The sequence below is a fragment of the Bacillus sp. DHT2 genome (genome assembly GCF_026241455.1).
Classification (GTDB): domain Bacteria; phylum Bacillota; class Bacilli; order Bacillales; family Bacillaceae_G; genus Bacillus_A; species Bacillus_A pseudomycoides.
This window is the reverse complement of sequence record NZ_JAPHWH010000008.1, coordinates 1-57,671: the sequence shown is the minus strand read 5'-3', so window position 1 is coordinate 57,671 and position 57,671 is coordinate 1. Positions and strand designations below refer to the sequence as shown.

Sequence of the window (57,671 nt, the reverse complement as noted above, 5' to 3'; positions counted from 1 at the left end):
CTTTAATGGAATTCAAAGAGACTTTGTCTTTTTCTTAAATGTATTATTAATTATTGTCTTTTTCTCAGCACTACTTTCTATTTTCAGTTATTTAGGTGTTTTACCATTCATCGTTCGAATTGTCGGCGGTGCAATTTCCAAAATTACTGGTTTACCACGCGTTGAATCATTCCATGCGGTAAACTCTGTATTCTTTGGTTCAAGCGAAGCATTAATCGTTATTAAAAATGACCTACAGCATTTTAATAAAAACCGTATGTTCATCATTTGCTGTTCAGCAATGAGCTCCGTTTCAGCTTCTGTTACAGCATCATACGTAATGATGTTAGATGCGAAATACGTACTAGCAGCTCTGCCACTGAACTTATTCTCTAGCTTAATTGTTTGTTCTTTATTAACACCAGTTGATACAAAGAAAGAAGAAGAAACAGTTCAGAAATTCGATAGAAGTCTATTTGGAGACAGCTTTATCGGTGCAATGATTAACGGTGCATTAGATGGTTTAAAAGTAGCCGGTATCGTTGCTGCTTTAATGATCGCCTTTATCGGTGTGATGGAAGTTGTAAACTATGTAATTAGCGCAGCTTCAGGCGCAATGGGCCATGCGATTACACTGCAACAAATCTTCGGTTACATTCTTGCACCATTTGCATTCCTAATGGGTATTCCAGCTCACGATATTATCCCAGCTGGCGGAATCATGGGAACAAAAATTGTTTTAAATGAATTTGTGGCTATTCTTGATTTAAAAGAAGTTGCAAAAACATTATCTCCACGTACAGTTGGAATCGTTACCGTATTCTTAATTAGCTTCGCAAGTATTAGCCAAATCGGTGCGATCGTTGGTACAATTCGTGCCCTTTCCGAAAAACAAGGAAGTGTCGTATCTAAGTTTGGTTGGAAAATGCTATTTGCATCAACACTTGCTTCTATTTTATCCGCTACGATTGCTGGATTATTTATTTAACAATGAATTACCCTATCCTTCCTTCCATTTTGGAATGTTGGGGTGATTTTTTTATGAGCGAAGGTCACCAATCTGCAAATGAAATGTAATCATATGCAATATTGCATACATTTTTCAATACGATTTTTCTTTTTTATATTAAGAAATATATATATACTAGTATTGGCCAGAAGATGTATTCTGTCTGTTTACAGTGAAAGAAATATCCAACAACAAAAACCCAAAAGTAAAAAAAGCGTTTTTAAAGATACCTCCGAAATTAGCTATTTTTCGGAGGTATCTTTTTTCATAAGGCAATCTATAACTACAATTGTTTTTATTTACAAAATTTTATATAAGACAAATTCCATGCAATTGAACTGCATTTTTGTCGAATTCTCCCAAAAGAGATATTCCCCTCTATATTTCATAGTGATATGATAGACAAGGGTATGATTCAAATAGAAATATTTGAATCAATAATCTCTTATAACAAGACAAATAGAGAAATTATTACATATAAGAGACAAAACTAAAAACACAATAGAAGGATGATATTATGAAGAAATATGCATGTATCGCTTTGCTTTCTTCTGCTATTCTCGTAGGTTGTGACACTAGCACTACTAGTGAAAAACAGACAAAAGAAGCAACTTACAAGAGCCAAAAGGAGACGAAAGAAGTACAAGCCAAAGCAGTAGAAATACCTGTAACTCAAGGACTCATTTCATGGGATCCATTTGAATACAATGCAAAGAATACGACACTTTATACAAAGAACTTAAGAGATTCATTTAAGGAAGTGCGTTACAATATTTGGCGTACAGCTGATGGACCTACAAGTAAACAAACCTTTGTATCACAAGAAAAAGCGCGTGATTTTGCTCTCCCATTTTATTTACAATCATTTCATTTAAAACGTGGAGAATTTCAAATTGAAACAGTGGGATTAAAAAATGACAACACTGAAGTTCCTCTAGTGAAATCTACGATTACATTCCAGCAGTATGCACCTTTCCTTATGTACCATGCTATTGAAAAATATCCTGGACCAGGTGATGGCGATTTAGGTTTATATGTACCACCAGAACAATTTGAAAAACATATGCAATATTTAAAAGATAACGGTTATACAATGTTAACGTTTGAACGTTGGGGCGAGGTAAATCGTGTCAATAAACCTGTCTTTGTGACAATGGATGATGGCCGAAAAAATAATATGAACGCTCTTCATATTTTGCAAAAATTAAAAGATGATAAATTCCAACCAGCAGCAACCGAATTCCTCGTTTCAAGTACTATTGATACACCAAATCGTCTTACGACAGATGATATAAAACAAATGCTTGATTCGGGTATTTTTTCCATTCAATCTCATACTGCTAATCATGCAATGATGGCTTATACAAGTAATTATGATGAAGAATTACGTGTATCTAAAGAAAAAATTGAAAATCTTACAGGCAAAAAAGTGATCGCCCTTGCCTATCCAGTAGGTTCTTATAATGACCCAGCTGTGGAAGAAACAAAGAAACATTATGAATTTGCGGTAACTACCGATCATGGAACTCATATTACAAAAGGCACACCAAATGAACAATACTTAATTAAGCGACATTTTGTTGGCCCTAATACAACAATGGCGCAGTTTACATCACTTGTGAAAGAAAAATATTAATCGTTTTTTAGGCTGCTTTCATGAAAAAGTAGCCTTTTCTTTTATTTATTTTTCCAACTTTAAAATTAGCTTAAATTTTAGCCTTGAACATTTAGCTCCACTTTTATAAATGTTATAATTTGTAAAAAGATTAATGGAGGTACAAATGAAATTACATGCTCTTTTTGATTTCCTACATTTATTATTTTTCAGCATAAAAAGTCATTATGTTCTCGGCATCCCTAGTTATGTATTTTTAATTCCTTTCATTTTTGTTGTTGGCTACATGATCATAACGCTGAACAAGCCTGCAAAAAGTAAAAGACTTCGAAGTAGAGAAACATCTTAACTATTTGTTTCTTTGAACTACCATCACTTTACTATAACGATATAAAGTGAAACTTTAATCAGCCCGACCTCTTCATTTCTCTCTGAATCTTAAGGTGAGGGTCTTACTGCCCGTTCATGCGGGGAAAAAGTGAATACACAATAGAAGGTGATCGTTATGAAAAAATATGCAGCTATTGCTTTATGTACATCTGCCATTCTAGCAGGGTGTAATTCTAACAATACAAATAATGAACCTAAAAAAGAGAAAATGGTTCAAGAACAGCCAAAAAAGCAAGTAGAAAAAGTGCAACCACAGGGTACAATATCTTGGAGTTCTATTACACATGAATCCACAAATACAGCTATCCATATAACGGATTTAAAAGATTCTTTAACCGAGGTACAATATAAAATTTGGCGAACTGCTGATGGAAAAGAAAGCGCAAAATTATTTTCATCCAAAGATAAAAACAAACAGTTTGCAATTCCTTTTGATATTAAAGAATTTGACGGAAAACGTGGTGAATATCAAATTGAAGCATCTGGTTTAAAAGAAGGTGGAAAAAGTATTCTGCTCACAACATCCACCATCACGTTTCAGCAGCATGTTCCTGTCTTAATGTATCACGCGATTGAGGATTATTATGGTCAAGGAATAAAAGGCTTATTTGTCTCACCTGCGAACTTCGAAGCGCAAATGAAATATTTAAAAGAAAACGGCTATACATTATTAACGTTCGAACGTTGGAATGATATTAATAAAGTAAATAAACCAATTCTTGTTACGTTTGATGATGGTATGAAAAATAATATGAATGCATTTCATATTCTACAAAAGTTAAAAGACGATACATTTAAGCCGACAGCAACCGAATATATGATTGTTGATAACATCGATGCAGAAGGCTCCTTATCCACCGCGGATATAAAAGAAATGGTTGATTCGGGTATTTTCTCTGTCCAATCTCATACAGCAACACATGCTGATTTACCGAAAATCACAAACTATGAGGGAGAGTTAAAGGGTTCAAAAGAAAAGCTTGAAAAGATCACTGGTAAACCTGTCATTGCAATTGCATACCCGTTTGGTCATGTAAATGATAAAGTTGTAGAAGAAACAAAGAAATATTATCAATTTGCGACAACGACAAAACCAGGACAGTTCATTACAAAAGGTGAGCCAGATGAACTGTTAAAAATGAAACGCGTTCGTATGCACAACACTACTACAGTTGAACAGTTTGCTACTTCTATTAAATAAACTTGGGTTTACTACCCATAAATAATCGAGTAAGAATAAAGATTATTATAACTAGAAAAATGAGTACGATACTTTTCATATCGCACTCATTTTTTTAATAACTCTTAACGATATGGGATAATTTCAATAAGGAAATCGTTTACTACTATTAAATTTTTATAAACTTACCATTGAATTTAGTAAAAGAAAAGCCATTAAATTTTTCGTTATAGGTTGCTTTATGATCTTTCAGAATTCCAATCGCTACTGCTTCCCCGAGCTTTAAGCCTTCTATCGTGTCAGAACGCCAATGAACACCAGCTGTACCACGGCCAATCCCAATATTGGTAGCAAGCTTATTCAATTCCCCTCCGACTTTCAAAGGTTGTCCTGAATAAGAGAGCAAAGAAAGACCATCAGAACTCGCTACAACTGGTTTTGGAATGACAAACAATTCATTAAAAAAGGCTTTCAATACAGTGACACCAGCTCCCATAAGAGTTGCATGTCCCGCAGGGTATGCAGGATGAGTCGGACAGCCTTCAGGATACGCTAACGGGAGTAAATACGTTCCAAACTTGCTAAATACTTCGGAAATAACTTGCGAATTTAATAACTCTGGATGAATCGGATAATGAGTATCACCTGTTAGCTGATTATGAACACGCCCTCCAAACTCTTCAGGGCGGATTCTGCAATGAACTAAAAACTTTTGACACCATGCCGCTTCAAGTGCTGCCTTTGCCGTCTTACCCACTAAATCCAAAATATGAGGGGCACCGAAGGTAACAAAACCATTCTGAGTTTTTGAATGTAAGTAGGGGTTATTGGATGATAATGCTCCTTTTCCAAAGCTAAGTAATATCAAACACGCAGAAAGACAAGCTTGGTAGGAAAAATCTTGATGAACAAATTCAGCTAGGTCACGACCATTACGAATATAACGAGTGACTGTATCAAATATAATTTCCTTCGGAGATAAACCATTTTGGATATCCAGCCATTCTTGGTAAGCAATCATATAATCTTTATCAGATACAGTAGTACGATATTTTTGAATCATTGTTGTAGCTCCATAGGGAACATCTTGCCATAAAAATTGAGAAATATAAGGTCCTATCAGACCACCAGGTATTCCACCACGAAACAAAGTCTCTGTAGTAACGCTACCATTAACTTTAGGTCCATGGAAATCCGACAAACTTGATAATTCAGAAGCCGCTGCTAAAGTAAGAGAATTACTATTATATTCAGCAAAAGGCACATCACGTGTCAATGCCTGCCAGTACAGTTCAGTCATTTCACTTGCTTCCCAGGCACTACTAAAAGCTGGAGGTACCGCGATACTTAAATGGTGAGAATCCGGTCCTTCTAGCCCATAAGCATAAGCTGCTTGTGGATTGGCAAGCTTCACTACACCACCAAGCGTTAAACATTCAAAAGCATCTGGCTTTCCCTTCTTAAGTGCCTCAATCCATTTTTTATAAGCATAAATATCAACTTCCCCTAAAGAATTATGTGGTAAAGCCTTGGAGAAGCTAGCAATTTTATTATCAAACAATTCTTCATCTCCGTTACAGAATTGAACTGGAAGAGGAATACCTTTTTGATAATCTGCAGCTTGAAAACGAACTCGGAATGCCTTATCACAACGCTCATATGGGGACATAGGTCCTATCTCACAATTCTTTTCTATATATGGATAACAATCTTTTCTATTTCGATTCGGATTTCGTCCCATTTTATCAACCTTTCACACTACATACTCATAACCATTTTCTTTCAAATCTTATTTAATATATATTTATGCTTGTTTACCTGATTATTCTACTCAATCAATTGCCCATTTTCTCACAACACATCGTCAAAATACGAAATTAAGATTAATATAATTGAGGCACCGTTTATATTTTTTAAATTTTCTTGTATTATGTATATAAGAAATCTTTTGAATAAAGGAGATTATACCTATGTCATTTGAACAATCATTAGAAAAGTATGCTGCTCTTGCAGTAAATGTCGGTGTTAATATTCAGCCTGGACAAACATTATCTATTAATGCGCCACTTGAGGCAGCTCCATTTGTCCGTCTTGTTACAGAAAAAGCATATAAATCAGGCGCAAAGCATGTATATGTAGATTGGAACGATGAGGTATTAACACGTTTAAAATTTGATTTAGCTCCTGAAGAAGCATTCTCAGAATTCCCTGCTTGGAAGGCACATGCACGTGAAGAATTGGCAAAAGAAGGCGCTGCATTTATGTCTATCTATGCAGAAAATCCAGATTTATTAAAAGGTGTAGATTCAAAACGAATTGCAAGTGCTCATAAGGTTGCTGGAGAAGCAATGAAGGTATACCGTGATTATATACAAGCAGATAAAGTAAGCTGGTGCGTAATCTCTGTTCCTACGAGAGAATGGGCTGCAAAAGTATTCCCTGATGTAGCACCAGAAGAGCAACAAGAAAAGCTATGGGATGCAATTTTCCAAGCAACTCGTGCAGATTTAGAAAATCCTGTTGAAGCATGGAAAGAACATGATGAAACATTACATACAAAAGTAGACTACTTAAACGAAAAACATTATAAAGCTCTTCACTATACAGGTCCTGGAACAGATTTAACAATTGAACTTCCAGAAAAACATGTATGGGCTGGCGCTGGTAGCTTAAATGAAAAGAATATACCATTTATGGCTAACATTCCGACAGAAGAAGTCTTTACTATGCCATTAAAAACAGGTGTAAACGGTCAAGTATCGAGCACAAAACCATTAGTATTTACAGGTAACATCATCGATAACTTTACACTAACATTCGAAAATGGTCGCATTGTTGACTACAAAGCTGATGTTGGCGAAGAAGCACTAAAACATTTAGTAGAAACAGATGAAGGCTCTCACTTCTTAGGAGAAGTCGCATTAGTACCTCATGATTCACCGATTTCTAATACAAACATTTTATTCTATAATACGCTATTTGATGAAAATGCATCTTGCCATTTAGCAATTGGGAATGCTTATGCATTTAACTTAGATGGTGGTAAAACGATGACAAAAGAAGAGCTTGCAGAAAATGGAGCAAACTCTAGTATTACACACGAAGACTTTATGATTGGTTCAGCAGAGCTTGATATTGATGGTATTACAGCTGACGGAACACATGAACCAATTTTCCGTAAAGGTAACTGGGCATTCTAAGAATACAAATTATTTAATGAAAAGAGCCATTTTCCTAGAAAAAGGCTCTTTTCACTTTTTAGTATACTGCCTTAATATAATCAATGTATAAAGTTTTGTTATTATAATATTCAAAATAAAAGGAGGAGTTTTCATGCCAACAGCAATTGCGATTTTAACATTCGTTGGTAAAGTGATTCCATTAGTAACAGATCTATTGAAAGCACTCATGTAAACTTATTCTTTTATATTAATTTATCCTCACATAATAAAAAGGTTGTTTTCATTTTAGAAAACAACCTTTTTTTACTTTATTATAGTCCTAAAGAAATGTATTTAATTTCTAAATATTCGTCAATTCCAAAATGACCCCCTTCACGGCCAATACCACTTTCTTTATATCCGCCAAACGGAGCTTGTGCAACTGATGGAAGGCCATCATTTAAACCGATAATGCCATATTCTAATGCTTCACTAATTTGAAATGCTTGACTAATATCTTTTGTAAATACATATGCAGCTAAACCATACGGAGTATTATTAGCTCGTTCAATTACTTCTTCAACCGTTTCAAATTTTGCAACAGGCGCAACTGGTCCAAATGTTTCCTCATTCATACATAACATTGTATCGTTTGCTCCTCCAATTACAGTTGGTTCAATAAAGTGACCATTTAATTCTGCAATTGTTTGTCCTCCATAAAGGATTTCGCCGCCTTTTTGGATAGCATCTTCTATATGTTCCTTTACTTTTTCTACTGCATTCGCATCAATAAGCGGCCCTACAGTCGTACCTTCTCCAAATCCATCTCCTACCTTAAGCTGACCTACTGCTTTTTGAAACTTCTCTGCAAATTCTCCATATACCGCTTCTTGTACAAATACGCGATTTGTACATATGCATGTTTGACCAGCATTACGGAATTTCGAACCAATTACCGCTTCTACAGCTTTATCTAAATCCGCATCATTCATCACAATAAACGGAGCATGCCCCCCTAATTCAAGTGACACTTTTTTCATTGTTTTCGCTGCACCACACATTAATTCTTTTCCGATTTCAGTTGATCCCGTAAACGAAACCTTTCTCACACGTCCATCATTCATCCACGTATCAGCGATAGCCTTTGCACTACCTGTTACAATGTTTAAAACGCCTTTTGGAATATCAGCCTCATGTGCAAGTTCAGCTAATTTTAATGCTGTTAACGGCGTTTGACTTGCAGGCTTTACAACTGCTGTGCAACCTGCTGCAAGCGCTGGAGCTACTTTTCTTGTAATCATAGCAGCTGGAAAATTCCACGGTGTAATTGCTGCAATAACACCAACAGGCTGTTTTATTACTAAGATGCGTTTATCTGGATGAGAAGCTGGAATCATCTCACCATATACTCGCTTTCCTTCTTCTGCATACCATTCTACAAAACTATTCGCATAATTCACTTCACCAAGTGCTTCTGCAAATGGCTTCCCTTGCTCTTTCGTCATAATTGCTGCGATTTCTTCTTTATTTTCATCAATTAGTGCAAACCACTTTTTTAATTTTTGCGCACGGTCAGCTGCAGTTAATTTTGACCAAGATTTAAAAGCTTCATGTGCAGCATCTACCGCTTGCTTCGCCTCAATGACCCCGCCTTTTGGAACAGTTGCAAATACTTCCTGCGTCGCAGGATTATTAATTTCAATTTGTTCCTGTAGCCCGATCCATTCCCCATTTATATACATTGCTTTCTGTTCTAAATTTATATAAGTCGCTTTCTTATCCAACGTTTTCTTCCTCCTTTATATTCACTTCATTTTTTTCTATATTTCTATCATACTTTCAAAAAAGCATTCGAACAAAGAAATAGCCTTCACTCGTTTTCTCTCTTTATTTTCACTTGGAATGGGACAGTTTCTATGCATGGACGGATGCTCTCTCCCCCCTAAAAAGAAAGGTTCTATATCATTTTTTCAATTTGTATTTATATAAATTCCTCTCCTATAAACCTCTTAATTTTCCTCGTCGCTGCAGACTGGCTTATTTTCAAAAACTCTGCTACTTTATAGCTTGATCCATATGTTTTATACGCTTTAAGGATAATATTCCGTTCTACTTCTTCCAACATTTTATAGAGGCTTTGACCGGACTGTTCAACTGTTGATCCATGCATAGATAATGGTAAGTCTTCAATCGTTACAATGTTATCTACAGTAATGACAATTCTTTCAATCACATTTTCTATTTCTCTATTATTCCCTTCCCAAGGGTACCCTACAAACATTTGTAAAGTACTAGGGGCCAATTTTACATCACGTCCATACTTCTCGTTAAAGTGATGTAAGTAATGATAGACTAAAGGTAAAATATCTTCCGTTCTTTCACGAAGTGGAGGGATATGAATCGGTATTACATTTAAACGATAGTATAAATCTTTTCGGAAAGTACCTTGTTTCACCATTTCAGCCAAATCTCTATTCGTAGCTGCTACAATACGAACATCTACTTTTTTTAGTTCCCTACCTCCTACTGAGCGGAATGTTTTTTCTTGTAATACTTGTAACAGTTTCGCCTGAATTTCAAGTGGCATTTCACCAATCTCGTCTAAGAAAAGAGTTCCTTTATGAGCTAGCTCTAAAATCCCTTTTTTTCCTTCGCGGTTTGCACCTGTAAATGAACCACCTGAATAGCCAAACAGTTCCGATTCGATTAAATTTGTCGGCAATGCCGCACAATTAATTTCATAAAACATTTCATTTTTACGATGACTCACTTCATGCAAATGACGCACTAATCTACTTTTCCCTACACCAGTCTCGCCTAAAATAAGAACCGTACTATCTACCACAGAAACTTTTTTGATTGTTGTAACTATTTTTTGCATAGCTACACTTTTAAAAATAAGCCCCTCATATTCATACGTTTCTCTTAACTCTTTTTTATATGTCTTTAACTGATTATCCATCTCTTCGACCTTTTTTCGTAATTGGTAGAGTTCAGTGAGATCACGAGAATAACTAATTACCCTTCGCAAATTCCCTTGTTCATCAAACACAGGCCTTGTACGAACGTGTAAATACTCTCCTGATTTTGTTGTCTGAACAAGTTCAATTGGCTTTTTCTTCTCAATTACTTCTAATGTTGCAGATGGATAAAAGATCCCTTCTTTTTGTAGTTCTTTTACATGCTTACCTACTAACTCCTCAGCAGATAATTGATAGTGTCTTTCGCATGTACTATTTACACGGACAACAGTTCCTTCCTCATCCGTAACAAAAATCTCATCAAATGCATATTCAAATACATCTTTTAAATCCATAAATGCTCGTTCCTTTTCTGCAACCATTCCAGCCACTCCTCAAATTCAAGTACATTGCTTCACTTTATTATCTCTTACATTTCATTATAAAATGAAACCTACATTTAAGGGAATTTTCTGTATATTCAACAAAGCAAACTAGAATGGTCACAAATATGTTATATATATCCATTTTGATTTTCCGACATATAAGGCGCTACTATAAAGAACAAACGGTAATCTATGGTCGTTTCCTCTCTTTGTTCTAACTTTGCATGAGGCTAGAAGAGAGTCTGACCACTTCTATGCATGGACGGATGCTCTCTCCACCTAAAAAAAGAAAGGTTTTATGCCGTTTTTTCAATTTGCATTCTATTATTTACACACGAGCTATATCCGCTTGCTCATAACAAGCTTGCAGGGAATCTTCAATAATTGTAAGCCCCTCTTCTAGCTGCTCATCTGTAATGACAAGTGGCATTAATACACGAACTACATTCCCATACGTTCCAGCAGATAATAAGAGCAATCCACGTTTATTTGCTTCAGCGCATAAATTTGCTGTTAATGCTTTATCTGCTTCTTTCGTTGTACGATCTTTAACAAGTTCGAACGCACACATTGCTCCTAAGCCACGCACATCACCAATACAATTATATTTTTTCTTCATTGCTTCAAATCGATCCATCACAACTTTTCCTACATGTACAGCTCGATCATTTAATTTTTCTTTCTCTATAATATCCAAAACAGCTAATGCCGCAGTGCAGCCTAATGGACTTCCAGCGTATGTTCCACCAAGTTCCCCTGGTGCTGATTCATTCATAACTTCTTTTCGGCCAATAACGCCACTAATCGGTACTCCTGCCCCTAATGATTTTGAAACAGTAATTAAATCTGGAACTACATCATAATGATCAATTGCAAAGTATTTTCCTGTACGGCTAAATCCTGTTTGAATTTCATCAGCTACAAATAAAATACCATGTTCAGAGCAAAGACGACGTACTTCTTGTACAAACTTTTTACTTGGAATGATAAAACCACCTTCACCTTGGACTGGTTCCATCACAACAGCTGCTATACTTTCTGGTGCAACTTCTGATATTAAAAAATTCTTAAATTCCTCAATAATAAAGTTATCGTATTGTTCGTCTGTTAAACCTTCTGGACGACGGTATTCATATGGAAATGGTGCTTTATATACTTCCGGTGCAAATGGACCAAATCCGAATTTATATGGCTTTACTTTACTTGTCATCGTCATTGTCATCAATGTACGACCATGAAACCCTTTTGAAAACGCAATAATGCCAGGTCTTTTCGTATATTTACGAGCAATTTTCACAGCATTTTCAACTGCTTCAGCACCGCTATTTAAAAATAATACTTGTTTTTCAAATTTTCCAGGAGCTAATGCAGCAAGCTTCTCTGCTAATTCAATATATGGCTCATACATCATTACATTAAATCCAGTATGAATATATTGATCTACTTGTTTATGAAGCGCCTCTTTCACAGCAGGGTGACAATGTCCTACGTTAATCGTTCCAATTGCTCCTGCAAAATCGATAAATTGATTTCCATCTACATCTGTTACAAGCGCACCATCGGCTGACTGTACGAATGTTGAAATCCCATTACTCACGCCCCTTGGTACGATATTTTGACGGCGTTCTAATAAAGAAGCTGCCTTTGGTCCTGGAATTTGTTCATTTACTTTAGCGAATTTTGTATTCATCGTTTCTCCCATCCTTTTCTATGCTATGATTTTCTTTTTCTATATTGCAAGATGTATGCCAATTTACAAATGTAGTGTTGTTCTAACATTCCTAGTATTTCGACATAAAAAATAAGTCTATAAAGACTTGTTATGAGTCTCCATAGACTTATTTTATTTATACATTAGACTTCCTTTGTTCCCAAATAAATTCACCAGAGCTAGAAATAAGATCCCCTACAGAATCTAGTACAACATCGGCAAGTGGTGCTAATGTTTGTCGATCCCCCGTCCCAGAAAGAACACCAATTGCATAACAACCGCCACTATTTTTCGCTAAATGTAAATCGGTCGGTGTATCGCCAACTACCGCTACTTCCGATGAATCCAAGCTAAACTTCTCGCAAAATGCTTCTACAATTTGTTTATCTGGTTTTTGTGCCAGAAATGTATCTGCAGTTACAATACAATCAAAGAAAGATTCCAATCGATACTGCTTTAAAAATAATTCTGTCGGTGCAAAATCATCAGCTGTCACCACTCCTAAAATGAAACCTTTATCTTTCAATGTTTGTAAAACCCTTGGTAAATCTGCTGTCATTCTCATATGTGAACGATGTTCGTACATAAGAGTAAATAGTTTTCCACTTATCCAGTGATGCATATCACTCTCTTTAACAGACGGTATATACTTACAACAAATTTTCGCTATATCGAGGCTTGTTCCTGCTGCTAATACACTACTTGGATGAACAAACGCCCCTTTAACACCAATTTCTTCCAAAATGGTTGGCTGTAATGATTGAGGTAATTGATGTAGTTCTATAAGTTCAGCTACAAGTTCTTCTGCAACTTTAATCCAAATCGAATGAAAATCCATTAATGTTCCATCTTTATCAAAGAGTATTGCCTTTATCTTCTCCATAACACACCCTACCTTTCTTCCCTTCTCACATTCAGTGTAGCAAGTAAATGTGGATATAAGATGAACGCATTGTAAAAATACATTGAAAATCAAACCAACTCCCAATTTACAAAAGGAATTAATGACACGATTCCATCGACACGTTCCTATATATATAAATAAAAAAGGATACCTTTATAAGGTATCCTCTTTATGTTCTGGAACAAATAGTTCAAGACAATGATATATATTTTCAAATTCCATTGGCGCATCTCCGCCATATTCACCATCTAAATTAATCATTAATTTATCCGGCGAATGAACCTTAATACGATTTGCCTGCGTATATAAAACTTTTGGATTATTAATATGCTCACCGCGCTGTGCTTGTGTTGCTGCTTTAATCAAATCAGCAATAGAACCCTTCTTCAGCACTAATAGGTCAAATAAACCATCGTTAATAGATGCATATGGTGCAACCTTTTCAAAACCACCAACTGAACGGGTATTCGTAATTAAAAACATCGTAATCTCTTCTTGCAATAGCTTTCCATCATACTCGATTTCAACGTATGTTGGATGTAATGACGGCAGCATTTCGATACCTTTTAAATAATAGGCAAGCTGTCCTAGTACTGTTTTCAGCTTACTTGGTACTTCGTATGTTAATTCTGTAATACGTCCGCCGCCAGCAATGTTAATAAAATATGTATCGTTCGCTCTACCAAGGTCTAATGGAACAGTCTTACCTTCACAAATAATATCTGCCGCCTCTTCAATAGAACGCGGTACACCGATTGCACGTGCAAAATCATTTGTTGTCCCAACTGGAATGATTCCGAATTTCGGACGATATTCATTCCCTACTAAACCATTCACCACTTCATTTAACGTCCCGTCACCACCAGCTGCAATGACAACATCAAATTTACGATTTGCCGCTTGCCTCGCTGCCACAGTCGCATCTCCAGGACCCGTTGTCGCATGACAAGATGTTTCATATCCAGCTTGTTCTAATTTTTGTAATACTTCTGGTAAGTTCTTTTTAAATAACTCACGGCCAGAAGTAGGGTTATAAATTATTCTTGCTCGCTTCATCATTCATTAGCACAGGAAATTTCTCATTCACCATTCACAGAAAAAGAATATACCGAATCTTTATTCAGCGTTCCTATGCCTACCTCCTCTCATCTCCATATCCTTCCTTTAGCCCATTTAAAAGGACAAATAAGGACCCAGGTTCATACCGCTTTACATCAGCAAAATATAAAGAACAACCTACTAATGAAAGCTTTGCTTTATTGAACTAAGTAATATATATCATTTCACCATTCATAGTACTTTCTGTTTCTTACATACAAAACAGGGGATAACAATTATCTATTATTTCACGAGATGAAAAAACTCTCTATGTCTAGATTTATCATTATTCCCACCTTTTTGCAACTATCATACCATAGTTGCTATACAAACATTTTCTCACTTTTGTCAGTTAATCAAACGTTTGTTTAAATAATTTCTTAATTTAAACAAACGTTTGATTAACTCAGAAAAAACACCCAAATATGGGTGCTTTCTCTGATTAATCTTTACTATTTGATAACCGCTTAACTTCATAAGCTAGGCTATCCAGTTCCACTTTTCTTTATTATCGCTTGTTGATTTCTTCTAACAAGATTTTATTAACAAGTGGTGGGTTTGCTTGTCCTTTTGTCGCCTTCATAATTTGACCCACTAAGAAGCCAATTGCACGGTCTTTACCGTTTTTAAAGTCTTCAATAGATTGTTCGTTATTATCAAGAATTTCTGTTACGACCTTACGAAGTGTACCTTCGTCAGAAATTTGAACAAGACCTTTTGCTTTAACGATTTCTTCTGGGTCTCCACCTTTTTCAATTAATTCGTTAAATACTTTTTTCGCAATTTTAGACGAAATTGTACCTTTTTCAATTAATTGAACCATTTTAGATAGACCAGCTGGCGTTAATGCTACGTCTTTTAATTCTTTTTGTTGTTTATTTAAGTATGCAAGTACTTCACCCATTAACCAGTTTGATGTTAATTTCGCGTCTGCACCGTCTACAATTGTTGCTTCAAAGAAATCAGACATCTCTTTTGTTAATGTTAATACGTGTGCATCATAAGCTGGTAAACCAAGTTCTTCAACATAGCGTACTTTACGAGCATCTGGAAGTTCTGGAATAGAAGCGCGAACGCGTTCTTTCCACTCATCATCGATGTAAAGTTCAACTAAGTCTGGCTCTGGGAAGTAACGGTAATCGTCAGATCCTTCTTTTACACGCATTAAGATTGTTTTCTTTGTTGCTTCATCATAACGACGTGTTTCTTGTTGAATGATGCCACCAGATAATAATTCTTTTTCTTGGCGTACTTGTTCATGCTCAAGACCTTTTTGTACATAAGTGAAAGAGTTTAAGTTTTTCAGCTCTGCTTTTGTACCGAACTTCTCTTGTCCTACTGGACGAAGGGAAATGTTCGCATCACAGCGAAGAGACCCCTCTTCCATCTTACAGTCAGATACACCTGTATATTGAATGATAGATTTTAATTTTTCTAAGTATGCATATGCTTCTTCTGGCGTACGCATATCTGGCTCAGATACGATTTCGATTAATGGCATACCTTGACGATTATAATCCACTAATGAACCTTCACTTGTATGCGTTGATTTACCTGCATCTTCTTCTAGGTGAAGACGTGTAATACCGATGCGTTTCTTTTTGCCATCTACTTCAATTTCAATCCAACCATTTTCCCCAATTGGTTTATCATATTGAGAAATTTGGTATGCTTTCGGATTATCTGGATAGAAATAGTTTTTACGATCAAACTTTGTTTCTGTTGCGATTTCACAGTTTAATGCCATTGCAGCTTTCATTGCAAAGTTAACTGCTTCTTTATTTAGAGTTGGAAGCACCCCAGGATATCCTAAGTCAATTACACTTGTTTGTGTATTTGGATCCGCTCCGAATTCTGTTGGACTCGCAGAGAAAATTTTCGAATTCGTTTTTAACTCAACGTGAACCTCTAAACCGATAATTGTTTCTAAATTCATCTATGCTCGCCTCCTACAGACTTGCTTTTTTTGTATGATAATCTGTTGCTTGCTCAAACGCATGTGCAACGCGATAAATTGTTGCTTCATCGAAGTGTTTACCGATAATTTGTAAACCAAGTGGCATGTTGTTCGCACCGAATCCACATGGAACAGAAATCGCCGGAACACCTGCTAAGTTCACTGGAATTGTTAAAATGTCGTTTGCGTACATTGTCATTGGATCATCTACTTTTTCGCCTACTTTGAATGCTGGAGTTGGCGTTGTTGGTCCAATAATAACGTCATAGTTAGCAAATACATTTTCAAAGTCATTTTTAATTAATGTACGTACTTGTTGTGCTTTTTTGTAATATGCATCATAGTAACCAGAGCTAAGCGCAAATGTACCGAGCATGATACGACGTTTCACTTCATCACCGAAGCCTTCGCTACGCGTGTTTTTGTAAAGGTCCATTAAGTTACTCACATTGTCAGAACGAACGCCATAGCGTACGCCATCAAAGCGTGAAAGGTTAGCAGACGCCTCTGAAGAAGAAATTAAGTAATACGTTGCTAAAGCATATTTAGAGTGCGGAAGAGATACTTCTTCCCAAGTTGCCCCCATACCTTCTAATACTTTTAACGCAGCTAATACTGACTCACGAGCTTCTTCGCCAACACCTTCTCCTAAGTATTCTTTTGGTACAGCGATACGTAAACCTTTTACATCACCTGTTAAACCAGCTAAGTAGTTGCCAACTTCAACATTTGCAGAAGTTGTATCCATGCGGTCAACACCCGAAATCGCTTGTAATAGGTATGCATTGTCTTCTACTGTACGTGTAATTGGTCCGATTTGGTCAAGAGAAGATGCAAATGCAACTAAACCAAAGCGAGATACACGTCCGTAAGTTGGTTTTAAACCAACAACACCGCAATATGCAGCTGGTTGACGGATTGAACCACCCGTATCAGAACCTAAAGAGAATAATACTTCTCCTGCCGCTACTGCCGCTGCAGAACCACCACTAGATCCGCCCGGAACATAATCTAAATTCCATGGGTTTTTCGTAGCATAGAAACCAGAGTTTTCATTTGAAGACCCCATTGCAAACTCGTCCATGTTTAATTTACCGATTGTAATTGTGTCAGCAGCTTTCAGCTTTTGCACAACTGTCGCATCATAAATTGGATCAAAGTTTGCTAATATTTTGCTCGCACAAGTTGTACGAAGGCCGTTTGTTACAATGTTGTCTTTCACACCGATTGGCATACCGAATAGTAAACCGTTATCTTCAGCACCAATTTTCGCATCTAATTCCTTCGCTTTCGCGCGTGCATTTTCTTCATCTAATGTAAGAAAAGCTTTTACGTTATCTTCTACATCCGCAATACGTTTGTATGATTCTTCTACTAAATCCGTAACGGAAATTTCTTTGTTGTTTAACTTCTTATGTAACTCTGATACAGAATGATCAAATAATGACATCGAAATTCCCCTCCTCTATTCTAATACTGCTGGAACACGGATTTGATTATCTTTGTGATCCGGTGCATTTTTTAATACTTCTTCAACTGGTAAACCTTTTTCTGGTACATCTTCACGCATAATATTTTTCATATCTAATACATGAGTTGTTGGTTTAACACCTGTTGTATCTAATTCATTTAACTGCTCTGCAAATGTAACAATTGCATCGAGTTGCTTTTGAAATTTTTCTGCTTCTTGATCTGTAATTGCAAGACGTGCTAAATGCGCTACATGCTTTACATTCTCAACGGAAATTCTTGACACGGCTAGGCCACCTCCATAATATATCGTTCAATCTACAATACTATTGATGATACCAAATTTTCAGTACTTCAAGCAAGTCAACACACGGTACTTACAGCATTTTTACATAAAAAAAGAAAGGCTTCTGCCTTTCCTCTCAATTTATTCTTTATCTAGTGGTTCTTTTTTCGGTAAACGCTCGTTATCTTCTTCATTATCACGAATTGTTTTTTGCAGTACAAAACAGGACATTGTTAAAAATAATGTACCTATTAAATAGTATCCTTTTACGCTAAGTGTTTCATCTAATGTATAAATACCAATTAACATACCAGAAAGCGCACAAACAAATGAAGTCCATGCTAAAAATGTGAACGCTTGGGTATTTCTTCTCCTCATGGTTCTCCCCCTTGTAGCTGTACCTCCATAATAGATAAGTATATTACTATTATGGATTTTTATGTAAAATATGTTTATCTACTTATTACTCTATTACATAAATTTTCTAATATAAAATTTATTTTTTATCTAATCTAAAAAAACAAATCATAATTGTTTGACATTTATTTCAAACATACATACAATAGAAATAAATATTACGAACCTCGAAATATACGGGAGTGGAAATAATTGTTGCAATATGAACATTTTTTAGATTTACTGCTAGATAATGCCAAGAAGCTTTTCTACCCAGAAGAATGGGTGAGCCTTGATTTATCACTTTCTAAAACAGAAGTATTCTGTCTGTTATGGATGGAGCGAAATACAGATATTACAATGACGAAAATTACGGAGCTTCTCGATATTCCAATGAGCACAACGACAGGTGTCGTTAACCGGCTTGTGAAAAAAGGATATATTGAGCGCTATCGGAACGAAAATGATCGACGCATTGTACTAATTCGCTTAACCGAAACTGGCGTACAACTCGTTCAAGAAGTAAAACAAAATGCGGCTCATTACTTTAACCTTGTGACGGAAGCATTATCAGAAGAAGAAAAAACATTTTTACTACAAATCTTCCAAAAGATTATGAATCACATCGCTACGTCACAACAAAAGCAAGTCGAAAAGCTTCCTACACCTAAGATGAAGAACATCCCGATTGAATAATGCCCTTTATGGGTTTTTATTCAAACATATATTTCGACACTCGTAATATTCGATAACCGAAACAAAGGGGATATAAATATGAGAATTATTTTGTATACAGGTAAAGGCGGCGTAGGAAAAACTAGCATTTCAGCAGCAACAGCACTTCAAAGTGCAAAACAAGGATTAAAAACATTAGTAATGAGCACTGATCCAGCTCATAGCTTAGGAGATTCCTTTGGCATAAAATTATCTTCTGAGCCACTAGAAATTCGTGAAAATTTATGGGCACAAGAAATCAATACAATTTATGAAATGGAAAAAGGCTGGGGGAAATTACAAAAGTATATTACATTGCTATTCACATCAAAAGCTGCTGATGATATTACAACAGAGGAATTAACGATGTTTCCTGGCATGGAGGACTTAATTAGTTTACTTCGTGTACTCGATTACTATAAACAGAAAACATATGATGTCATCATTATTGATTGCGCACCAACCGGAGAAACTCTCGCCATGCTAAGCTTTCCTGATATGCTCGGCTGGTGGATGGAAAAACTCTTTCCGATTAAAAGAAAAGTTTTAAAAGTTGTCCGACCTGTTGCACAACCACTTCTAGGAGTCCCACTTCCTACTGATGATATTATGGATGAATTAACAAATACACTTGAACACCTTGGAGAAATGCGGGATATTTTATCTAACCGTGAAGTGACAAGTATTCGCGTTGTTGTAAATCCAGAAAAAATGGTTATTAAAGAAGCGCAGCGTAGCTTCACCTATTTGAATTTATATGATTATAACGTGGATGCGATCATGATTAACCGCGTCATCCCTGATACCGTTACCGACTCCTACTTCCAAGCATGGAAAGACGCGCAGAAAAAATATAAAGCATTAATTCAAGATAGCTTCCAACCACTTCCTATTTATGAAGCTCCAATGTTTGAACAAGAAGTAGTTGGATTACCTATGCTAGAGCGTGTAGGAGCTGCTCTATTCAAAGATGATGTAGAACCAACCGCTGTAAAATTCAACGGGCGTACACAATATGTAAAAAAAGATGGTGATGAATATATTTTTGTTCTCTCTATTCCATTCTCAGATAAAAGTGAACTCTCTTTAAATCAAAAAGGTGATGAACTCATCATTCGCGCCGGTTCTGTCAAACGAAATATTACATTACCAAAAACATTAACGCATTTATCCGTTCAAGGTGCAAAATTTGAAGGGGATGTGCTAATCATTCGATTTGGAGGCGTTGTTCATGCATGAGGATTTGCTAAGAACAGTCATTCAAACAAAATTAAAGGTTGGGATGTGTATCATCAATGAATTACCTACTCCTATCGGACAGCAAGCTAAAAAGATGATTCATATTTTGCAAGAAGAGCTTTCCGCTTGTATACAGGAAGAAAAACAGCCTGCAGAAGTAAACTTAAAAAGCATTACGATTGAATAACTATAAGAGCATAGGGGGCCCTTTCCTTACGGGCTTTCTATTTCTTTACCTGGAGATGATTTATTTGATTAAAACACCTAAAATTAAACATATATCTACCAATATTATTGTTTGGTTTATTCCCTTATTATTTTTCATTCATAACCTTGAAGAATCTATTAAAATACCTCAGTATCTTGCCAATCAATTCTCAATTCATTTCATAAGCAATAAGCAGTTTGTAATAGCGATTTGTATATTAACGACCATTGTTCTACTCTTCATTACCCTATACCAAATTCATATTATATCGTCTGTTTACTGGATTATTTTCATACAAGGAGCTATTTTCTTTAACGCTGTTCAACATATTGTTTTATTTTTCGTTTATCGTTCTTACAATCCTGGGGCAATATCAGCATTTATAATTGTACTGTTTTCCCTCTATGCATTCTCACTAGTAAAATTATTAATCAATAAAAAGAAACTGGCTCTCACACTATTTTTTAGTTTACTCTCCTATCCTATTATGATCTGGATCACCTTATTTTCAGCTAGCTTCCTTACTTAATCAAATTAAAAAACCAGGAAAACTCCTGGCCTTTTCACTCTACCTAACAGACATTGAATCTTTTATTACACAGAATTGGAAGGTACAAAATTAGGGTATCGTCTGTTAGGTATGATATATGTTGAACGAGCTAACAGCGAAGGGGTTCCTACTGGTTAGTTCGTTAAACCCGATATTATTTTACGATTTTTTTAAGTTTTTACACGCTGTAACAATTTGAAACAGAGCCTTGAAATCAAATAAAAAGTGCTCTTTTTCATATCTGTAATAAAAATAAGAAGAAGAGCACTTATATACTCATTCACATCTCCTCATCTTCCAAGCCTTTAAGAGCTTGCTTGGAATTAGCACGGTATTAAAAAACCCGTTGCTGAGGTATCACAGGGCCAGTCCCTCCACCTCTCTGGATAAGAGTGTATCGATTTAATTGTCACTTAATTACGTCTTACTATAAAACTCTGAAAAGCGAGGGTCAATATAAAAACCCTAAAATATACCAATTATCTTTTTATTAAAATTTTTAAATGCAATAAGAAAGTCTTTCTAAAAGGAAAATCTCCTCTGTTAATTGAATAACATTACATGAATACGAAATAAAAACGGAGGACGATCGATTATATGAAAACAGCCCTTTTACTCGTTGATATTCAAAATGATTATTTTCCAAATGGTAAAATGGAACTACGTGGCACCATGGAAGCTAGCGAGTATGCAAGTCAACTACTTCGGCATTTTCGAGAAATGAATCAACCTATTTTTCATATCCAACATGTATCTATTCAAGAAAATGCTACTTTTTTTCTCCCTGACACAGAAGGAGTCCACATTCATGAAAATGTTCGCCCCTTAAAAAATGAAACTGTTATTCTCAAACACTATCCAAACGGTTTTCGGGAAACGGACCTATTAGAGCAATTGCAAAACTTAGAAATTGAACATGTTATTATATGCGGGATGATGACTCATATGTGTATTGATGCTACAGTAAGAGCTGCTTTTGATTTCGGTTTTCGTTGTACTGTTGTACATGATGCATGCGCAACAAAAGATCTCATCTTTAAAAACGCTACGATTCCTGCTGTTTATATCCATAATACAATTTTAGCAAGTTTGAATGACGTATATGCAGATGTCATGAGTACAGAAGAATTCTTCAGTTTTAGAAACTCCATCTGAAACAAAAATCATGTCTCTCACAGACAGAGACATGATTTTTTATGCTGTTATTCAAAGGTTACCGTAACTTGAAATCTCCCGAACTTGTTTTTACTTTCACCTTATTTTCCCCTGTACCTTTTACTCCAACCAACTGATTCTTTGATTTCTCTTCATATAGCAGACCAGCAACATTTATATCCGCTTTACCTGAACTTCCATCAAACTCAACTCTTAAAGATTCAGGAAATGTATCAAATTGCATCTTAACATCACCGCTTGATGTATTACACTCTACTTCTCCCCGCAAACTACGATCATTATATTCAATATCACCCGATGATGTATTAGCCGCTAATTCTTTAGAATGTAAACCTTCTACTCTAATTTTTCCGCTACGTGTGTTCAATTTTGCTACTTCGATTTCACTTTTATCTGTCTTAATCTTTCCACTAGATGTTTTAGCTGTTAATTTTTCATTTACCTTAGAATGTGATAATGATACATCCCCAGAAGAAGTATTTATCTCCGCTACCTTTGTTTCAATTTCTTTTACAACAAAATCTCCTGATGATGTGGTTACTTTGACAGTGTCATATATTTTCTTTGGAACTTTAACTTGTAAGTTTACATCTGCGGCAGTTCCAATTCCCCATCCAACATAATTCTGATTTTTACTAAATTTAATATTTAATCTATTGTTTTCTTTTTTTACATCAAATTTATATTCATCTACTAGCTCTTTACTTATTTCTCCATCCAGTAACACTTCGATATCTTTTGAATCAACTGTAATAATTTCAACATCTGCGGCAGAAGTCTTTATTTCAATTTCATCAATTTTTTCAACAGCCACCGTTTCTTTTTTATGAATTTCAGTTTTATTAAAAGCTACACCGAAAACAGTCATTGCTCCAACACCAATGCCCCCAATAACTAACAACGATAATGCGATAAGAACAATCTTTTTCATAAAATAACACTTCCTTCGTCGTATTTCTTTCTATAAAATCGTTAAAAATTAAATTCCATACAGCCCTGTTCATATAGCTTTTATTATTCAGTACCATATATTATATAGTACTGTTCAATAGCTACTTATTTTTCTCCCAATCTTTCATGTTTCATTTTATCATTTACCATAATTTGTTACAATGTTTTTTCTGAAAAATACAAAAACACTACTTTCAGTGAGCAAAACTGAAAGTAGTGTCCTCTTGTCTAACCATAGATTTTCTTTCAAATTGTATTATACAGGAAATTCAAAAAATTAATACAGAAAAATATGACGAATGAATCAATTTTTCTGGTGCTTTTGTTTCTTTTCACTCTTTTATATTGTATTTAAGCAAGGTAGCAGTTTTCCAATCAGAATCTTTCTTACATGAAAAAGGCCTTCCCTATTACAGGAAGGCCTTTTCATCTATTTCTTATAAAGTTTCAGAAGTAGTTTTTCCTTGCATGTGAAGTGCGATATAGTCAGGTCCACCAGCTTTAGAGTCTGTACCAGACATGTTAAAACCACCAAATGGTTGGTAACCTACGATTGCACCAGTACATCCACGGTTGAAGTATAAGTTACCAACGTGGAAGTCTTCACGTGCTTTTTCGATATGTTCACGGTTATTAGAAACAACAGCTCCTGTTAAACCGTATTCTGTGTTATTTGCAATTGCAAGCGCATGATCAAAGTCTTTCGCTTTACAGAATGCTACTACTGGTCCGAAGATTTCTTCTTTCATTAAACGAGCGTCTTCTGCAACGTCAGCAACGATTGTTGGTTGGATGAACCAGCCTTTAGAGTCGTCTCCTTCGCCACCTGCTACTACTTTACCTTCTTCTTTACCAATTGCAACATAGCTCATTACTTTATCAAATGCAGCTTGGTCATTAACTGGTCCCATGTTCATGTCTTTTTCAGCTGGGTTACCTACAGTTAATTCTTTCGTTAATTCAACAGCACGGTTTAATACATGATCGTATACATCTTCATGGATTACTGCACGAGAACAAGCAGAACATTTTTGTCCTGAGAATCCAAATGCAGATGCAACGATAGACTTAGCAGCTAATTCAAGATCTGCTTCTTTATCAACAACGATTGTATCTTTACCGCCCATTTCAGCGATAACACGTTTTAACCAAATTTGGCCTGGATTTACTTTTGCTGCGCGTTCGTAAATACGAATACCTACATCGCGTGATCCAGTGAAGCTAATGAAACGTGTACGAGGGTGGTCTACTAAGTAGTCACCAACTTCAGATCCGCTACCAGGGATGAAGTTTACAACGCCTGCTGGTAAGCCTGCTTCTTCTAATACTTCCATAAATTTCGCTGCCACTACAGGTGTTGTACTAGCTGGTTTTAGTAATACTGTGTTACCAGAAACTACTGCAGCTGTTGTCATACCTGCCATAATTGCGAATGGGAAGTTCCAAGGAGAAATGATAACACCTACTCCTAATGGAATGTAAGAGAAACGATTATATTCAATTGGACGGCTTTCTACTGGAATACCGTCTTTTAATTTTAACATTTGACGACCATAATATTCCATAAAGTCGATTGCTTCTGCTGTATCAGCATCTGCCTCATTCCATGGTTTACCTGCTTCTTTTACAAGAATAGCAGAAAACTCATGCTTTCTACGACGAACAATTGCTGCAGCACGGAATAAAATGTCTGCACGCATTTCTGGTTTTGACTTTCTCCAAGTTTGGAATGTTTCATCCGCCACTTGCATTGCTTTTTCAGCTAATTCACGGCTTGCTTTTGAAACACTGCCCACAACTTCTTCTTTATTTGCAGGGTTTACAGAAACGATTTTCTCGTCTGTAGTGATCTTTTCTCCCCCGATAATTAATGGATAGTCTTGTCCAAGATAAGATTCTACTTTCTTTAAACCTTCTTCAAACGCTAACTTGTTAGCCTCTACTGAAAAATCTGTAAATGGCTCATGCTTGTATGCTACTACCATTCTTTTTAGCCTCCCCTTAGAAAAACGTTTACATTTTACAACATTATTCTACACGATAATTTAGATTTATTCAAATATTCCTAGACTTATATTTTAAAAATTAATAAATTTTTAAAATATAATAAAAAAGAAAAGCTTCATACGTTATGTATGAAGCTAAATAATATGAACATATTCCAAAACATTTTTCCCAATTAATAAAATTGTCACCAATAAAAATAAAGTGCGCACATATCCAACACCTTTTTGTACTGCAAACTTTGATCCTAGATAAGCCCCTAAAATCATTGATAACCCCATAATAATACCGTATTCAAAATGAATGACATCTAAAAATAGAAATGTGATTAAAGATACAATGTTACTAACGAAATTCAAAAATTTTCCAGATGCAGCAGCTTGAATAAAGTCCAAACCAATTAATAAAAATGCAAAAATTAAAAATGAACCTGTCCCGGGACCAAAAAATCCATCATAAAATCCTAAACTTAAAATAACAAAGAAAAACATTAATGCTTTTCCTTTCGTCATCTTTTTATAAGTGGACACACTTCCCCAATCTTTTTTTACAATAATATAAATTGCAATAAATACCAACATAACAAGTACAAGTGGCCGTAAAATATCAGGTGGAATAAATTTCACAACTAAAGCTCCAGCTATCGCACCCACAATAGTTAATGGGATTAATTTTCCTACTATACGAAAATTAACCTTTCCTGAACGAATAAAATAAATAGCACTTGTAAAAGTCCCCATCGTTGCAGCCAGCTTATTTGTTGCAATTGCCGATGCAGGCGATAAGCCCACAAACATAAGTGCCGGAAGTGAAATGAGCCCTCCTCCTCCAACAACTGCATCAATAAATGCAGCCAAAAAACCAAAAGCAACGAGTAATACAATAATCTGTAAGCTTAACTCATCCATGTCTTTTCTCCTTACCCCTTTTTGTTCACAACATTAGAAATTATAACAAAATTACAGAAGAAAAAAAGCCGTTCCAGAAAGGAACAGCTTTTTTCTTAATCTAAAATTTTCACAAATGGTTCATCCTGCTTCGCCTCACGAATAATAATCGCTTCTGGTCGTTCAACAGATTTAATTGTCACCTGTACTTTCACATAATTCGGGAAGTATTGCATAACTTGTCCAGCAACAAATTGTGTAAATCCAATCACTTCTGCTTTTCCATTAAACTGAACAGGGATTTCAAGTTTCATTTCTTTTAATTGATCATCTTTATAAAATCCTGTACCAACAATAGCTGTGTAGTCACCTTTGAAAAACTCACTCAGTTTTGCTTTAAAGTTTTCTACAATTGCGTAATCTTCACGCACATCCGTTTTAGCTGATTCAGAAGGGAACAAGTAATATTTTTCATTAATTGCTTTCCAATCTCCTACTTTGTCACTGCCTTTATCTATTTGAGCATAAGATACAAATTTCCCTGGTACAAGTGTCGATTTTGATCCTTGGCGATAAATCGCAAATGTAATGGGAACATTTTTTAATTTTGGATCTTTCTTTTGCAATAATGTTAAAATTTCTTGTGCCATAGACTTACCTTGATCTAACATTTCTTTTTCTGAAATTTCCACCTCACGTGGATACCCATGTTCCTCAGTATAATAATGAACCGAATTCATTGCTAAACCAATAACAACTCCACCAAGTTCAACTTCTTTTTCACCTTTTCGTACATAATAATCGTGCTCTAAAATATTAGAAAGATACATTGGTGTTTTTTTGTTTCGAACCTCTAATGATTCTGAACCTTCTTGTAACGCCGGATTTAATCCAATATTAGGGAATTTCACTGCGTCTTTTTTCAGTTTCTCTTCTAACTCTTTTTGCTCCGCATCTGTACGCTTTCTCTTTACAAGCATTTGAACCGTTTCTTTATCTAAAGAGCTACCACCTTTGAATAGATAATCCTTCGTACTAAACGATTCTTTCGCAATACGCATTAGTCCTGTTTCAAATTCATCTATATCCAGACGGCTATTTAATCCTTGTACAACTAAGCCACGTGCAGAACCTGGATCAAATGGCACCGTTGTTTTGTAATAATCCTCAGAAATAGAATATTTCGGAACAATCGCTTGTTCTTTTGATTTACCCGATTTTTCAACAACTTTTTCTTCTTTTTTTATACCTGTACTACATCCACTTAGAAGTAGACCTAGGCTTAATACCGCTAATGCTATTTTTTTCATGGTAAGTTTGCACCTCTTACTTATTCAGCTCTTGTAAGAACCTCTCTTCATTCCAAACCTCAATATTATGTTTCTCTGCTTGTGCTAATTTTGACCCTGCCGCTTCACCAGCAACGACTAAATCAGTACTTTTACTTACACTACCTGTTACTTTTCCACCTAGCTCTTCAATCTTTTTCTTCGCTTCGCTACGCCCCATAACTTCTAGTTTCCCTGTTAGAACGATTGTTTTTCCAGCGAAGTAAGATGCAATATTTTGTAAATCAGCACGTTTTATGCCTTTGTAGGTCATGTTAACACCGTACTCTTTAAATTGTTGTAATAATTCTAACACGTCTTCATTATCAAAGTACGTTACAATTGATTGGGCCATTTTCTCGCCAATTTCATTAATCTCTTTTAACTCTTCTTCTGTTGCTTTCACAAGATGATCCATCGTTTCAAAATGCTCAGCTAACGTGCGAGCCGCTTTTGCACCGACATGACGAATACCAAGTCCAAATAATAGACGCTCCAACGAATTTTCCTTAGAAGTTTCAATTGCTTGTACTAATTTAGATGCTGATTTCTCACCAAAACGCTCTAATTGTAACAATTGCTCTTGCGTTAATGGATACAAATCTGCGAATGTCCGAATATAATCTGCTTCAAAGAGCTGTGTAATAACACGCTCTCCAAGCCCATCAATATTCATTGCATTTCTTGAAACAAAATGAATCAATCCTTCACGAATTTGCGCTGGACATGCTGGATTAATACAACGCAGAGCTACCTCTTCTTCTAAACGAACCAGTTCACTGTCACAAGCCGGGCAATGCGTTGGCATATGATACTCTTCTTCTTCACCAGTACGTTTATCGAAAATAACATTAACTACTTCTGGAATAATGTCTCCAGCCTTTTTCACAATAACGTAGTCACCAATTCGAATATCTTTTTCACGAATTAGATCCTCGTTATGTAGAGATGCACGGCGGACAATTGTTCCTGCCACTCGAACTGGCTCTAGTTCTGCCGTCGGTGTCACAACCCCTGTGCGTCCCACGCTCAGTTCAATACCTGTTAATCTCGTTACAACTTCTTCTGCCGGAAACTTATAAGCAATTGCCCAGCGTGGACTCTTTGCTGTTGTTCCTAAACTATCTTGCAAGGCCACATCATCTACTTTAATTACGATTCCATCAATCTCATAATTAAGATTCGGGCGCTTTTCCTGCCATTCTTCTACATAAGCGATTACATCTTCAATTGTTTCACATGTGCGGCGATTTGGATTCGTTTTAAACCCAAGCTCGCCTAAGAAGTTTAATGATTCGCTATGTGATGCAATCGTCTTTTCTTTCACATCAGCAAGGCCGTACACAAACATTGACAAATTACGCTTCGCAGCAATTTTTGGATCAAGCTGGCGAAGTGATCCTGCTGCTGCATTACGTGGATTTGCAAAAACTGCCTCGCCATTTTGTTCTTTCTCTTCGTTTAATTTTACAAATGAACGCTTTGGCATATATGCTTCACCGCGCGCTTCTAATGTTACTTCTTCTTTCAAACGAAGAGGGATCGCTTTAATTGTTTTTAAATTTTGCGTAATATCTTCACCAGTTACGCCATCGCCACGTGTTGCGCCTTGAACGAAGCGTCCTTTTTCATAATGAAGGGAAACAGCAAGACCGTCAATTTTTAGTTCACATATATATCTTACATTTGAATCATCAATTCCTTGACGTACTCTGCGATCAAAATCACGTAAATCTCCTTCATTAAAGGCATTTCCTAAACTTAACATCGGCGATTTGTGCGTTACTTTTTCAAATATATCAAGCACTGCTCCCCCAACTCGAACGGTGGGAGAATCTTCTATTAAAAATTCTGGGTTCTCTGCTTCTAATTTTATAAGCTCCTGCATATCACGGTCGTATTCCGCATCAGAAACAGAAGGATTGTCTAATACGTGATATTGATAGTTGAATGCATTTAACATATCACGAAGTTCTTCTATACGCTGCTTTGCCTCTTCTTTTGACATATCCTTACTCCTTTCTATTGTTTCGTTACAGGTGCAAATTTTGCTAATAAGCGTTTAATGCCAATTGGACTTGGGAATGCAATATCTAATTCTTTTGCATCTCCTTCACCTTTCACACTTACAACTGTACCAACACCCCATTTTTGATGGGACGCTTTATCACCTACAGCCCAGCCAATTTGCTCTCCTCCTGTCGTTTTCACAGTTGGACGCACAAATGCAGAGCGGGAACGTGTTGTCGTTGTTGCCCCAGCCGATCTTCCTTTTGCACTAAATGTCTCACGCTTTGGCGCTGTTTCATTTAATGGTTCTAGCAACTCCGTAGGAATTTCTGAAATAAATCGAGATGCTGCATTCATATTTGTTCTACCGAATAACGTACGCATTTGGGCATTTGATAAATATAACTCTTCTTCCGCACGAGTAATACCTACATAAGCAAGACGGCGTTCCTCTTGCATTTCATCTTCTTCCATAAGAGAGCGAGTATGCGGGAACACTCCTTCTTCTAGTCCAATAATAAAGACAACTGGGAATTCAAGTCCCTTTGCCGAGTGCATCGTCATTAAAATAACTTCTTCACCCGCAGCTGGATCCTCATCCACGCGATCAATATCTGCTACAAGTGCCAAATCTGTTAAGAAAGCAACAAGACTCTTATCTTCACTTTGCGATTCAAATGTCTGTGTAACAGATAAAAACTCATCTAAGTTTTCAAGTCGTCCTTCTGCTTCTAAAGAACGTTCATTCTTTAGCATATCGCGGTAACCCGTTTTCTCAATCACTTCTTCTACTAGTTCTGTAACAGATAAGTATTCTTGCATGTTTACCCAGTTGTGTAATTGACTTGCAAATTCTTTTACTGCTTTTGTGATTTTTGCACTTACTCCGACATGTTCAATTTCATCCATTACAGCCGTTAATGAAATCCCATTTTGCACGCCGTAGTTAATAATCTTATCGATAGACGTGGCACCGATTCCTCGCTTCGGCATGTTAATAATACGTGCGAAGCTAATCTCATCATCTGGATTTGCAATTAAACGTAAGTATGCCAAAATATCTTTAATCTCTTTACGATCATAGAACTTAATGCCGCCGACAATTTTATATGGAATATTAGACTTTAAGAAAATCTCCTCGACCATACGAGACTGGGCGTTCGTACGATACAGAACCGCAAAATCTGTATATTTTCGATTTCCCATTTGAATTTCATCGCGAATTTTTTTTGCAACAAAATATGCTTCATCCTTTTCCGTTGCAGCACGGTAATACGAAATCTTACTTCCAATTTGATTGTCTGTCCATAATTTTTTCGGTTTACGATTTGAATTATTTTCAATTACAGCATTAGCCGCATTTAAAATATTTTGTGATGAACGGTAGTTTTGCTCTAACAAGATAACCTGTGCATTTTCGTAGTCTTTTTCAAATGACAAAATGTTAGAAATGTCCGCCCCACGCCAACGATAAATGGACTGGTCAGAATCACCAACAACACAAAGGTTTTTAAAGCGAGCAGCTAATTTATTTACAAGAATGTATTGGGCTCTATTCGTATCTTGGTACTCATCCACATGAATATATTGGAACTTACGCTGATAGAATTCCAATACTTCTGGAACACGTTCAAATAAATGGATCGTCGTCATAATTAAATCATCAAAATCTAATGAGTTATTTTTCAAAAGACGTTTTTGATATTCTGTATATACATCGCTTGTTAATTTTTCAAATGGATCCGCAATTGAAATTTGCTTTGCATATTTATCAGCAGATAACAATTCATTCTTTGCATTACTAATACCAGATAAAATAGAACGTGGATCGAATTTTTTCGGATCAATATTACGCTCTTTCATAATCTTTTTTACAACCGTAAGTTGATCACTTGCATCTAAAATCGTAAAGTTACGATTAATTCCGATACGATCAATGTCACGTCGTAAAATACGTACGCACATTGAGTGGAACGTAGAAATCCAAATATCTTCCGCTTCCGGGCCAACAAGCTTATCGATACGTTCACGCATTTCACGAGCCGCTTTATTTGTAAAAGTAATTGCTAATACATTCCAAGGTGCTACACCTTTTTCACCAAGTAAGTATGCGATGCGATGTGTTAGCACACGCGTCTTACCACTACCAGCACCTGCCATTAATAAAAGTGGTCCGTTTGTTGTTTGCACTGCCTTTTGTTGCTGAGGATTTAAACCATTTAATAATTTATCAGTTATACTCATATGTGCCTGCACCTACTCTCCTTTTACAGCTTTTACTGTTTGTAAAGCTGCCTTTATATCATCATAAATTACATTTCCTACAACGACTGTATCAGCGTACTGTGCCATTTCTTTTGCTTCTTTCGCACTTGAAATTCCACCGCCGTAATACAACTTTGCTTGTTGTAATTCTGCTTTTACATTTTTAACGAGTTCAATATCTCCGTAAGTACCACTATATTCTAAGTAAAAAATCGGCAACTTCAGAAGCTTGTCTGCCATACGTGCATATGCAATCACATCATCTTCTGTTAAATCACATTTCGCCTCTGTAAGCTGAGCTACTTTTGCTTCTGGATTTAAAACACAATATCCTTCCATGAAAATTTCATCCCAGTTCATAATATCCCCGAATTCTTTCAATGCCTCATGATGAATTCCCGTTATCCATTCCACTTTTGAGCTGTTTAAAACACTTGGAATGTAATAAAAATCAAACCCTGGTGTAAGAGCTTCAAGATCAGAAACCTCTAACACACAAGGAACTGCATATCTACGAATGCTTACTAGCATGTGTAATACATTATCAATTGTTACCCCGTCACTTCCGCCTACAATCACTGCGTCTGTTCCAGATTCACAAATCATTTCTAAATGTTCATCGCTTAATTCCTTATTCGGATCAAGCTTAAATACATGTTTCCACTGTGAAATATCGTACATGAAAACACCCTTTCTTTTGTCTATTCACCTTTATGTGCTGGTTCAAAAAGGAGGATCTAGAGAGCCGAGCTATTCGAGGCGCTGCAGCCAGGAGGACACGGAGTGTAGCTATATACTACATGAGTACCGGACTGGCAAAGCAACGAAGAAATGCGAAGGTTATCTTGACCGGACTTTTTAAACTTCCTTTTATGCATTCTTACATTATAACAAAAAAAGACACCTATACACACGTCCAATCCAACATCTTTTTCACCGTCAAATGTTGGATTACATATCGCGAAACTTACGTGGAATAATAACAACTGAAATAGTGTTTGCTATTTCTAAGCTGATGAAGAAGGAGTGTTTTCTTTGATGAAGCAAAACATCGGCATAATGAATGCTCTAATCCGAATTACACTCGGTTTAGTTGTACTAAGTTGTAGCACAGCTAAACTCACACGTAAACCATGGTGCACTTGGTCAAAGGTTTTGCTGTGGCTTGGTGCAATGAAAATTGCAGAAGGAATCTTGCGTTTCTGTCCTATTACTGAAGCATGTAAATTTGGAAAATATATAAATATGGGTGCCTTAAAAATACCTAGCATGGATTTTAATAAAAAAGGACATGCTAAACAAGAAGAAGTAAGTCACACTTCCAGTCCTGACAAACCAGGATCAAAAGGAAGTTATGATGCTTCTGACAAAGAGATTGAGTCAGCGATTGAAGAAGCAATCCTGGCGAAACCGCTTTGAATCATTTGTCACGATGCAAGATGCTCTCAAAGAGACTTAGCTGCTGCAGTGGGCGGCTAAGTCTTCTTTATTTTATCACAAAACAGAACTAATGTTCTTTTTGTTTTATTTCCCCTAAGAGATTCCACTAAAAAAAGAGCGGATTTTTTCGCTCTTTACTTTCCTTGTGTTTGAATGAATTCTTTCTCTTGCTCTGGATTTGTTAATTTGTAGGCTTTACCAGTGTTACCGCCTTGTATTTCCCAAAAAAATTATGCTCCTCAACCACTTGAGTGAAATCACCTTTCTCCCATCTATCTAAGATTTCAACGTATTGTGGCTTGTATTGCAGAAGATCGCTTTTTCCAACCAGTTCTCGCACCTTTTTTAATGTTCTTCGAATTCATTTCAATAAATCCTCGCCTTTCGGAGGCTAATACTTTTTGATGAGTCATTTTGTGCATTGAATCAATTACAACACCCTCAGAATTTAATAAAGTGAAACTTTAATCAGTGGAGGTTTTCTTCATCCCCCACTGATTATTAGCCCGTACCAATCGAGCTTTTACGGGCAGCCCGACCTCCATCTAATCTCTTTGCTTTTACTGGATTCTGAGGTGGAGGTCTTACTGCCCGTTAATGCGGGATAAATAACTGTAGCTATATATTAATTTGAGATGTATCGCGCCGCACACCTAAAAAACTAATTTCCCACTCTTCTAAGAAAGATTTTTATTATTTTCAGAAAATAAGATTTTCCTCCCTTGCATTCGATGATATAAAAGTGATATCATTTTTATATCAGAAGGAGGCGATTAGTATGAGAGAAAAACAAGTGTTTTATGTAAATGGTTTTCTAGGTATTATTGGTCTTTTAGCTTTAGCCGGTATCGGTGTATTTTGCCTCGTACAAGAAATATTTGTAGTAGCTGTACTTTGTCTAATTTTAGCTGCTATTCTTGCCACCGGTATTGGGATTGTCCAACCAAATCAAGCAAAAGTAATTACGTTTTTTGGGAACTATTTAGGAACAATCCGTCAAAATGGATTATTTTTAACAATTCCATTCGCACTTCGTCAAACTGTTTCTCTTCGCGTTGAAAACTTTAATAGTAAAAAACTAAAGGTAAATGATGTAGATGGGAACCCGATTGAAATTGCAGCTGTTGTCGTTTATAAAGTTGTCGATTCAGCAAAAGCGATTTTTGGGGTTGAACATTATGATGAATTCGTAGAAATTCAAAGCGAAACAGCAATTCGCCATGTTGCAACGAAATATCCGTATGATAATTTTCAAGATGACAATTGCATCACACTACGTGGAAATGCCGAAGAAATCTCTGAGGAACTAAGACGTGAATTAGAAGCGCGCTTAGATATTGCTGGTGTAGAGGTACTAGAAACTCGTTTAACACATTTAGCTTATGCAACAGAAATTGCTCATGCAATGCTTCAGCGTCAACAAGCGAAAGCTGTTTTAGCAGCACGAAAAGAGATTGTCGAAGGTGCTGTAAAAATGGCGAAAGATTCCATTCATATGTTAGATGAAGAAGGCGTACTCGATTTAGATGACGAGCGTAAAGCGAACATGGTTAACAACTTATTGGTTGCCATCGTTTCAGATAAAGGTGCACAGCCAGTGATTAACACAGGAAGTCTATATTAAAGGTTGTAGGTAATTATGGCCAAAAAGAAAAGCTTTCCATTACGTATTGATCCTGAATTACACGCAGTCATCGAAAAATGGGCAAATGATGAATTTCGTAGCGTTAACGCTCACATCGAGTATTTACTTCGAGAAATGGCAAAGCAAAAAGGAAAACTAAAAAAAGAGAAAGAGTCTTAAGTTTATATTCAGTGGTTCTCTTTCTTACACAAAAAAAGCAACTAAATTTAGTTGCTTTTTCTAATTATTAAAAATAAAATCACCAATAAACTTTATGATTTCCATATAACACTGATTATGGAATACAGGCTTTATAACAGATACAACAATAATACGAGAAACAGACTTAAAAAAATAAAAACTTTCCACTTATACGATTATTAAAAAACAACCTAAACATTTAGGATTCTTTCCCTTTTTCGAATGTAAAATTCATTATATTTTTTTATATTCCTATCCTAATAAACACTGACCTCATCTCAATTTTACTGATATTCTCAACAACAACAACAGTATACATTCAGGCCATTTCTTTATCTCTTTTCTTTATTATAGCTGACTACAATCTCATAATATTCATCAAGGTCAATAGCATAAGCTTTTAATTCTTTTCATACTAGCCTTCCTTAGTTCACATAACGGGCGGTTTCAGTAGCTAGTTTGCCTAATTTAAAAGGAGAATAAGCTCTTTTATTCTCTTTAAGCATAGCATGTAAAAGAATATGAATTTATAAAAAGTAGGTGAAAACATGACATTAGATTCTCAACGTATTATAGGTTTCCCTGAAATGGGTATACCAGTATACTATTGATTTCTAATACTTTATAGCAAAAACAGATGACAATAGGTAACACCCTCGCTTCAACCCATTAGGATCCTCTTACCTATTGCATCTATTAAGTTGTACCAGTTTTTTCATAATGTTTATCAACAAATCAAATATAAAAAGACACTGAATAGTAAGCGTCAAATATTCCCCACCTACAATTTATAAATAACCCATGAGATAATCAAGCACTTCCACTTATTGGCGCTGCGCTTACTTTAGTTATTTCTATTTTTCTATTGTTGATTGGCGAATTAAAATGCAAACAGATTGTAACTCCTTGAAACATTCAACATACAATATAATTTTTCCTATCTTTCTATCTAACTATATATGATGACAATCCAACCATACAAAAATGCACCCGCTAACTGCGGATGCGTAATATGAATAGAAATGAGATTCATATATTCTATTGTCTTAAAAATCAATTTAGAGGTTGTTTCACAAATCATCTCGGCTAAAGTCACACTCTTTTAACGGGACAACCTTCGTCTTTTTAATAAACTTATAACCTAACCAAAGAATAATAAACACCGGTACACTAATATACGATACAAGCATTCCATACCAGTTAATCGCCCCTCCAGAAACCACTTCACTTCCTTGTCCAATAATAACAATGATACATAATACTAACGTAAACAACGGACCAAAGGGATACCATTTCGCCTTAAATGAAATGTTAGTTCATTTAAGCTTCTCCCTTGTGCCACGTATGCTCTACGAAATCTATAATGACAGATTGCGATTCCAATCCATGTTAAAAACCCCGTTAACCCCGTCATATTAAGCAGCCATATATAAACAACGCCATCGCCAATGAATGATGATAAAAAGACAAGTAATCCAAAAATAATATTGGCATACAAAGCATAGGTAGGGACCCCTCTTCTATTTACCTTACGCAAAATTTTAGGCGCTTTTCCTTCTTGTGCAAGAGCCCAAAGCATGCGAGTAGAAGCATACATAGAAGAATTACAAGCTGAAAGCACAGAGGTTAAAATGACAGCATTCATTAATGATGCCGCAAATGCAAGTCCAGCTTTTTGAAAAACTAAAGTAAATGGGCTAATAGAAATATGATCCACATCCGATTTAAGAAGACTCGGGTCTGTATATGGAATAATAATCCCTATTACGGCTATAGCCAACACATAAAAAATTAACACCCTCCAAAAAACACTACGAATTGCCCGAGGAACATTCCGCTCTGGATCCTCACTTTCACCAGAAGCAATACCAACCATTTCTGTACCTTGAAAGGAGAAACCTGCAATCATAAAAACACCAACTATAGCCAAAAATCCTCCTTTGAAAGGAGCCTCACCTATCGTAAGATTATGAAACCCTACTGCCGGGCTAAAGAATATACCAAGTATCATAAAAATACCGATCACTAAAAATAGAATAATTGTAACGACCTTAATACCAGCAAACCAAAACTCCGATTCACCATACCCTCTAACAGACAGTACATTTAATAAAAATATAAGTGCCAAAAAAAGCATCCCCCATAGAACATCCGAGGATTCTGGCAACCAATATTTCATAACCAACGCACCTGCTGCCAACTCAGCCGGAATGGTTGTAGCCCAGCTTAACCAATAATTCCAACCAAGTGTAAATCCAAATGCCGGATCAACAAACCGAGTTCCGTATGTTTCAAATGAACCTGACGTTGGAAGATATGTTGCCATCTCACCAAGACTTGTCATTAAAAAATAAACCATACACCCAATAGCAAGGTACGCAACAAATGCCCCTCCTGGTCCCGCTTGACTAATCGTAGCACCGCTTGCAACAAATAATCCCGTACCAATTGCACCACCAATTGCAATCATAGATATATGTCGTGGCCTTAAGCCACGATTCAACTTCCCATCTATAGTAGATGGTGTTCCAATATTTGATTTTGTCTCTAAATTATCCATCGTCTCACCTCTCTCTTTGCAACGTTCCTAAAAAATAACCGATTCACTCTATGCAAAATCAAGTGATTCGTTTCAAAATATACAATGTCCCCTCTTTTTTATTCTGAACATTCTGACTATTTAACCTATAATAATAGAATTACAATGTTATAGAACGAAAGGCAATCAAAAACAATTCTGATTGCCTTCCCATTTTCTTCAAATCAATTCTAGTAACTGCACCTTCTTCTGATACGCTCTCCATGTAATACACCATTTTTTCGGATTATCGAGAAAATCCTGTTCATCTAATTTGTGAATCGTACTATTTTGCGGAGCGTTTTGAATGACTTTGGGATTTTCATAGGCTTCCTTAGAAATTTGTTCAAGGGCTGCTATATACTCATCTAAGTCAGTCTTAGAATAGCTCTCAGTCGGCTCAAGCGTGAACGGCTGGGGTACGATATATGGATGGTGACTCGTCCAATAGTGTAAGCCGAAATCCGTCATTCTTCTTTGGACATCCTCTGTTGTAATACCTGTTTCATTTTTCAGCTCTTCCCAGCTATAGCGAACTTGCTCAAGGCGCTGTCCTTTTACATATGGAGCACTGGCACCACGAATCTTTTGTACTTTGTGATACATATAATTGTTATTTAATACAGCTGTTTTCGCCACTTCTTTTAATCCTTCTGGACCAAGGGCACGAATCCATGCATAAGACCTGAGAATTGTTTGTGCTACCCCATGAAAAGCGCGCACTTTTCCAATGGAATGTTTCAGATCATTGTTTAAATAATATTTTCCTTCATCGCATTCCACAATTGGTCCAGGTAAATATTCTTTTAGCTCTTTGCTCACTCCAAGTGCACCTGTTGCTGGTCCGCCACACATATGCGGAGCTGCAAATGTTTTGTGAAGATTAAAGAAACACATATCAAATCCTGCTTCTTTCGCCCGAGTAACCCCAAGAAGGCCATTTGCATTTGCTTGATCGTAGTAACAAATCCCACCCGCTTCATGAACAACCCTCGTAAACTCTTTAATCCTCGAATTAAAAATCCCTGTATCTTCAGGATTCGCTACAACAAATCCTGCTGTTCTTTCTGAAACAACAGCTTTTAACTTTTCAAGATCAGGAAATCCATCTTTATCGGGATGAAGCGTAATGATTTTAAAGCCTTTAACAGCTGCTGTAGCCGCTTGTGAAGGATGAGAAAAAATGGTTGTAATAATTTCGTTCCGTTTTTCTCCTTCTCCGCGAGATTCATGATATTTTCTTACAATAGAAGCCATAGCAAATAATGCTTGCGTACCACCACTTGGCTGAAATGAAAAATGATCCATACCAGATATTTCTCTCATACAAAGATCCAATTTATATATAATCTCTAGCATTCCTTGGACCGTACTTTCATCTTGAAGAGGATGCAGTTCCATTATTTTAGGATTTCGTACTAATAATTCATTAATTTTTGGGATATATTTCATCGTACAAGTCCCTTGCCCAATTTCAACGTTAAAATCGGATCCTAACGTCTCTTGTGAAAGTCTCACATAATGCCTTAACACACGCGCCTGACCGATTTCTGGAAGCCTCGCTCTTTCTTTTCTATACATAGAATGAGGAATCTTTGAAACTCCATCTCCAACTTCCTGCACAATCGTTTGATCCGCTGTCGGAACTTCTACTCCTCTTTCTCCTCGCTGATGAAGTTCAAAAATAATTGGTTCATTCCATTTTGCTTGATGAAAGTCACGAACTTTACTATCCCTTTTAATTTTCTTCATGAGTTCATTCTCCTTTCTGTTCATTTATTTTAATTCGTCACAATTTCTTGAAGGGCGGCAATTAACTGATCCAAATCTTCCTTCGTATGGACTTCTGTAACGCAATATAAAGCGCATTGACCAAATATAGGAAACTCTTTCGAAATATCCTTTCCTCCAAATACCTGTTTTTCTAGTAATTTCTTATTTATGGTTTCAACTGATAAACCCGTCTCATTAAAATCGACAAGAAACTCTTTAAAAAATGGAGAACTTAATCTTGAACCTCTCACCCCAGGGATTTTGTTCAATTGTTTTACTGCATATTGACTATTTTGCATAATAGTTTGACCTAATTCATACATGCCATTCGGTCCAAGTAACGATAAATAAACCCCAGCTGTAATTCCCCATAACGCAGTTTGTGTACCAACTGATTCTCTTCCTTTTTCACGAAGGGCAAAAGATGTCCGATCATAAGCCACATCGCCAAAGCCATACTCCCCTTCTTTTACTGTTGGCACAATTCCAAATAGACGTGAAGGATATTCATTAATAAACTTTTCTTCATCCCTTGTAGCAATAAATCCCGCTTGTCCTCCACTATAGTTCATGTGCATACCAAGTGGCTGCAAATCACCACAAACAATATCCGCTTGATAGTGACTTGGCGGCGCCAACACTCCAAGTGAAATTGGATCAACACCAACTACTACTAGTGCATCATTCTGCTTCGCAATTTCCGCAATTTCCATACCTTGTGATTCAATAAACCCTAAATAGGAAGGATTTTCAAAATAAATGGCTGCCACATTAGAAGAAATCTTATTCTTTAAATCTTCTAAATCTAGAAGACCATTCTCAGCATCATAACTAACAAAAACAAATTCAAGATCTGGGGAGCCATAATTTTGAATAATTTTCATTCTTTCAGGTGATACGGTTTGCGCTACTAATACCTCTGTTCTTTTTGTAATACGAGCAGCCATTCGAATCGCTGTAGCTGCTGCTTGCCCCCAATCAAACGTCGGTACATTTACAACATCCATATCAACAAGTTCAGCTACTAGACTTTGATATTCAAATAACGCTTGGAATCTACCATGATCCTCGTAAGGTTCACCGGCATATGCCGTCAGAAATTCCGATCTTTGATTCACTTCATCGCAAACTGCTGGTACAAAATGCTGCCAGCAACCTGCTCCTAGAAAATTTAGATATTCACTTGTACTCGTGTTCTTACACAATATCCCTTCAATGTGGCGACGCAACTCGTATTCTGTAAGCGCCTTTGGTATGTTCATTTCCTCTTTCAACTTTAGTTCATCCGGTATACAAGCGTATAATTCCATCACTGATTCAGCGCCTATTTCTTTTAACATCTCTTCCTTTACTTCAGGTACCATATTTGGAATGTAAGGATGTACCTTTTTCGTCATCTTAATACCCCCTTATTAAAATTCTTTCAATTATGCTAAACCTCCACCATCAACAACAAGTTCCGTTCCTGTCACCCAAGATGACAAATCGCTAGCTAAAAATAAAACACCTTTTGCGATATCACGAGGCGTACCAATTCTTGATAGAGGTCGATCTGTTGCTGACTCTTTCAAAAATGTTCCCTCTTCCACATTTAATTGCTTCGCCTCGTCACGTAGTAACTGTGTATCTGTATCACCAGGACATATACAATTCACTCGAATATTTTGCGGACCATGATCAATTGCCATCGCCTTCGTTAAGTTCACAACACCGGCCTTTGCAGCACAATAAGCAGCTGCTTTATCGCCTCCTTTTAGCCCCCATCCGGAACCTGTATTGATAATACTCCCACCTTGCTTTTCAGCCATAATTGGAATGATATATTTAGATAATAGGTATACACCTTTTAATGAAACATTAATAACTGAATCCCACTCCCTTTCCTCTAATTCAACAACTGTTTTTCTTCTAATAATTCCCGCATTGTTAAACAACACATCTACACTTCCATATACCTGCCTAATATGTTCGCTAACATTCTTACAATCTAATTCACTTGTTACATCGCACTTCAAAAACTCTACTCGCTGTCCCTCATCTCGTAAACTCTGTGCAGCTTGCATACCCTTTTCTTCATCAATATCTAAAAGAATAACGGCAGCCCCTACTTCAGCAAAAATTGTTGCAGTCGCATACCCAATTCCTGATGCCGCCCCAGTTACAACCGCCACTTTATCCTTTAATTGAAAATAATCTCTTTCCATAAAAAAGCCTCCTTTATTTACATCTACTTTTTATTAAGCAAAAATCATGCCAATGTTATTGCATAGAAAATCCTTATCATAGCAAGCAATCTTAATACGATTGTTTGACATTTTTGACAAACGTTTGACACTTTTTCATTTTTCAGAATTATCATACAATAGTTATATAATAGAAAGGAGGTTCTAAATTGTCTACAATCACAGCAATCACAAAAATTATTCATACCTTTTCCGAACTCTTACAAATAGAAATCGCCTATTTCAACCATGAAGGGCTATTAGTTTCTTCAACGGAAGAATATAAAAAGAAAAAAGGAGAACGTGTCTACCTCCCATTTTTCCAAAAACTATACGAGCATCCCATTACCTTTGTACATAAGCCAGGACATATGAATATGTGTCATGGTTGTCACTTTCAAAAGAGCTGTCCATCAACTGCAGAAATTATACAAAACATGATTCAAAATGAACGCCACTACGGTTATCTTTCATTCGTTAGTTTTTCAAAAAATAAACAACAGAAGTTAATCGACCAGCAAAAAGAATTTATCTATTGGATGGAAAAATTAAAAGGGATTATTACTGCTATCATTCATGAAACCAATTATTCCACTCCCACAATGGGCACGAAATTAAAACAAACTGAATATATCCTTGGGAACAGCCATACATTGCAAAACATAAAAGAAATCTTAAAAAATATGAAAAGTAGTACTTCCTCTATTGTTATTACTGGAGAAACAGGGACGGGAAAAAGCTTAATGGCAAAACTTATTCATGAACAGAGCATGTTCCAAAGAGGAGATTTCATTGAAATAAATTGTGCTAGTATTCCTGAATCTTTATTCGAAAGTGAACTCTTTGGCTATGAGGAAGGTGCATTTACGGGAGCAAGGAAAAAAGGAAAACCAGGTTACTTTGAAATGGCCAATCGAGGAACACTATTTTTAGATGAAATTGCCGATCTCCCTCTCCATTTACAACCAAAACTATTGAAAGTACTGCAAGATGGTGTTGTACAAAGAATTGGTGGAACACTTCCTAAAAAAGTGAATATCCGGATTATCGCTGCATCTAATCAATCATTAGAAAAATTGATGGAATCTAAACAATTCCGTTCCGATCTTTACTACAGACTAAATGTTATTCCTATCCATTTACCACCATTAAGAGAAAGAAAAGAAGACTTAAAAAAACTAGTTCCCTTCTTAATTGAAAAATTACAAACAAGAACAGGAAAATTCATTCAAACTTATACAGATGATTTTTTAGAAAAGTTAAAGCAATATCACTGGCCTGGGAACATTCGTGAACTAGAGAACATTTTAGAATACAGTATGAATATGGAAAAGAGTAGCCAATTAACCCAATCATCCTTACCGGGATTCCTACAACATAATATAACTCAACCACAGTCACCTTCAAAAGAATGCAGTACATTAAAAGAGGCCGAAAAAGAGAGTATTATTAAAAAGCTTCATTATTATGGATATGATTATGAAGGAAAAAAACAGGCTGCTGCTGATTTAGGAATTAGTGTTCGAACATTATACAGGAAGATGGAGAAGCTTGGGATTTCAGGATCAACTAGATAATATACTACTTTAATTATTAGGACTTGCTTTCTGCATACAAAATAAAGCAAACCACTTTTTATGTTTTGAACGAAAGTAAATACTAAACAAAAAAAGAAGCTAACATAAAACATGTTAGCTTCTAGCAATCTACCTTTGCAATTGCGCGGTATCCTATATCATTTCGATAAAATAACCCATCACTCTTAATTTTCGCGATTTCTTTATATACTTTATCTTTCGCTTCTTGTAAGTCTTTTGCTTTACAAGCAACAAATAGTACACGACCACCGTTTGTTACGAAATCTCCACGCTTCATAGCTGTACCTGCATGAAAAACAATTGCATCTTCTAATGTATCTAATCCGCGAATAATAGCGCCTTTTTCATATACTTCAGGATATCCTTTTGAAGCAAGTACTACACCAATAACCGCTTCTTCAGACCATTTAAGTACTAATTTTTCTCCATCTAAAACGCTATTACATACATCAACTAAATCATTGTCTAAACGAGGCAGTACAACTTCTGTTTCCGGATCTCCAAAACGAGCATTAAACTCAATTACTTTTGGGCCTTCGTTTGTTAAAATAAGACCTGCATATAAAATGCCTGTAAATGAACGGCCTTCTTTGATCATCGCTTGAGCGGTTGGATGTAAAACCGTTTCAATCGCTACTTCAACCGCTGATTCTGGAATTTGTGGTACTGGAGAATATGCACCCATTCCTCCTGTATTCGGTCCTTTATCACCATCAAAAGCGCGTTTATGATCTTGTGCAATTACCATTGGATAAACAGTTGTTCCATTTACGAATGCCATTAAAGAGAATTCCTGTCCATCTAAAAACTCTTCAATAACAACCTTTTTACTTGCTTCACCAAATTTCACATCTTGCAGCATTTCTTTTACAGCTTGTAATGCCTCTTCTAACGTCATTGCCACTGTTACACCTTTACCAGCTGCTAAACCGTCCGCTTTAATAACAATTGGTGCACCAATTTTTCGAATATACGCTACTGCTTCCTCATAGTTCGTGAACGTTTCATATGCTGCTGTTGGAATATCGTACTTTTTCATCAATTCTTTTGTAAAAGCTTTACTGCCCTCAATCACAGCCGCTGCTTTATTCGGACCAAAAACACGAAGTCCTTCTGCCTCAAAACGATCGACAATCCCATTCATAAGCGGAATTTCGGGACCGACGAATGTTAAACCTATATTGTTCTCTTTCGCAAACAGAACAAGTGCATCAAAATCATTTTCATCAATAGCAACTGGCGTTGCCACGTCTCTCATACCTTCATTTCCTGGTGCTACATATACCTTTTCCACTTGCTCAGACTGTGCAAACTTCCAAGCTAAAGCATGCTCACGTCCACCGCGGCCAATTACTAAAACATTCATATGTCATCCTCCAATATTCAAATAAGTACAAACCAGGAGCAATGCCCCTAGTTTGTTTCTATTCGTTCATGTTCAAAAAGAAGGTTATCTTGGCCGGACTTTTTGAACTTCTTCTAACAATATAAGTTTAAAAAGGAGGATCAAGAGAACCGAGCAGTTCGAGGCGCAGCTGCCAGGAGGACACGGAGTGTAGCTTATACTACATGAGTACCGGACTGGCAATGCAACGAAGAAATGCGAAGGTTATCTTGACTGGACTTTTTAAACTTCCCCTATTAATGTTTGAAATGACGTACGCCAGTGAACACCATAGTAATGCCAAACTCATCAGCTTTTTTAATAGAATCTTCATCACGAATCGATCCGCCTGGTTGAATGATTGCTGTAATCCCTGCTTTGGCAGCCTCTTCTACTGTATCTGGCATTGGGAAAAATGCATCAGATGCAAGCGCACTACCTTGTGCTTTATCAGCAGCTTGTGTAATAGCAATTTTCGCTGAGCCAACGCGGTTCATTTGTCCAGCTCCAACTCCAATTGTCATATTATCTTTTGCTAAAACAATTGCATTTGATTTTACGTGTTTGACAACTTTCCAAGCTAGTTTTAAATCGGCCCATTCTTGCTCTGTTGGTTCACGTTTTGTTGGAACTGTAATTGCATCTTCATCTAGCGCTAGTGTATCTTCTTCTTGAACAAGAAGACCACCTTGTACAGAAGTTAATTTTTTACTTGCATTTACTGCTTTTTCAATATTTACAGTTAAAAGACGTAAGTTTTTCTTACTTTGCAACACTTCTAATGCTTCCTCTGAGAAGGAAGGTGCAATAATAATTTCTAAGAAAATTTCATGTAATTTCTCTGCTGTAGCTTTATCAATTTCACGATTCGCTGCAATAATGCCGCCAAAGATTGATACTGGATCTGCTTCGTAAGCACGTGTATATGCTTCATGAATATCAGTACCAACACCAACTCCGCATGGATTCATATGTTTTACTGCTACCACTGCTGGTTCTGTAAATTCTTTCACGATGCTAAGCGCTGCATCTGCGTCATTGATATTGTTGTAAGATAGCTCTTTTCCATGTAACTGCTCTGCATATGCAACAGAAGAAGTTGCTGCAAATGGTGCTTTATAGAATGTTGCTTTTTGATGTGGGTTTTCTCCGTAACGTAAATCTTGGTTTTTCTCGAATGTTACCGTTAATGTTTCTGGACTTTCTTCTCCCATTTGTTCAGTTAAATAGTTTGAAATTAATGCATCATATGCCGCTGTATGGCGGAATACTTTTGCTGCTAATTTACGTTTTGTTTCGTCTGTAACTTCACCGTTTTCTTTTAACTCAGCTAGTACAACATCATAATCTGTTGGATCAACGATTACTGATACAAATTTATGATTTTTCGCAGCTGAACGAATCATTGTTGGACCACCGATATCAATATTTTCAATTGCATCAGCAAATGTCACATCAGGTTTAGCAACTGTTTCTTTAAATGGGTATAAGTTTACAACAACAAAGTCGATTGGCTGAATGCCTAATTCATTCATCTGCGCCACATGCGTTTCATTATCACGTACTGCAAGTAAACCACCATGGATGTTTGGATGTAATGTTTTTACACGTCCGTCCATAATTTCTGGGAAACCTGTTACTTCAGAAATCCCGATGACTTGTAAGCCGTTTTCTTCTAATAATCTTTTCGTTCCGCCTGTTGAAATAACTTCAATCCCTTGTTCAAGTAATCCTTTAACAAATTCTACAACCCCTGTTTTATTCGAAACACTTACTAATGCACGCTTTTTCATTTATCCTTCACCCCTAGTTGAATGTTATTTAACAGTTGGCTCTTCTATAAATTGAACGATTTCGTTCACCGTATCTACGTACAATCTATGTTCAACTTGCTGAATTTTCTTTTGTAAACTCTCTCTCGTATCCGTTTCAGAAACTGTTACTGCTTCTTGTGCGATAATTGGTCCTGTATCCATCCCTGCATCTACATAATGAATTGTCACACCAGTTACTTTCACACCCGCTTCTAATGCTTGACCAACAGCATCTTTCCCTGGAAAACTCGGTAATAATGATGGATGAATGTTAATGATTTTCCCACCATAGGCTTCTAATAATGTTGACCCGATAAGACGCATATATCCTGCCAAAATAACACAATCAATCTCGTATTCTCGCAGTTTTTTTAATATCTCATTTTCAAATGCTTCTTTTGATTCATATTCTTTCGCTGAAAAAGCAAAGCATGGAACATGATGATAATGCGCTCGTCCGATAACACGTGCCTCAGGTTGATCACATACTAGCAAACTAATTTCAGCATGTAATCTTTTTTCTTCCACTGCATTAATTAGTGCTTGGAAGTTAGAGCCGCTTCCAGAGGCAAAGACTGCCAATCTACTCATAGTTCTGCGCCTCCATTAAAAGTAACACCTGATCCTTTTACAGTACGTCCAATAATATGTGCTTTTTCTCCTTGTTCTGCAAGAAGTTGAACAACAGCTTTTGCATCTTCTTCTTTTACTGCAACTACCATACCAATACCCATGTTAAAAATATTGAACATTTCTTTTTCTTCTAATTTTCCGACCTCTTGAAGCAAGCTAAAAATCGGTTGAATTTGCCAAGAACCTAGTTCAATTTCTGCACCGATTCCTTCCGGCAACATACGTGGAATATTTTCAATAAAGCCGCCACCTGTAATATGTGCCATGCCATACACTTCATACTTTTTCAATAGTTCTAAAATAGGTTTGACATAAATTTTCGTTGGTTTTAATAGTTCTTCACCAAGAGGTAGTTCTAAGCGACCCTGTATACGATCTAAAGATAGCTGTCCGTCTTCCAATAACACTTTTCGTACTAAAGAATACCCGTTACTATGAATACCACTAGATGCTAAACCAATTAATACATGACCAGCTTCAATAGACTGACCTGTTACAATTTTCTTTTTATCAACAATTCCAACAGTAAAACCAGCTAAGTCATACTCTTCAGTGGAATACATACCTGGCATCTCAGCTGTCTCTCCACCAATTAATGCACAACCCGCTTGGCGACAACCTTCTGATATACCTTTGACGATGTTTTCAATTTTACTAGGTTCTGCTTTACCGCAAGCAATGTAATCAAGGAAGAAAAGCGGTTCTGCCCCTTGGACAACAATATCATTTACACACATCGCTACTGCATCAATACCAATTGTGTCATGTTTATCCATCATAAAAGCGAGCATTAATTTTGTACCCACGCCGTCTGTTCCAGATACTAATACAGGTTCTTCTAATGCAAATTTTGATAGATCAAACATACCTCCAAAACCGCCAAGACCGCCTAGTACTTCTTTTCTCATTGTTGTTTGTACGTGTTTTTTCATGCGAGACACCGCTTCATATCCAGCTTCAATATCTACTCCTGCTTGCTTATATGCATTCGCCATCGTTTTTTACACCTCGTCTTTTAATTTCTCCCACCCAAGCGGGCACTCTCTTTATAGAGTATGTTTTAGGAAAAAGCTAGCTTCTACTTAAAATGAAGTAGAAGCTTCTCGCCTTTTTATTTCATACTTTCTAAAAGCTCTTGCTCATAATCATAAAGAGCTGTTGGATAATCTCCATTAAAGTAAGCCATACATAAGCCGCCGTATTTCCCTTCATATGGACGTCCAATTGCATCTACTAAGCCATCTTCACTTAAAAATGTTAAAGAATCTGCACCGATGATTTGACGTATTTCTTCTACAGAGTTATTTGCTGCAATTAATTCTTTTCTCGTTTGAATATCAATTCCATAGAAACATGGATACTTAAGTGGCGGAGAAGCAATTCTCACATGTACTTCTGTCGCTCCTGCCTCACGAAGCATGCGCACAATACGTTTACTTGTTGTTCCTCGTACAATGGAATCGTCAATCATTACAACACGCTTTCCTTCAACCACGCCTCGTACTGCTGAAAGCTTCATTTTTACCCCTTGCTCACGCAATTCTTGAGAAGGTTGGATAAAGGTACGACCAACGTAACGATTTTTAATTAATCCTAATTCGTATGGAATTCCTGTTGCTTCTGCATAACCGATCGCTGCCGAAATACTAGAGTCTGGAACACCTGTTACAACATCTGCTTCAATTGGAGCTTCCATCGCTAAACGTTTTCCCATATTTTTACGTGCTGCATGAACGTTAATGCCAGCAATATTAGAATCTGGACGAGCAAAGTAAATGTATTCCATACTACAAATTGCATGATCTACTTCGTTTGTAAAACGATCTACTTGAATACCCTCGTCATTAATGATAAGTAGTTCTCCAGGTTCTACATCACGAATGTATGTTGCACCAACTACATCAAAAGCACATGTTTCAGATGCTACGACATACGCATCCCCCATTTTCCCAATTGAAAGTGGTCGGAATCCATTCGGATCTAGTGCAACAATCATTTCGTTTCCTGTTAGTAAAAGATACGCAAATGCGCCTTTTACTTTGTTCAATGCATCTTTTACGCTCTCGATTAGTGAACCTTTTGTATTACGTTTAATTAAATGAAGCAGTACTTCTGTATCTGAACTTGTTTGAAAAATACTTCCTTCTGCCTCTAATTCACGGCGAAGCATTTTTGCGTTAATTAAATTTCCGTTGTGAGCTAACGCCATACTATGATCAGAGAAACGGAATAGTAATGGTTGCACATTTGCTACTTCACTTCCGCCTGCTGTCGCATAGCGCACGTGTCCAATTGCTGATTTTCCATTTAAGCCTTCTAGCTCACCTCTTGAAAACACTTCTGATACTAAACCTAACCCCTTATGGCCAACAATTTTCTCCCCATTATTGACAACAATGCCCGCGCCTTCTTGCCCACGGTGCTGCAAACTATGCAATCCGTAGTACGTAACTTGTGCTGCATTTTCATGCCCCCAAATTCCGAAAACGCCACATTCTTCATTTAACCCCTTTATTTCAGCAAGCATGGGATTGCCCCTTTCCAAGCCTTTCTCATTTCATCAACATTTGCTATAAGTAATACTTCATTTTCTTCATTATGAATTGTTACTTCATTTGTATTTGTGACTTCTCCAACTTGAATTGCTTCTACTGATTTCTCAAACGCTTCTTGTTGTTCACGTTTTACTGTTACGACAAAGCGTGATTGTGATTCCGAGAATAATGCCGCTGTTGCTTCCCCATCTAATTTCACAGTAGCACCTAAGTGTTTCGCACCAATTGCACTTTCAGCAATCGCAACTGCTAATCCTCCTTCTGCAACGTCATGTGCAGATTGAACAAGTCCCGCTTGAATAGCTTCTAGTAATTGTTTTTGGCGTTTTAATTCTACTTCTAAATCGATGCTTGGTGACTGACCAAAGATTTTACCGTATACCATCTTTTGCAATTCACTTCCACCAAACTCAGCTTTCGTTTCACCAATTACATAAATAAGATCGCCAGCTTGCTTAAACTCTTGTGTTGTTACATGTTTTAAGTCATGAACAAGACCTACCATACCAACAGTCGGTGTTGGATATACAGCTTCACCGCTACGTTCATTGTACATTGATACGTTTCCGCCGATAACTGGAGTTTGTAATGTGCGACAAGCTTCACTCATACCATCTACTGACTTCTCAATTTGCCAGAAAATCTCTGGTTTTTCTGGGTTACCAAAGTTCAAGCAATCTGTAATTGCAAGTGGTTCTCCACCAGAACATACGATATTACGTGCAGCTTCTGCTACTGCAATTTTACCGCCCATTTCAGGATCTAAGTAAATGTAGCGAGAGTTACAGTCTGTTGTCATTGCTAATGCTTTCTCTGTACCACGTACACGTACAACTGCCGCATCTGATCCTGGTGTAACAACTGTGCTTGTGCGCACTTGATAATCGTACTGATCATATACCCACTCTTTACTTGCAATCGTTGGTTGTTGTAATAGAGCTAGTAATGTCTCTTTATAGTTATCTACTTTTGGTGTTTCCATCTTCATTTCTTGGAACTCTTTAAAGTACGCTGCTTCTTTTGAAGGCTTATGATAAATTGGTGCTTCTTCTGCTAATGCATCTGCTGGAACTTCCGCTACCATTTCACCTTTATGGAATAATCGAAGCATTTTATCTTCAGTTACTTTCCCCATCGTAACTGCCGCAAGTCCGTACTTTTCAAATAAATCTACAATTTCTTGTTCTCTACCTTTTTTCACCACAATCAACATACGTTCTTGTGATTCAGATAACATCATTTCATATGGTGTCATACCTGTTTCACGTTGTGGTACATCGTCTAAGTACATTTCAATACCCATTCCTGCTTTACTTGCCATTTCTGCAGAAGATGATGTTAAACCGGCAGCTCCCATATCTTGAATTCCGACAAGAGCATCAGATTGGATCAGCTCTAGGCATGCTTCAATAAGAAGTTTCTCCATAAATGGATCGCCTACTTGTACTGCTGGACGTTTTGCTTCTGAACTCTCAGATAGTTCTTCCGATGCGAAAGTTGCACCGTGAATACCGTCACGTCCTGTTGAAGCACCTACGTACATAACCGTATTACCAGCACCGTGCGCTTGCCCTTTTTTAATATCTTCATGATTAATTAAACCAACGCACATTGCATTTACAAGCGGGTTGCCTTCATAACATGGATCAAACTGTACTTCTCCGCCCACAGTTGGAATACCGATGCAGTTACCGTATCCTGCAATCCCTGCAACTACTTCTTCAAATAAATATTTTACGCGTGGTGATTGTAGTTCACCGAAGCGAAGTGAGTTTAATAATGCTACTGGACGTGCTCCCATAGAGAATACATCGCGAATAATACCACCAACACCCGTTGCCGCGCCTTGATATGGCTCAATTGCTGAAGGGTGATTATGACTTTCCATTTTAAATACAACCGCTTGGTTATCACCGATATCTACAATCCCTGCACCTTCTCCAGGTCCTTGTAGTACACGCTCTCCTGTTGTTGGAAACTTACGAAGAACTGGTTTTGAGTTTTTATAACTACAGTGCTCTGACCACATAACAGAGAAAAGACCTGTTTCTGTGTAGTTCGGCAAACGACCTAAAATCTTTTCAACCATGGCAAACTCTTCGTCTGTTAGCCCCATTTCCGCATATATACGTTCTTCTTTAATTTGTGTTGGATTTGGTTCAAGCATTAACGACATATGTTTCCCTCCAATGTTTCAAAATAGATTGAAAGACTTTTAAACCTTCAGCGCCGCCAAGCAATTCACTCACAGCACGCTCTGGATGTGGCATCATGCCAAGTACATTTCCTTTTTCATTTACAATACCTGCAATATCTGAAACGCTTCCGTTTGGATTGTCTACATAACGGAATGCAATTTGGTTCTTTTCTTCTAATTCTTTAAGAGTTGCTTCATCGCAGTAGTAATTTCCTTCGCCATGTGCGATTGGAATATCGATTACTTCACCCTGTTTATATTGCGACGTAAACATTGTTTCATTATTTTCCACACGTAACTGAACTGTACGACACATAAACTTCAAGTTTTCATTTCGCATTAATGCACCTGGTAGTAATCCTGATTCAACTAAAATTTGGAATCCATTACATACACCTAAAATCGGCTTTCCTTGCTCAGCAGCTTTTTGCACTGCCTTCATTGCATTTGCAAAGCGAGAAATGGCACCGCAGCGAAGATAATCACCGTAAGAGAATCCACCTGGTAAAAGAATTGCATCATACTCATCTAAATTCTCTGCATCATGCCAAACGTAGTCTACCTCTTCACCAAGCTCATCCTTAATTGCATGAAACATATCAACATCACAGTTCGAACCTGGAAAAACGATTACGGCAAATTTCACTGTGCGACAACCTCCTCAACTTCGTAACGGAAATCTTCCATTACAACGTTCGCTAATAGTTTTTCACACATTTCTTTTACCTTGCTATCCAGATCAGTTACTGATTTATCGATTGTTAACTCCATATATTTACCAATGCGGACATCTTGTACTTCTGTAAAGGAAAGACTGTGAAGAGCACCTTTCACTGCTGTTCCTTGTGGATCTAATACGCTCTCTCTTAATGTTACATATACCTTAACTTTATACATGTGAAGCTCCCCCTAAACGTTTTAAAATTTCTTCATATGCCTCTGTTAAATTACCTAAATCACGGCGGAATACATCTTTATCAAATTTCTCATTGCTCTCTTCATCCCATAAACGGCAAGTATCTGGTGAAATTTCATCTGCTAATACGATTTCGCCTTCTTCTGTTACACCAAACTCTAATTTAAAATCTACTAATCTTACACGACAGCTTGCGAAGTGCTCAATCAATACTTGATTGATTTGTAGAGCTTTTTCTCTTAATGTACTTACTTGCTCTGGCGTTGCAACGTTTAATACGCGAATATGATCTTCTGTTACAAGCGGATCTCCTAAATCATCATCTTTGTAGTAAAATTCTACGATTGGTGCTGCAAGTACAGTTCCTTCTTCCATTCCTAATCGTTTTGAAAGACTTCCTGCAATTACGTTTCTTGTGACAACTTCTAATGGAATAATACTTACTTTTTTCACAAGTTGTTCTGTATCTGACAGCTTCTCAACAAAATGTGTTTTAATTCCCACTTCTTGTAACTTTCTGAATAAAAGAGTTGTAATCTCATTGTTCAGACGACCTTTTCCTGTAATTGTCGCTTTTTTCTCCCCATTGAAAGCAGTAGCACTATCTTTGTACTCTACCCAAACCATATCTGCTGCTTCTGTACGATAAATTCTTTTTGCCTTACCTTCATACAGCAATTCTAGCTTTTGCATTTCGCAAGCCCCCTGTAGTTTGAAAAATATGAATAATTTTTTTATAAAGAATGGCACAGAATGACTCTATTCTGTGCCATATAAAATTATCAGTTTAATCCAAGACGTTCAAAGATTGTATCAACGTGTTGTAAGTGATGCTCGTAGTTAAAGCATTCGTTGATTTCTTCTTGTGTTAATTTGCTTGTAATACGCTCATCTGCTTCTACAAGCTCCTTAAATTGTACTTGTGTCTCCCAAGCTTCCATCGCTTTAGGCTGTACGATATCGTAAGCTTCTTCACGTACCATACCTTTGTCGATTAGCGTAAGCATTACGCGTTGAGAGTAAATTAAACCGTATGTTCTTTGCATATTGCGCTTCATGTTCTCTGGGAATACCGTTAAGTTTTTCACGATATTACCAAAGCGATTTAACATGTAGTTTAATGCGATTGTTGCATCTGGTAAGATAATACGTTCTGCAGAAGAATGTGAAATATCACGTTCATGCCATAATGGAACATTCTCGTAAGATGTCATCATATAACCACGGATAACACGAGCTAAACCAGTCATATTTTCAGAACCGATTGGATTTCGTTTATGTGGCATTGCAGAAGAACCTTTTTGTCCTTTCGCAAATGACTCTTCCACTTCACGTGTTTCACTCTTTTGTAAACCACGAATTTCGACTGCCATTTTCTCAATAGATGTTGCGATTAATGCAAGTGTTGACATGTAATGTGCATGACGATCACGTTGCAATGTTTGTGTTGAAATCGGAGCTGCTTCTAACCCTAAGTTTTCACAAACATATTTTTCTACGAATGGATTAATGTTCGCGTATGTACCAACTGCACCAGACAATTTACCAACGCGAACTGTATCAGCTGCTTGTTTGAAACGTTCTAAGTTACGTTTCATTTCTTCATACCAAAGACCAAGTTTTAAACCAAATGTTGTTGGTTCTGCATGAACACCGTGTGTTCTTCCCATCATAATTGTGTACTTATGCTCTTTTGCTTTGTTAGCTAAAATAGTAATGAAATTTTCTAAGTCGTTTAGTAGAATTTCATTTGCTTGTTTTAAGATATAAGATAAAGCTGTATCTACTACGTCTGTAGATGTTAAACCGTAATGTACCCATTTGCGTTCTTCACCTAATGCTGGTGTTTCTGATACAGCACGAGTGAAAGCAACTACATCATGACGTGTTTCTTTTTCAATCTCATAAATACGCTCCATATCGAATGATGCATGTTCACGAATTTTTTTCACATCTTCTTTTGGGATATCACCAAGTTCGGCCCATGCTTCACATGCTAGAATCTCAACTTCTAACCACGCTTTAAATTTGTTCTCTTCCGTCCAAATCGCACCCATTTCAGGGCGTGTATAACGACTAATCATCTTTTTCCCTCCAAAAGTTGTTCTTGATGGTCCCAAATATGCAATTCTTGCGCTTTGTCTAAAGCATCTTCAACATTTTCATTTAAAATATTTACATGCCCCATTTTACGCTGCAGCTTTGCTTCTTCTTTTCCATACAAGTGTAAATAGCACCCGGTTAATCTATTCACTTGCTTTAGGACCCCTTCTATATGTTCGCCTAAAATGTTTACCATGACAACTGGTTTTAACAAATTTGTTTCTCCTAGAGGTAAATTACAGATTGCTCGAATATGTTGCCCAAATTGACTCGTTTCGCATGCATCAATTGTATAATGTCCTGAATTGTGAGGTCTTGGTGCTAATTCATTAATATAAATCTCATCATCTGCTGTAGCAAACATCTCTACCGCTAGTGTTCCCACAAGCTGCAGTTCATCCGCTAGTACCTGTGCATATTCAATTCCTTTTTGTGAAAGCTCTTCTGTAATACGAGCTGGTACGATGGATTCATGTAAGATGTTATTAACGTGAATATTTTCAGCTACTGGAAATACCTTCGTTTCACCACTTACGCTACGAGTTACAATAACTGATATTTCTTTTTCAAATGGCACCCATTTTTCAAGAATACATTCAGCTTGACTGGCAAGCTCCCTAGCTCTTACAACATCCGTCTCACTTCTTAAAACAACTTGCCCTTTTCCGTCATATCCTCCTGTTGTTGTTTTTAACACACAAGGAAAGGAAAGTTCCGTAATTGCTTCTAAAAGTTCATCTTGCTTCTTCACAAGTCTATATGGTGCTACTGGTAAACCAGCCTTTACGATTGCATTCTTTTCTGTAAAACGATTTTGCGTTTTGTTTAATAACTGACTGCCTTGTGGTAAATACGCATGTTTTTCAAGCCATTGTAAACATCTATAATCAATATTCTCAAATTCATATGTGACAACATCGCTTATTTCCGCTAAATGCTGAATCGCTTTCAAATCATCATAAGATGCAACAATTTCAATATCAGCAACTTGTGCACATGGTGAATGCTTTGCCGGATCTAGTACAGCAATTTTATAACCCATTTCCTTCGCTGCTAGCGCCATCATTCTTCCAAGCTGGCCACCACCAATAATGCCAATTGTTTTTCCCGGTAAAATGATTCTTGTCATACCAACTCACTACCTTCACGCACATTTTTCTCAATTGCTTCTCGTCTCAGTTCTAATGCATCATGTATGTCATCATGAAATGATCCAAGTATTTGTGCAGCAAGTAGTCCTGCGTTTGTTGAACCAGCCTTACCAATCGCAACAGTCGCAACTGGAACCCCTCCTGGCATTTGAACGATAGACAGTAAAGAATCTAAACCATTTAACGCTTTTGATTGAACAGGAACACCGATTACAGGAAGATTTGTCTTCGCCGCAACCATCCCTGGTAAATGAGCGGCTCCTCCAGCTCCAGCAATAATAACTTTTAACCCACGTTCACGAGCTGTTTCTGCATATTCAAACATATAATCTGGAGTCCGATGAGCGGATACAACTTTCTTCTCATACGGAATGTGTAATTCATCTAAAATGTCACAAGCATATTTCATTGTTTCCCAGTCTGACGTGCTTCCCATTATGATTCCAACTAGTGATTTCATATTAGAATCCCCCCGATTCAAATAAAAAAAGCCTGAAATAGAACAGTTTCTCTTTTACTATGAGAGAAAGCGCTCTACTCAGGCATACGTATCCCTTGTGAATAGAAAAATACCGAGTGACTTTCCCCCATAGTCTAACGAATAACGGTCGTTAGGTAGAGACTTGCAGGCCATATCCCCGCGATTATATGAGGTGCGATATAATATTGTTTCTATGGATATATTAACAACATTTCATAAGCCATGTCAACAAATAATCGAATGTTTTTTTATTAGTTATTGATATCGTTCGTGTTTTAGTTATATTCAAAAGAAGAAGTGAAAATATATGCAAGTGGGAAAGGGAATTAGGATAGGCGTATAAGATGCAATCATATGAAGATCTATCCGTGTAGCGATAAAATACCTTAACCAGGATTTAATTGAATTTCATTTTCTAAATTTATCACAATAACAGTTATTTATTTTCAAATTCATACCATGTATAACCTTAGCATAAGAAGAAGTAATCAAATTAAGGTTCAAGTAATATCATTTTTTGTATATTTAAGTGAAGCTCATGATACTATTACTATAAGTTCACACTAATTTATAGGTGGGTTAATTATGCAGAACCTTAATATATGGTCATATTTATTTTTTTCATCGCAGTAACTGGTGCAATTATTGAATCTTCCTTTATAACATCTCACTTTTTCTACTATCATTACTTCAAACCTATACTGCTTGTAGAAATAATTAGTCCCATTATCGGAATTTTTCTAGGTTCGTTCGAAAAACCTGGAAAACCAAAACAAATCGCTATTATTTTAAACAGCCTCTTCTTTGTTCTTTTTTCTTTTTTAGCATTGCTAAATTTATGGATTACTACATTTGGCAAATAAAAATGTATACAAAAAAACCTAAGTCGAAACGACTTAGGTTTTTGCTTGGCGACGTCCTACTCTCACAGGGACAAGGTCCCAACTACCATCGGCGCTAGAGAGCTTAACTTCCGTGTTCGGTATGGGAACGGGTGTGACCTCTCTGCCATCATCACCAAACTATGAAGGCATATTCCTTCAAAACTAGATAACATTTGCTTCATATTATATGGTTAAGTCCTCGATCTATTAGTATTCGTCAGCTCCACATGTCACCATGCTTCCACCTCGAACCTATCAACCTGATCATCTTTCAGGGATCTTA

At 36.7% G+C, this 57,671-nt stretch carries 49 protein-coding genes, 2 rRNA genes, 1 pseudogene and 2 riboswitches (1 of these 54 running past the window's edge); of the genes and pseudogenes, 14 read left to right on the top strand and 38 right to left on the bottom strand.

The window, feature by feature from the left end; all coding sequences use genetic code 11:
- The 3 genes from ORL93_RS18670 to ORL93_RS18655 all read left to right on the top strand — a co-directional run.
- Positions 1–967, top strand: partial view of a NupC/NupG family nucleoside CNT transporter gene (locus tag ORL93_RS18670; protein WP_018766499.1) — the 3' portion only. Its footprint begins 230 nt before the window's first position; only the last 967 of its 1,197 coding nucleotides appear in the window; the start codon falls outside the window, past its left edge; the stop codon is at positions 965–967.
- A 538-nt stretch (positions 968–1,505) separates the two neighbouring features.
- Positions 1,506–2,624 (top strand): polysaccharide deacetylase family protein, encoded by a 1,119-nt coding sequence (locus tag ORL93_RS18665; protein WP_265959362.1) that lies wholly within the window; start codon positions 1,506–1,508, stop codon positions 2,622–2,624.
- A gap of 484 nt (positions 2,625–3,108) precedes the next feature.
- A complete protein-coding gene (locus tag ORL93_RS18655) occupies positions 3,109–4,194 on the top strand; it encodes a polysaccharide deacetylase family protein (protein WP_265959361.1) in 1,086 nt (361 codons plus the stop codon).
- Between the two features lie 148 nt (positions 4,195–4,342).
- Here ORL93_RS18655 and ORL93_RS18650 read toward each other — a convergent pair whose 3' ends face one another.
- Complete coding sequence (locus tag ORL93_RS18650) at positions 4,343–5,914, bottom strand: vanadium-dependent haloperoxidase (RefSeq protein ID WP_265959360.1); 1,572 nt, start codon at positions 5,912–5,914, stop codon at positions 4,343–4,345.
- Positions 5,915–6,143: 229 nt separating this feature from the next.
- Between ORL93_RS18650 and ORL93_RS18645 the strand changes: the two genes are divergently transcribed.
- Positions 6,144–7,373 carry an aminopeptidase gene (locus ORL93_RS18645; protein ID WP_098161247.1) on the top strand — a complete coding sequence of 410 codons (1,230 nt, stop codon included), beginning with the start codon at positions 6,144–6,146 and terminating at the stop codon, positions 7,371–7,373.
- Between the two features lie 293 nt (positions 7,374–7,666).
- Here ORL93_RS18645 and ORL93_RS18640 read toward each other — a convergent pair whose 3' ends face one another.
- From ORL93_RS18640 to ORL93_RS18600, 9 genes are all read right to left on the bottom strand, one after another.
- Positions 7,667–9,118, bottom strand: coding sequence for an NAD-dependent succinate-semialdehyde dehydrogenase (locus ORL93_RS18640; protein WP_003194659.1), 1,452 nt, complete (start codon positions 9,116–9,118; stop codon positions 7,667–7,669).
- A 197-nt stretch (positions 9,119–9,315) separates the two neighbouring features.
- Complete coding sequence (locus ORL93_RS18635) at positions 9,316–10,677, bottom strand: sigma-54 interaction domain-containing protein (protein ID WP_097795224.1); 1,362 nt, start codon at positions 10,675–10,677, stop codon at positions 9,316–9,318.
- Between the two features lie 331 nt (positions 10,678–11,008).
- Complete coding sequence (gene gabT, locus ORL93_RS18630; protein WP_265959359.1) at positions 11,009–12,370, bottom strand: 4-aminobutyrate--2-oxoglutarate transaminase; 1,362 nt, start codon at positions 12,368–12,370, stop codon at positions 11,009–11,011.
- Positions 12,371–12,527: 157 nt separating this feature from the next.
- On the bottom strand, positions 12,528–13,274 hold the full coding sequence (locus ORL93_RS18625; RefSeq protein WP_265959358.1) for an HAD family hydrolase: 747 nt from the start codon (positions 13,272–13,274) through the stop codon (positions 12,528–12,530).
- A 174-nt stretch (positions 13,275–13,448) separates the two neighbouring features.
- Entirely contained in the window at positions 13,449–14,354 is a 906-nt protein-coding gene (locus ORL93_RS18620; RefSeq protein WP_029427566.1) for a diacylglycerol kinase, read from the bottom strand.
- Between the two features lie 547 nt (positions 14,355–14,901).
- Positions 14,902–16,329: an Asp-tRNA(Asn)/Glu-tRNA(Gln) amidotransferase subunit GatB gene (gene gatB, locus ORL93_RS18615; protein WP_006093233.1), complete on the bottom strand. Its 1,428-nt coding sequence runs from the start codon at positions 16,327–16,329 to the stop codon at positions 14,902–14,904.
- A 13-nt stretch (positions 16,330–16,342) separates the two neighbouring features.
- A complete protein-coding gene (gatA, locus tag ORL93_RS18610; RefSeq protein ID WP_006093232.1) occupies positions 16,343–17,800 on the bottom strand; it encodes an Asp-tRNA(Asn)/Glu-tRNA(Gln) amidotransferase subunit GatA in 1,458 nt (485 codons plus the stop codon).
- Between the two features lie 15 nt (positions 17,801–17,815).
- The gene (gene gatC / locus ORL93_RS18605; RefSeq protein ID WP_003194647.1) at positions 17,816–18,106 is read right to left on the bottom strand and encodes an Asp-tRNA(Asn)/Glu-tRNA(Gln) amidotransferase subunit GatC; all 291 of its coding nucleotides are present in this window, start codon (positions 18,104–18,106) and stop codon (positions 17,816–17,818) included.
- 141 nt (positions 18,107–18,247) lie between these two features.
- On the bottom strand, positions 18,248–18,484 hold the full coding sequence (locus ORL93_RS18600; RefSeq protein WP_006093230.1) for a YiaA/YiaB family inner membrane protein: 237 nt from the start codon (positions 18,482–18,484) through the stop codon (positions 18,248–18,250).
- 231 nt (positions 18,485–18,715) lie between these two features.
- Between ORL93_RS18600 and ORL93_RS18595 the strand changes: the two genes are divergently transcribed.
- The 5 genes from ORL93_RS18595 to ORL93_RS18575 all read left to right on the top strand — a co-directional run bounded on the left by ORL93_RS18595 (position 18,716) and on the right by ORL93_RS18575 (position 22,368).
- Positions 18,716–19,198: a MarR family winged helix-turn-helix transcriptional regulator gene (locus ORL93_RS18595; RefSeq protein ID WP_018782632.1), complete on the top strand. Its 483-nt coding sequence runs from the start codon at positions 18,716–18,718 to the stop codon at positions 19,196–19,198.
- A 78-nt stretch (positions 19,199–19,276) separates the two neighbouring features.
- A complete protein-coding gene (locus ORL93_RS18590) occupies positions 19,277–20,455 on the top strand; it encodes an ArsA family ATPase (protein WP_018782633.1) in 1,179 nt (392 codons plus the stop codon).
- On the top strand, positions 20,448–20,642 hold the full coding sequence (locus ORL93_RS18585; protein WP_018782634.1) for a DUF3926 domain-containing protein: 195 nt from the start codon (positions 20,448–20,450) through the stop codon (positions 20,640–20,642). Before ORL93_RS18590 ends, ORL93_RS18585 begins: the two co-directional genes overlap by 8 nt.
- Positions 20,643–20,706: 64 nt before the next feature.
- The gene (locus tag ORL93_RS18580; protein ID WP_018766486.1) at positions 20,707–21,192 is read left to right on the top strand and encodes an HXXEE domain-containing protein; all 486 of its coding nucleotides are present in this window, start codon (positions 20,707–20,709) and stop codon (positions 21,190–21,192) included.
- 308 nt (positions 21,193–21,500) lie between these two features.
- Positions 21,501–21,606, bottom strand: a riboswitch (SAM riboswitch).
- Positions 21,607–21,810: 204 nt separating this feature from the next.
- The gene (locus tag ORL93_RS18575; protein ID WP_040119089.1) at positions 21,811–22,368 is read left to right on the top strand and encodes a cysteine hydrolase family protein; all 558 of its coding nucleotides are present in this window, start codon (positions 21,811–21,813) and stop codon (positions 22,366–22,368) included.
- 58 nt (positions 22,369–22,426) lie between these two features.
- On the opposite strand, the gene ORL93_RS18570 is transcribed toward ORL93_RS18575, so the two are convergent.
- The 7 genes from ORL93_RS18570 to pcrB all read right to left on the bottom strand — a co-directional run bounded on the left by ORL93_RS18570 (position 22,427) and on the right by pcrB (position 32,515).
- Positions 22,427–23,320 carry a DUF4097 family beta strand repeat-containing protein gene (locus tag ORL93_RS18570; RefSeq protein ID WP_097795222.1) on the bottom strand — a complete coding sequence of 298 codons (894 nt, stop codon included), beginning with the start codon at positions 23,318–23,320 and terminating at the stop codon, positions 22,427–22,429.
- A gap of 457 nt (positions 23,321–23,777) precedes the next feature.
- Positions 23,778–25,325, bottom strand: coding sequence for an L-glutamate gamma-semialdehyde dehydrogenase (gene pruA / locus ORL93_RS18565; RefSeq protein ID WP_006093220.1), 1,548 nt, complete (start codon positions 25,323–25,325; stop codon positions 23,778–23,780).
- A 156-nt stretch (positions 25,326–25,481) separates the two neighbouring features.
- The gene (locus tag ORL93_RS18560) at positions 25,482–26,252 is read right to left on the bottom strand and encodes a TSUP family transporter (protein WP_265959357.1); all 771 of its coding nucleotides are present in this window, start codon (positions 26,250–26,252) and stop codon (positions 25,482–25,484) included.
- Positions 26,253–26,347: 95 nt separating this feature from the next.
- Positions 26,348–27,541 (bottom strand): CamS family sex pheromone protein, encoded by a 1,194-nt coding sequence (locus ORL93_RS18555; RefSeq protein WP_006093217.1) that lies wholly within the window; start codon positions 27,539–27,541, stop codon positions 26,348–26,350.
- A gap of 16 nt (positions 27,542–27,557) precedes the next feature.
- Positions 27,558–29,567 (bottom strand): NAD-dependent DNA ligase LigA, encoded by a 2,010-nt coding sequence (gene ligA / locus ORL93_RS18550; protein ID WP_006093215.1) that lies wholly within the window; start codon positions 29,565–29,567, stop codon positions 27,558–27,560.
- Positions 29,568–29,581: 14 nt separating this feature from the next.
- The gene (pcrA, locus tag ORL93_RS18545; protein WP_240516957.1) at positions 29,582–31,813 is read right to left on the bottom strand and encodes a DNA helicase PcrA; all 2,232 of its coding nucleotides are present in this window, start codon (positions 31,811–31,813) and stop codon (positions 29,582–29,584) included.
- A gap of 12 nt (positions 31,814–31,825) precedes the next feature.
- Entirely contained in the window at positions 31,826–32,515 is a 690-nt protein-coding gene (gene pcrB, locus ORL93_RS18540; protein ID WP_003194625.1) for a heptaprenylglyceryl phosphate synthase, read from the bottom strand.
- A gap of 357 nt (positions 32,516–32,872) precedes the next feature.
- Here pcrB and ORL93_RS18535 point away from each other — a divergent pair, with 357 nt between their 5' ends.
- Positions 32,873–33,253, top strand: a complete 381-nt coding sequence (locus tag ORL93_RS18535; protein WP_018766479.1) for a YgaP family membrane protein — start codon at positions 32,873–32,875, stop codon at positions 33,251–33,253.
- A 202-nt stretch (positions 33,254–33,455) separates the two neighbouring features.
- Here the strand turns inward: ORL93_RS18535 and ORL93_RS18530 are convergent, their stop codons facing one another.
- Positions 33,456–33,614, bottom strand: coding sequence for a DUF6241 domain-containing protein (locus ORL93_RS18530; protein ID WP_265959356.1), 159 nt, complete (start codon positions 33,612–33,614; stop codon positions 33,456–33,458).
- Entirely contained in the window at positions 33,559–33,687 is a 129-nt protein-coding gene (locus tag ORL93_RS18525; RefSeq protein WP_265959382.1) for a hypothetical protein, read from the bottom strand. The genes ORL93_RS18530 and ORL93_RS18525 overlap by 56 nt, the downstream gene beginning before the upstream one ends.
- 365 nt (positions 33,688–34,052) lie before the next feature.
- On the opposite strand from ORL93_RS18525, the gene ORL93_RS18520 reads away from it, so the two are divergent.
- Together ORL93_RS18520 and ORL93_RS18515 are read left to right on the top strand one after the other, a co-directional pair.
- Positions 34,053–34,898 (top strand): SPFH domain-containing protein, encoded by an 846-nt coding sequence (locus ORL93_RS18520; protein WP_006093212.1) that lies wholly within the window; start codon positions 34,053–34,055, stop codon positions 34,896–34,898.
- Positions 34,899–34,913: 15 nt separating this feature from the next.
- Positions 34,914–35,078, top strand: a complete 165-nt coding sequence (locus tag ORL93_RS18515; protein ID WP_003194620.1) for a type II toxin-antitoxin system antitoxin — start codon at positions 34,914–34,916, stop codon at positions 35,076–35,078.
- Between the two features lie 970 nt (positions 35,079–36,048).
- On the opposite strand, the gene ORL93_RS18510 is transcribed toward ORL93_RS18515, so the two are convergent.
- The 5 genes and pseudogenes from ORL93_RS18510 to ORL93_RS18490 all read right to left on the bottom strand — a co-directional run bounded on the left by ORL93_RS18510 (position 36,049) and on the right by ORL93_RS18490 (position 41,654).
- On the bottom strand, positions 36,049–36,195 hold the full coding sequence (locus ORL93_RS18510; protein WP_170959238.1) for a hypothetical protein: 147 nt from the start codon (positions 36,193–36,195) through the stop codon (positions 36,049–36,051).
- Positions 36,170–37,659 (bottom strand): annotated as a pseudogene (locus ORL93_RS18505) (amino acid permease). Before ORL93_RS18505 ends, ORL93_RS18510 begins: the two are co-directional and overlap by 26 nt.
- 198 nt (positions 37,660–37,857) lie before the next feature.
- Complete coding sequence (gene gcvPB / locus ORL93_RS18500; RefSeq protein ID WP_098909708.1) at positions 37,858–39,429, bottom strand: aminomethyl-transferring glycine dehydrogenase subunit GcvPB; 1,572 nt, start codon at positions 39,427–39,429, stop codon at positions 37,858–37,860.
- Between the two features lie 29 nt (positions 39,430–39,458).
- A complete protein-coding gene (gene gcvPA / locus ORL93_RS18495; RefSeq protein ID WP_097795218.1) occupies positions 39,459–40,847 on the bottom strand; it encodes an aminomethyl-transferring glycine dehydrogenase subunit GcvPA in 1,389 nt (462 codons plus the stop codon).
- A 30-nt stretch (positions 40,848–40,877) separates the two neighbouring features.
- Positions 40,878–41,654 carry an SDR family NAD(P)-dependent oxidoreductase gene (locus ORL93_RS18490; protein ID WP_006093195.1) on the bottom strand — a complete coding sequence of 259 codons (777 nt, stop codon included), beginning with the start codon at positions 41,652–41,654 and terminating at the stop codon, positions 40,878–40,880.
- A 188-nt stretch (positions 41,655–41,842) separates the two neighbouring features.
- Here ORL93_RS18490 and ORL93_RS18485 point away from each other — a divergent pair, with 188 nt between their 5' ends.
- Positions 41,843–43,249 (top strand): sigma-54 interaction domain-containing protein, encoded by a 1,407-nt coding sequence (locus tag ORL93_RS18485; RefSeq protein ID WP_265959355.1) that lies wholly within the window; start codon positions 41,843–41,845, stop codon positions 43,247–43,249.
- A gap of 121 nt (positions 43,250–43,370) precedes the next feature.
- Here ORL93_RS18485 and purD read toward each other — a convergent pair whose 3' ends face one another.
- The 12 genes from purD to purE all read right to left on the bottom strand — a co-directional run bounded on the left by purD (position 43,371) and on the right by purE (position 56,483).
- Entirely contained in the window at positions 43,371–44,636 is a 1,266-nt protein-coding gene (purD, locus tag ORL93_RS18480; protein ID WP_003194602.1) for a phosphoribosylamine--glycine ligase, read from the bottom strand.
- Positions 44,637–44,911: 275 nt separating this feature from the next.
- Complete coding sequence (purH, locus tag ORL93_RS18475) at positions 44,912–46,447, bottom strand: bifunctional phosphoribosylaminoimidazolecarboxamide formyltransferase/IMP cyclohydrolase (RefSeq protein WP_003194601.1); 1,536 nt, start codon at positions 46,445–46,447, stop codon at positions 44,912–44,914.
- A 24-nt stretch (positions 46,448–46,471) separates the two neighbouring features.
- Positions 46,472–47,059, bottom strand: coding sequence for a phosphoribosylglycinamide formyltransferase (gene purN / locus ORL93_RS18470; protein WP_033795841.1), 588 nt, complete (start codon positions 47,057–47,059; stop codon positions 46,472–46,474).
- A complete protein-coding gene (gene purM, locus ORL93_RS18465; RefSeq protein ID WP_003205715.1) occupies positions 47,056–48,096 on the bottom strand; it encodes a phosphoribosylformylglycinamidine cyclo-ligase in 1,041 nt (346 codons plus the stop codon). Before purM ends, purN begins: the two co-directional genes overlap by 4 nt.
- Before the next feature lie 116 nt (positions 48,097–48,212).
- Positions 48,213–49,628: an amidophosphoribosyltransferase gene (gene purF, locus ORL93_RS18460; protein ID WP_018766468.1), complete on the bottom strand. Its 1,416-nt coding sequence runs from the start codon at positions 49,626–49,628 to the stop codon at positions 48,213–48,215.
- Positions 49,613–51,832 carry a phosphoribosylformylglycinamidine synthase II gene (gene purL, locus ORL93_RS18455; protein WP_018766467.1) on the bottom strand — a complete coding sequence of 740 codons (2,220 nt, stop codon included), beginning with the start codon at positions 51,830–51,832 and terminating at the stop codon, positions 49,613–49,615. Before purL ends, purF begins: the two co-directional genes overlap by 16 nt.
- Positions 51,816–52,499, bottom strand: a complete 684-nt coding sequence (gene purQ / locus ORL93_RS18450) for a phosphoribosylformylglycinamidine synthase subunit PurQ (protein ID WP_018766466.1) — start codon at positions 52,497–52,499, stop codon at positions 51,816–51,818. Before purQ ends, purL begins: the two co-directional genes overlap by 17 nt.
- Entirely contained in the window at positions 52,496–52,750 is a 255-nt protein-coding gene (gene purS, locus ORL93_RS18445; protein ID WP_000278826.1) for a phosphoribosylformylglycinamidine synthase subunit PurS, read from the bottom strand. Before purS ends, purQ begins: the two co-directional genes overlap by 4 nt.
- Positions 52,743–53,462, bottom strand: a complete 720-nt coding sequence (gene purC, locus ORL93_RS18440) for a phosphoribosylaminoimidazolesuccinocarboxamide synthase (protein ID WP_003194587.1) — start codon at positions 53,460–53,462, stop codon at positions 52,743–52,745. Before purC ends, purS begins: the two co-directional genes overlap by 8 nt.
- A gap of 89 nt (positions 53,463–53,551) precedes the next feature.
- The gene (gene purB, locus ORL93_RS18435) at positions 53,552–54,853 is read right to left on the bottom strand and encodes an adenylosuccinate lyase (RefSeq protein ID WP_018783509.1); all 1,302 of its coding nucleotides are present in this window, start codon (positions 54,851–54,853) and stop codon (positions 53,552–53,554) included.
- Positions 54,850–56,001, bottom strand: coding sequence for a 5-(carboxyamino)imidazole ribonucleotide synthase (gene purK / locus ORL93_RS18430; protein WP_097795214.1), 1,152 nt, complete (start codon positions 55,999–56,001; stop codon positions 54,850–54,852). The genes purB and purK overlap by 4 nt, the downstream gene beginning before the upstream one ends.
- Positions 55,998–56,483 carry a 5-(carboxyamino)imidazole ribonucleotide mutase gene (purE, locus tag ORL93_RS18425; RefSeq protein ID WP_006093209.1) on the bottom strand — a complete coding sequence of 162 codons (486 nt, stop codon included), beginning with the start codon at positions 56,481–56,483 and terminating at the stop codon, positions 55,998–56,000. Before purE ends, purK begins: the two co-directional genes overlap by 4 nt.
- 110 nt (positions 56,484–56,593) lie before the next feature.
- Positions 56,594–56,695, bottom strand: a riboswitch (purine riboswitch).
- Positions 56,696–57,106: 411 nt separating this feature from the next.
- Between purE and ORL93_RS18420 the strand changes: the two genes are divergently transcribed.
- Positions 57,107–57,367: a hypothetical protein gene (locus tag ORL93_RS18420; protein ID WP_097795213.1), complete on the top strand. Its 261-nt coding sequence runs from the start codon at positions 57,107–57,109 to the stop codon at positions 57,365–57,367.
- Between the two features lie 43 nt (positions 57,368–57,410).
- Here the strand turns inward: ORL93_RS18420 and rrf are convergent.
- Together rrf and ORL93_RS18410 are read right to left on the bottom strand one after the other, a co-directional pair.
- Positions 57,411–57,526 (bottom strand): 5S ribosomal RNA (gene rrf / locus ORL93_RS18415).
- A 49-nt stretch (positions 57,527–57,575) separates the two neighbouring features.
- Positions 57,576–57,671 (bottom strand): 23S ribosomal RNA (locus tag ORL93_RS18410); the annotation flags it as partial.

Coding starts and splice junctions, on each gene's coding strand:
- purH (WP_003194601.1), bottom strand. CDS start 46,447: ATGAAAAAGCGTGCATTAGTAAGTGTTTCGAATAAAACAGGGGTTGTA.
- purM (WP_003205715.1), bottom strand. CDS start 48,096: ATGGCGAATGCATATAAGCAAGCAGGAGTAGATATTGAAGCTGGATAT.
- pcrB (WP_003194625.1), bottom strand. CDS start 32,515: ATGTACGATATTTCACAGTGGAAACATGTATTTAAGCTTGATCCGAAT.
- purS (WP_000278826.1), bottom strand. CDS start 52,750: ATGTATAAAGTTAAGGTATATGTAACATTAAGAGAGAGCGTATTAGAT.
- ORL93_RS18625 (WP_265959358.1), bottom strand. CDS start 13,274: ATGGAGAAGATAAAGGCAATACTCTTTGATAAAGATGGAACATTAATG.
- ORL93_RS18620 (WP_029427566.1), bottom strand. CDS start 14,354: ATGATGAAGCGAGCAAGAATAATTTATAACCCTACTTCTGGCCGTGAG.
- ORL93_RS18525 (WP_265959382.1), bottom strand. CDS start 33,687: ATGACTCATCAAAAAGTATTAGCCTCCGAAAGGCGAGGATTTATTGAA.
- gcvPB (WP_098909708.1), bottom strand. CDS start 39,429: ATGAAGAAAATTAAAAGGGATAGTAAAGTTCGTGACTTTCATCAAGCA.
- purD (WP_003194602.1), bottom strand. CDS start 44,636: ATGAATGTTTTAGTAATTGGCCGCGGTGGACGTGAGCATGCTTTAGCT.
- ORL93_RS18645 (WP_098161247.1), top strand. CDS start 6,144: ATGTCATTTGAACAATCATTAGAAAAGTATGCTGCTCTTGCAGTAAAT.
- gatB (WP_006093233.1), bottom strand. CDS start 16,329: ATGAATTTAGAAACAATTATCGGTTTAGAGGTTCACGTTGAGTTAAAA.
- ORL93_RS18555 (WP_006093217.1), bottom strand. CDS start 27,541: ATGAAAAAAATAGCATTAGCGGTATTAAGCCTAGGTCTACTTCTAAGT.
- ORL93_RS18590 (WP_018782633.1), top strand. CDS start 19,277: ATGAGAATTATTTTGTATACAGGTAAAGGCGGCGTAGGAAAAACTAGC.
- ORL93_RS18520 (WP_006093212.1), top strand. CDS start 34,053: ATGAGAGAAAAACAAGTGTTTTATGTAAATGGTTTTCTAGGTATTATT.
- ORL93_RS18600 (WP_006093230.1), bottom strand. CDS start 18,484: ATGAGGAGAAGAAATACCCAAGCGTTCACATTTTTAGCATGGACTTCA.
- ORL93_RS18535 (WP_018766479.1), top strand. CDS start 32,873: ATGAAGCAAAACATCGGCATAATGAATGCTCTAATCCGAATTACACTC.
- ORL93_RS18585 (WP_018782634.1), top strand. CDS start 20,448: ATGCATGAGGATTTGCTAAGAACAGTCATTCAAACAAAATTAAAGGTT.
- pruA (WP_006093220.1), bottom strand. CDS start 25,325: ATGGTAGTAGCATACAAGCATGAGCCATTTACAGATTTTTCAGTAGAG.
- pcrA (WP_240516957.1), bottom strand. CDS start 31,813: ATGAGTATAACTGATAAATTATTAAATGGTTTAAATCCTCAGCAACAA.
- ORL93_RS18420 (WP_097795213.1), top strand. CDS start 57,107: ATGGTCATATTTATTTTTTTCATCGCAGTAACTGGTGCAATTATTGAA.
- purK (WP_097795214.1), bottom strand. CDS start 56,001: ATGACAAGAATCATTTTACCGGGAAAAACAATTGGCATTATTGGTGGT.
- ORL93_RS18655 (WP_265959361.1), top strand. CDS start 3,109: ATGAAAAAATATGCAGCTATTGCTTTATGTACATCTGCCATTCTAGCA.
- gatA (WP_006093232.1), bottom strand. CDS start 17,800: ATGTCATTATTTGATCATTCTGTATCAGAGTTACATAAGAAGTTAAAC.
- purF (WP_018766468.1), bottom strand. CDS start 49,628: ATGCTTGCTGAAATAAAGGGGTTAAATGAAGAATGTGGCGTTTTCGGA.
- ORL93_RS18515 (WP_003194620.1), top strand. CDS start 34,914: ATGGCCAAAAAGAAAAGCTTTCCATTACGTATTGATCCTGAATTACAC.
- ORL93_RS18570 (WP_097795222.1), bottom strand. CDS start 23,320: ATGAAAAAGATTGTTCTTATCGCATTATCGTTGTTAGTTATTGGGGGC.
- ORL93_RS18560 (WP_265959357.1), bottom strand. CDS start 26,252: ATGGATGAGTTAAGCTTACAGATTATTGTATTACTCGTTGCTTTTGGT.
- gabT (WP_265959359.1), bottom strand. CDS start 12,370: ATGAATACAAAATTCGCTAAAGTAAATGAACAAATTCCAGGACCAAAG.
- purB (WP_018783509.1), bottom strand. CDS start 54,853: ATGATTAGTCGTTATACACGCCCTGAAATGGGTGCGATTTGGACGGAA.
- ORL93_RS18650 (WP_265959360.1), bottom strand. CDS start 5,914: ATGGGACGAAATCCGAATCGAAATAGAAAAGATTGTTATCCATATATA.
- ORL93_RS18575 (WP_040119089.1), top strand. CDS start 21,811: ATGAAAACAGCCCTTTTACTCGTTGATATTCAAAATGATTATTTTCCA.
- ORL93_RS18635 (WP_097795224.1), bottom strand. CDS start 10,677: ATGGTTGCAGAAAAGGAACGAGCATTTATGGATTTAAAAGATGTATTT.
- purE (WP_006093209.1), bottom strand. CDS start 56,483: ATGAAATCACTAGTTGGAATCATAATGGGAAGCACGTCAGACTGGGAA.
- purN (WP_033795841.1), bottom strand. CDS start 47,059: ATGAGTAGATTGGCAGTCTTTGCCTCTGGAAGCGGCTCTAACTTCCAA.
- ORL93_RS18665 (WP_265959362.1), top strand. CDS start 1,506: ATGAAGAAATATGCATGTATCGCTTTGCTTTCTTCTGCTATTCTCGTA.
- purL (WP_018766467.1), bottom strand. CDS start 51,832: ATGTCGTTAATGCTTGAACCAAATCCAACACAAATTAAAGAAGAACGT.
- ORL93_RS18490 (WP_006093195.1), bottom strand. CDS start 41,654: ATGGAAAGAGATTATTTTCAATTAAAGGATAAAGTGGCGGTTGTAACT.
- ligA (WP_006093215.1), bottom strand. CDS start 29,567: ATGTCAAAAGAAGAGGCAAAGCAGCGTATAGAAGAACTTCGTGATATG.
- gcvPA (WP_097795218.1), bottom strand. CDS start 40,847: ATGACGAAAAAGGTACATCCTTACATTCCAAATATGGTACCTGAAGTA.
- purC (WP_003194587.1), bottom strand. CDS start 53,462: ATGCAAAAGCTAGAATTGCTGTATGAAGGTAAGGCAAAAAGAATTTAT.